General features: G+C 72.9%; 52 protein-coding genes and 1 pseudogene (1 of these 53 running past the window's edge). 26 read left to right on the top strand and 27 right to left on the bottom strand.

The annotated features are described in order from the left end of the window. Together J5X75_RS16735 and J5X75_RS16730 are read right to left on the bottom strand one after the other, a co-directional pair. Window positions 1–593, bottom strand: partial view of a CoA transferase gene (locus J5X75_RS16735; protein ID WP_208468336.1) — the 5' portion only. Its footprint begins 745 nt before the window's first position; the window shows 593 of its 1338 coding nt (coding positions 1–593); its start codon is at window positions 591–593; its stop codon lies off the left edge, out of view. 21 nt (window positions 594–614) lie between these two features. After that, a complete protein-coding gene (locus J5X75_RS16730) occupies window positions 615–1091 on the bottom strand; it encodes a hypothetical protein (protein WP_307798117.1) in 477 nt (158 codons plus the stop codon). 213 nt (window positions 1092–1304) lie between these two features. On the opposite strand from J5X75_RS16730, the gene J5X75_RS16725 reads away from it, so the two are divergent. Beyond that, window positions 1305–2273: a 2-dehydropantoate 2-reductase gene (locus J5X75_RS16725; protein WP_208468334.1), complete on the top strand. Its 969-nt coding sequence runs from the start codon at window positions 1305–1307 to the stop codon at window positions 2271–2273. A 1-nt stretch (window position 2274) separates the two neighbouring features. Here J5X75_RS16725 and J5X75_RS16720 read toward each other — a convergent pair whose 3' ends face one another. Further along, window positions 2275–3474 (bottom strand): hypothetical protein, encoded by a 1200-nt coding sequence (locus J5X75_RS16720; protein ID WP_208468333.1) that lies wholly within the window; start codon window positions 3472–3474, stop codon window positions 2275–2277. A 2-nt stretch (window positions 3475–3476) separates the two neighbouring features. Further along, window positions 3477–3977: a SigE family RNA polymerase sigma factor gene (locus J5X75_RS16715; RefSeq protein ID WP_208468332.1), complete on the bottom strand. Its 501-nt coding sequence runs from the start codon at window positions 3975–3977 to the stop codon at window positions 3477–3479. Window positions 3978–4071: 94 nt separating this feature from the next. Between J5X75_RS16715 and manD the strand changes: the two genes are divergently transcribed. Genes manD through J5X75_RS16680 form a run of 7 tightly spaced genes read left to right on the top strand, consistent with a single transcriptional unit; the run spans window position 4072 to window position 12940 of the window. After that, window positions 4072–5280, top strand: a complete 1209-nt coding sequence (manD, locus tag J5X75_RS16710) for a D-mannonate dehydratase ManD (RefSeq protein ID WP_208468331.1) — start codon at window positions 4072–4074, stop codon at window positions 5278–5280. A 47-nt stretch (window positions 5281–5327) separates the two neighbouring features. Further along, entirely contained in the window at window positions 5328–5720 is a 393-nt protein-coding gene (locus J5X75_RS16705; RefSeq protein ID WP_208468330.1) for a hypothetical protein, read from the top strand. Then, the gene (locus tag J5X75_RS16700; RefSeq protein WP_208468329.1) at window positions 5717–6649 is read left to right on the top strand and encodes a hypothetical protein; all 933 of its coding nucleotides are present in this window, start codon (window positions 5717–5719) and stop codon (window positions 6647–6649) included. The genes J5X75_RS16705 and J5X75_RS16700 overlap by 4 nt, the downstream gene beginning before the upstream one ends. Further along, a complete protein-coding gene (locus tag J5X75_RS16695) occupies window positions 6646–7608 on the top strand; it encodes an AAA family ATPase (RefSeq protein WP_208468328.1) in 963 nt (320 codons plus the stop codon). The genes J5X75_RS16700 and J5X75_RS16695 overlap by 4 nt, the downstream gene beginning before the upstream one ends. A gap of 1 nt (window position 7609) precedes the next feature. Beyond that, entirely contained in the window at window positions 7610–9400 is a 1791-nt protein-coding gene (locus J5X75_RS16690; RefSeq protein ID WP_208468327.1) for a hypothetical protein, read from the top strand. Next, the gene (locus J5X75_RS16685) at window positions 9397–10650 is read left to right on the top strand and encodes a CHAT domain-containing protein (RefSeq protein ID WP_208468326.1); all 1254 of its coding nucleotides are present in this window, start codon (window positions 9397–9399) and stop codon (window positions 10648–10650) included. The genes J5X75_RS16690 and J5X75_RS16685 overlap by 4 nt, the downstream gene beginning before the upstream one ends. Then, window positions 10643–12940, top strand: coding sequence for a caspase family protein (locus J5X75_RS16680; protein ID WP_208468325.1), 2298 nt, complete (start codon window positions 10643–10645; stop codon window positions 12938–12940). Before J5X75_RS16685 ends, J5X75_RS16680 begins: the two co-directional genes overlap by 8 nt. 185 nt (window positions 12941–13125) lie before the next feature. Here J5X75_RS16680 and J5X75_RS16675 read toward each other — a convergent pair whose 3' ends face one another. From J5X75_RS16675 to J5X75_RS16610, 14 genes are all read right to left on the bottom strand, one after another. Beyond that, window positions 13126–13500, bottom strand: a complete 375-nt coding sequence (locus tag J5X75_RS16675) for a PH domain-containing protein (RefSeq protein WP_208468324.1) — start codon at window positions 13498–13500, stop codon at window positions 13126–13128. A 42-nt stretch (window positions 13501–13542) separates the two neighbouring features. Further along, window positions 13543–14424: an RNA polymerase sigma-70 factor gene (locus tag J5X75_RS16670; protein ID WP_208468323.1), complete on the bottom strand. Its 882-nt coding sequence runs from the start codon at window positions 14422–14424 to the stop codon at window positions 13543–13545. Between the two features lie 8 nt (window positions 14425–14432). Next, complete coding sequence (locus J5X75_RS16665) at window positions 14433–15572, bottom strand: NAD(P)/FAD-dependent oxidoreductase (RefSeq protein ID WP_208468322.1); 1140 nt, start codon at window positions 15570–15572, stop codon at window positions 14433–14435. Window positions 15573–15692: 120 nt separating this feature from the next. Next, the gene (locus tag J5X75_RS16660; RefSeq protein ID WP_208468321.1) at window positions 15693–16358 is read right to left on the bottom strand and encodes a M23 family metallopeptidase; all 666 of its coding nucleotides are present in this window, start codon (window positions 16356–16358) and stop codon (window positions 15693–15695) included. A 9-nt stretch (window positions 16359–16367) separates the two neighbouring features. Further along, window positions 16368–19046: a fumarate reductase/succinate dehydrogenase flavoprotein subunit gene (locus J5X75_RS16655; RefSeq protein ID WP_208468320.1), complete on the bottom strand. Its 2679-nt coding sequence runs from the start codon at window positions 19044–19046 to the stop codon at window positions 16368–16370. Then, window positions 19043–19771 carry an ABC transporter ATP-binding protein gene (locus J5X75_RS16650; protein WP_208468319.1) on the bottom strand — a complete coding sequence of 243 codons (729 nt, stop codon included), beginning with the start codon at window positions 19769–19771 and terminating at the stop codon, window positions 19043–19045. Before J5X75_RS16650 ends, J5X75_RS16655 begins: the two co-directional genes overlap by 4 nt. After that, on the bottom strand, window positions 19768–20592 hold the full coding sequence (locus J5X75_RS16645) for an ABC transporter permease (protein ID WP_208468318.1): 825 nt from the start codon (window positions 20590–20592) through the stop codon (window positions 19768–19770). The genes J5X75_RS16650 and J5X75_RS16645 overlap by 4 nt, the downstream gene beginning before the upstream one ends. After that, entirely contained in the window at window positions 20589–21938 is a 1350-nt protein-coding gene (locus J5X75_RS16640) for an aliphatic sulfonate ABC transporter substrate-binding protein (RefSeq protein ID WP_208468317.1), read from the bottom strand. Before J5X75_RS16640 ends, J5X75_RS16645 begins: the two co-directional genes overlap by 4 nt. After that, a complete protein-coding gene (locus J5X75_RS16635; RefSeq protein WP_188125851.1) occupies window positions 21935–22162 on the bottom strand; it encodes a 4Fe-4S dicluster domain-containing protein in 228 nt (75 codons plus the stop codon). The genes J5X75_RS16640 and J5X75_RS16635 overlap by 4 nt, the downstream gene beginning before the upstream one ends. 16 nt (window positions 22163–22178) lie before the next feature. Next, window positions 22179–22922 (bottom strand): GntR family transcriptional regulator, encoded by a 744-nt coding sequence (locus J5X75_RS16630; protein ID WP_208468316.1) that lies wholly within the window; start codon window positions 22920–22922, stop codon window positions 22179–22181. 558 nt (window positions 22923–23480) lie between these two features. Continuing rightward, the gene (locus J5X75_RS16625) at window positions 23481–24212 is read right to left on the bottom strand and encodes a DUF7873 family protein (protein ID WP_208468315.1); all 732 of its coding nucleotides are present in this window, start codon (window positions 24210–24212) and stop codon (window positions 23481–23483) included. Between the two features lie 58 nt (window positions 24213–24270). Beyond that, window positions 24271–25038, bottom strand: coding sequence for an aminotransferase class IV (locus J5X75_RS16620; RefSeq protein ID WP_208468314.1), 768 nt, complete (start codon window positions 25036–25038; stop codon window positions 24271–24273). Beyond that, the gene (locus J5X75_RS16615) at window positions 25035–25913 is read right to left on the bottom strand and encodes a GNAT family N-acetyltransferase (protein ID WP_208468313.1); all 879 of its coding nucleotides are present in this window, start codon (window positions 25911–25913) and stop codon (window positions 25035–25037) included. Before J5X75_RS16615 ends, J5X75_RS16620 begins: the two co-directional genes overlap by 4 nt. A 135-nt stretch (window positions 25914–26048) precedes the next feature. Further along, window positions 26049–26897 (bottom strand): EamA family transporter, encoded by an 849-nt coding sequence (locus tag J5X75_RS16610; protein WP_208468312.1) that lies wholly within the window; start codon window positions 26895–26897, stop codon window positions 26049–26051. Window positions 26898–26981: 84 nt separating this feature from the next. Between J5X75_RS16610 and J5X75_RS44350 the strand changes: the two are divergent. Further along, window positions 26982–27791: pseudogene (locus tag J5X75_RS44350) on the top strand (LysR family transcriptional regulator); the annotation flags it as partial. Here J5X75_RS44350 and J5X75_RS16605 read toward each other — a convergent pair. Further along, on the bottom strand, window positions 27788–30532 hold the full coding sequence (locus J5X75_RS16605) for an AfsR/SARP family transcriptional regulator (RefSeq protein ID WP_208468311.1): 2745 nt from the start codon (window positions 30530–30532) through the stop codon (window positions 27788–27790). The pseudogene J5X75_RS44350 and the gene J5X75_RS16605 overlap by 4 nt on opposite strands. Before the next feature lie 96 nt (window positions 30533–30628). Between J5X75_RS16605 and J5X75_RS16600 the strand changes: the two genes are divergently transcribed. From J5X75_RS16600 to J5X75_RS16560, 10 genes are all read left to right on the top strand, one after another. Next, a complete protein-coding gene (locus tag J5X75_RS16600) occupies window positions 30629–31069 on the top strand; it encodes a carboxymuconolactone decarboxylase family protein (RefSeq protein ID WP_208468310.1) in 441 nt (146 codons plus the stop codon). Window positions 31070–31074: 5 nt separating this feature from the next. Beyond that, window positions 31075–31356, top strand: a complete 282-nt coding sequence (locus J5X75_RS16595) for a hypothetical protein (RefSeq protein WP_307798115.1) — start codon at window positions 31075–31077, stop codon at window positions 31354–31356. A 157-nt stretch (window positions 31357–31513) separates the two neighbouring features. After that, entirely contained in the window at window positions 31514–31966 is a 453-nt protein-coding gene (locus J5X75_RS16590) for a hypothetical protein (RefSeq protein ID WP_208468308.1), read from the top strand. Window positions 31967–32023: 57 nt separating this feature from the next. Beyond that, on the top strand, window positions 32024–32152 hold the full coding sequence (locus J5X75_RS45480) for a hypothetical protein (RefSeq protein WP_274383567.1): 129 nt from the start codon (window positions 32024–32026) through the stop codon (window positions 32150–32152). A gap of 369 nt (window positions 32153–32521) precedes the next feature. Beyond that, on the top strand, window positions 32522–33136 hold the full coding sequence (gene sigK, locus J5X75_RS16585; RefSeq protein WP_208468307.1) for an ECF RNA polymerase sigma factor SigK: 615 nt from the start codon (window positions 32522–32524) through the stop codon (window positions 33134–33136). After that, window positions 33133–33867, top strand: a complete 735-nt coding sequence (locus tag J5X75_RS16580; protein ID WP_208468306.1) for an anti-sigma factor — start codon at window positions 33133–33135, stop codon at window positions 33865–33867. The genes sigK and J5X75_RS16580 overlap by 4 nt, the downstream gene beginning before the upstream one ends. Before the next feature lie 63 nt (window positions 33868–33930). Continuing rightward, on the top strand, window positions 33931–35352 hold the full coding sequence (locus J5X75_RS16575; protein WP_208468305.1) for a protein kinase domain-containing protein: 1422 nt from the start codon (window positions 33931–33933) through the stop codon (window positions 35350–35352). Then, window positions 35349–36143 carry a hypothetical protein gene (locus J5X75_RS16570; protein WP_208468304.1) on the top strand — a complete coding sequence of 265 codons (795 nt, stop codon included), beginning with the start codon at window positions 35349–35351 and terminating at the stop codon, window positions 36141–36143. The genes J5X75_RS16575 and J5X75_RS16570 overlap by 4 nt, the downstream gene beginning before the upstream one ends. Further along, entirely contained in the window at window positions 36140–36784 is a 645-nt protein-coding gene (locus J5X75_RS16565; protein WP_208468303.1) for a class F sortase, read from the top strand. The genes J5X75_RS16570 and J5X75_RS16565 overlap by 4 nt, the downstream gene beginning before the upstream one ends. 239 nt (window positions 36785–37023) lie before the next feature. Then, window positions 37024–37632 (top strand): suppressor of fused domain protein, encoded by a 609-nt coding sequence (locus tag J5X75_RS16560; protein WP_208468302.1) that lies wholly within the window; start codon window positions 37024–37026, stop codon window positions 37630–37632. Window positions 37633–37665: 33 nt separating this feature from the next. Here J5X75_RS16560 and J5X75_RS16555 read toward each other — a convergent pair whose 3' ends face one another. The 5 genes from J5X75_RS16555 to J5X75_RS16535 all read right to left on the bottom strand — a co-directional run bounded on the left by J5X75_RS16555 (window position 37666) and on the right by J5X75_RS16535 (window position 42791). Then, on the bottom strand, window positions 37666–39414 hold the full coding sequence (locus J5X75_RS16555; protein ID WP_307798114.1) for a carbohydrate-binding module family 20 domain-containing protein: 1749 nt from the start codon (window positions 39412–39414) through the stop codon (window positions 37666–37668). Between the two features lie 175 nt (window positions 39415–39589). Further along, complete coding sequence (locus tag J5X75_RS16550; RefSeq protein ID WP_208468301.1) at window positions 39590–40495, bottom strand: ABC transporter substrate-binding protein; 906 nt, start codon at window positions 40493–40495, stop codon at window positions 39590–39592. Next, on the bottom strand, window positions 40496–41170 hold the full coding sequence (locus J5X75_RS16545; RefSeq protein ID WP_208468300.1) for an ABC transporter permease: 675 nt from the start codon (window positions 41168–41170) through the stop codon (window positions 40496–40498). Further along, a complete protein-coding gene (locus J5X75_RS16540; protein ID WP_208468299.1) occupies window positions 41152–41790 on the bottom strand; it encodes an ABC transporter permease in 639 nt (212 codons plus the stop codon). Before J5X75_RS16540 ends, J5X75_RS16545 begins: the two co-directional genes overlap by 19 nt. Beyond that, entirely contained in the window at window positions 41787–42791 is a 1005-nt protein-coding gene (locus J5X75_RS16535) for an ABC transporter ATP-binding protein (protein WP_208468298.1), read from the bottom strand. Before J5X75_RS16535 ends, J5X75_RS16540 begins: the two co-directional genes overlap by 4 nt. A 147-nt stretch (window positions 42792–42938) precedes the next feature. Between J5X75_RS16535 and J5X75_RS16530 the strand changes: the two genes are divergently transcribed. Further along, a complete protein-coding gene (locus tag J5X75_RS16530) occupies window positions 42939–43541 on the top strand; it encodes a M23 family metallopeptidase (RefSeq protein WP_307798113.1) in 603 nt (200 codons plus the stop codon). A 16-nt stretch (window positions 43542–43557) separates the two neighbouring features. On the opposite strand, the gene J5X75_RS16525 is transcribed toward J5X75_RS16530, so the two are convergent. Beyond that, window positions 43558–44517: an ABC transporter substrate-binding protein gene (locus J5X75_RS16525; protein WP_208468296.1), complete on the bottom strand. Its 960-nt coding sequence runs from the start codon at window positions 44515–44517 to the stop codon at window positions 43558–43560. A 49-nt stretch (window positions 44518–44566) separates the two neighbouring features. Between J5X75_RS16525 and J5X75_RS16520 the strand changes: the two genes are divergently transcribed. After that, entirely contained in the window at window positions 44567–45415 is an 849-nt protein-coding gene (locus tag J5X75_RS16520; protein WP_208468295.1) for an amidohydrolase family protein, read from the top strand. On the opposite strand, the gene J5X75_RS16515 is transcribed toward J5X75_RS16520, so the two are convergent. After that, complete coding sequence (locus J5X75_RS16515; RefSeq protein ID WP_208468294.1) at window positions 45408–46583, bottom strand: hypothetical protein; 1176 nt, start codon at window positions 46581–46583, stop codon at window positions 45408–45410. The two genes, J5X75_RS16520 and J5X75_RS16515, sit on opposite strands and share 8 nt — an antisense overlap. Window positions 46584–46643: 60 nt before the next feature. Between J5X75_RS16515 and J5X75_RS16510 the strand changes: the two genes are divergently transcribed. Both J5X75_RS16510 and J5X75_RS16505 read left to right on the top strand, forming a co-directional pair. Further along, window positions 46644–48410, top strand: coding sequence for a siderophore-interacting protein (locus J5X75_RS16510; protein ID WP_208468293.1), 1767 nt, complete (start codon window positions 46644–46646; stop codon window positions 48408–48410). A gap of 121 nt (window positions 48411–48531) precedes the next feature. Continuing rightward, on the top strand, window positions 48532–49656 hold the full coding sequence (locus J5X75_RS16505) for a hypothetical protein (protein ID WP_208468292.1): 1125 nt from the start codon (window positions 48532–48534) through the stop codon (window positions 49654–49656). A gap of 91 nt (window positions 49657–49747) precedes the next feature. Here the strand turns inward: J5X75_RS16505 and J5X75_RS16500 are convergent, their stop codons facing one another. Continuing rightward, a complete protein-coding gene (locus tag J5X75_RS16500; protein ID WP_208468291.1) occupies window positions 49748–50620 on the bottom strand; it encodes an amidohydrolase family protein in 873 nt (290 codons plus the stop codon). Between the two features lie 64 nt (window positions 50621–50684). On the opposite strand from J5X75_RS16500, the gene J5X75_RS16495 reads away from it, so the two are divergent. The 3 genes from J5X75_RS16495 to ppk2 all read left to right on the top strand — a co-directional run bounded on the left by J5X75_RS16495 (window position 50685) and on the right by ppk2 (window position 56982). Continuing rightward, window positions 50685–53303: a DUF7825 domain-containing protein gene (locus tag J5X75_RS16495; RefSeq protein ID WP_208468290.1), complete on the top strand. Its 2619-nt coding sequence runs from the start codon at window positions 50685–50687 to the stop codon at window positions 53301–53303. Window positions 53304–53312: 9 nt separating this feature from the next. Further along, window positions 53313–55997: a DUF6493 family protein gene (locus tag J5X75_RS16490; protein WP_208468289.1), complete on the top strand. Its 2685-nt coding sequence runs from the start codon at window positions 53313–53315 to the stop codon at window positions 55995–55997. A 136-nt stretch (window positions 55998–56133) separates the two neighbouring features. Beyond that, on the top strand, window positions 56134–56982 hold the full coding sequence (gene ppk2, locus J5X75_RS16485) for a polyphosphate kinase 2 (protein ID WP_208468288.1): 849 nt from the start codon (window positions 56134–56136) through the stop codon (window positions 56980–56982). Window positions 56983–57074: the final 92 nt, after the last annotated feature.

Below are 57074 nucleotides of genomic sequence, written 5' to 3'. Positions count from 1 at the left end.
AGGCCGGAGGCGGGCAGTGGGCCGGGAGCCGCGGCCCGGGCGGGTGCATCCGCGGTGGGGGTGAGGCTGACCAGTGGCGCGTCGTCCGGCGGGCATGCGGCACGCCACTGGTCCGGGGTCCGGGCGGCGACCGCGAGGCCGCCGGCGGCGTAGACGCGGCGTTCGACCTCGGCGGCGGGAAGCGCGGCGATCGCCGGGCCGGGATCGTCGGTGACGCCGAGCGCGGTCAGCAGCGCGGCGCGGTGCCACGGGTAGTTGGCGTGGGTGCGCACCCAGCCGTCCGCGGCCGGCCACAGGCGGGACAGGGGCGCGAAGCCGTCGATCCCGTTGCCGGCCGGGTCACGCAAGTGGATCTCGCTGCGCATGGCGGCCGCCACGTGGGCGGTGTCCAGGGCGATGCCGGGGCGGCTGCCGGTGCGGGCGTGCGCCAGTTCGGCGGCGGCGACGAGGCAGGCGGCCACCGAGGCGACCGCGCAGTCACCGACCGCGAGCGGCGACGCGAACGCCGGCCCGCCGGAGCGGCCGTCCGGCGGGCGGAAGCCCTCGGGAGTGGGGAGGTCGAGGGCGGCCAGCACGCCGGGCAGCAGGTCCACGGTCGGCGGGTCGGGGCCGGGTCAGCAGTAGCCGGAGGGGCACTCGCCGCTGGCGAGCAGCTCGTACTGCCGGCACTTGGGGCAGCGGGCCGGCTCGGGGCGGGGCGCCGGCTTCGCGGCGGCCTTCGGCTTGGCGGCGGCCCGGGTGCCGGTGGAGGTGGCCCGGGCGCGCGGGGCGGCGGCCGCCTTCGTGGCCTTCGCCGCTGCGCGCTGCTCGACGGCCTCGACGGCGGCGGCGAGCAGGGCGTCGTAGTTGGCGTCGATCAGGTAGGCCTCGACGGACACCTGGGTGACCGGCTCGTCGTCGCGCACGTACGCGCCCTCGATGGAGAGCGCCACCTCGTTGGCCCGGTCCTGGTCGAGGGCCAGGTCGATGCCGCCGGGGTGGATGTGCACCGCGATGACGTTCGAGTCCTTCGGGCGGACCTGGAGTGAGCGGCCCGACGGGCGGACGTCGACGCTCGTGCGGCCGCGAAGCTCCAGCAGCAACCGTGCCACCGACGGAGCCGCACCCATGTCAGCGGGCTCAATCCCGTACGTGTCCATCTGCCCTCCGCTCGACTTCGTCAGGCTACCGCGCGCCGGTTGCGCGGGTGGCCCGGGATGTTCGCCGGTGTGGGGTGGGACACCACGCGACGTAACAGAGCCGAAAAGACCCTCCCGCAAGATGGGAACTGAGAAAACATTCTCAGTTATTGGGGAGGCTGGTTCATGTCCACGAGGACTCGCGTCGCGGTGATCGGCGCCGGCGCGGTCGGCACGGTGGTCGCCGCCGCGGCGGTCGACGCCGGCCACGACGTCGTCGTCTGCGCCCGGCGCCGCCCGGAGCGGCTGGTCGTCGAGCGCGCCGACAGCGTGCGCGAGCTGGACGTCCCGGTGCTGGTCGACCCGAGCGAGGCGACCGAGGTGGACTGGGTGCTGCTGGCCACCAAGGCGCAGGACGCGACGGGCGCGGCCGCCTGGTTCGGGCCGCTGGTGGGTCCGCACACGACCGTGGTGGTGCTGCAGAACGGCGTCGACCACGCCGAGCGGATCGGACCGCTGGTGCCGCGCGGCACGCGGGTGCTGCCGGCGCTGGTCTACGTGGCGGCGGAGTCGCTCGGCCCAGGTCACGTGCTGCACCGGATGGGCGCCCGGATCACCGTGCCGGGCGCGCCCGGCACGGTCGCGAGCACGGCGCGGGCGACCTTCAGCGAGGGCCCGGCGACGACGGCCACGGACCTGTCGCGGACCGATCCGGCGGACCGGTTCACCGCGCTGCTGGACGGGTCGTGGCTGCACGTCGAACGGGTCGCCGACTTCCCCACGGCGGCGTGGCGCAAGCTGCTGACCAACGTCGGGGCGAACCCGGTGACCTCACTGACCATGAAACGGATGTCGGTCATCCAGCACGAGCCGGCGGTCCGGGAGCTGACCCGGGCGCTGCTCGACGAGGCGATCGCGGTGGGCCGGGCGGCCGGGGCCCGGCTCTCCGACGCCGACCTCGAGCACACGATGGAGATCTACGACGGGTTCGCCGAGGACGACGGCACGTCGATGCTGTACGACCGGCTGGCCGGCCGGGCCACCGAGCACGAGCTGATCACCGGCGCGGTGGTCCGGCTCGGCGAGCAGCACGGGGTGCCGGTGCCGCTGAACCGGGCGATCCTGGCGCTGATGCACGGGGTGAACCACAAGTAGGTCAGGGCAGGCGGACCGACAGGAGGGCCTCGATCGGCGCGACGGTGACCTGGGTGACCACCCCGGTACGCGTGTCCCAGGTGATCAGGCCCTCCCGGTCGGTCCGCGCCAGCAGCACGTGGTCGCCGACCCAGGCGAGCGCCGCGCAGCAGCCCTTGCCCCGCCCGAAGCCGAGGTCGAGGATCCGCTCCACCACGCCGGTGCGCGCGTTCACCACGGTCAGCATCTCGGAGCCCTCGAATCCGGGACGGCTGCCCCAGGCGGGGGCGGCCACCCGGCCGGCGTCGTCGGGCAGGGCCGGGCCGTACCACTCGCTGATCCGGTAGCCGCCGGGCAGGCCGCTCTCGTCGATCGGCGACTCCCACGCCGGCTTCGGGTCCCCGAGCACCCAGCCGCGGGCCATCCGCCGCCCGTCGATCACCACCAGTTCGGGGATCGCCCCGGCGCTCACCTGCCGGGCGCCGGCGCTGCTCCAGGCGGAGATCCCGGCCGGTTCCGGGGTGACCGCGCCGGTCCGCCAGTCGACCCGGACCACACCGGGGCCGCCCGCGCCGACCAGGACGGTCTCGTCGCCCCACCACATGACCTGCTCGTTGTAGCCCGGCACCGGGACGCGGTGGGCCTCGGCGGTGGTCAGGTCGATCACCACCAGGGCCTGCGGCTGCGGGACGGCGATCCGGCGGCCGTCCGGGGAGAGCGCGGTGGAGCGCAGCGCGTACGCCTGATTGCCGTTCTCGTCACGGGTAGGCCGCAGGTCGCCCACGTCGATCCGGGTCCAGTCGCCGTCGAGGTCGAGCACGTACAGCGGGGGGTCGACGCGGCCCTCCAGATCGACCTTCTGGACGACGGCGGCCGCCCGGTCCACCGGGTGCTCGGACAGCTCGGCGGCGTCCTCCGGGATGGTCAGCGCCTCCGGGAAGGGCGCCAGGGTACGCCGGGTGAGATCGGCCGGCATGGCGTCGACGCCGGGCGCGACCGCGATCGCGGACGGCGTGACGGCCGGCGGCGCCGGTGGAGTCCCGCCCCGGGTGCTGAGCGGCACGCTCACCGCGACCACGGTGGCGAAGGCGGCGACCCCGGCGATCAGCTGCCGGCGCCGGCGGACCCGGCGGGCGGTGGCCCAGGCGGTCGCGGCCATCGCCGGTGGCGGCACCTCGGCCGAGGCCTGCTCGAGAAGTTCGGTGAGCCGGTTCGTACCCATCGTCAGCCCCTCCCGGCCATCTCGCCGAGCTCCGGCGCGAGCTCCCGCAGTTTCCGCAGGCCCGCGCTGGCCTGGCTCTTCACCGTTCCGACCGTGACGCCGAGGATCTCCGCGGTCCGTGCCTCGGTGAGGTCGTCGAAGTACCGCAGCACCAGCACGGCCCGCTGGCGGGGCGGCAGCCGGCGCAGCGCCGCGGCGAAGACCAGCCGGTTCGGCACGTCCGCACCACTGTCGGGGCGCTCCGGCGGGGCGTCGCTGAGGTCCTCGCGCCGGCGGCGCCGCCACCAGGAGACGGCGTCGCGGTAGATGACCGTCCGCAGGAACGCCTCCGGGTCGCCGTCCCGGACGCGGCTCCACCGCAGGGCGAGTTTGACGAGGGCGCCCTGCACCAGGTCCTGGGCGAGGTGGTGGTCGCCGCAGACGAGGTACGCCGAGCGCAGCAGCCGGTGCTGGCGTGCCTCGACGAAGGCGGCGAATTCGCTGTCCACACCTGTCCAACGCATGGGCACCCCTGGATGGTTGGGCGGGCGGCGAAACCGGTACTGACAGACTTCATCGAGCCGGCCCATCGATATCGTCCGTCAAGGAGGATCCCGCGTGAAGATCGCCGAGGTCCGGGTCATCGTGACCTGCCCCGACCGCAACTTCGTCACCGTGAAGATCGTCACCGACGAGGGGGTGTACGGGGTCGGGGACGCGACGCTGAACGGGCGGGAACTGGCCGTCGCCGCCTATCTCACCGAGCACGTGGCGCCGCAGTTGACCGGGCGGGACCCGGCCCGGATCGAGGACATCTGGCAGTACCTGTACAAGGGCGCCTACTGGCGGCGCGGTCCGGTGACGATGACGGCGATCGCGGCCGTGGACACCGCCCTGTGGGACATCAAGGGCAAGGTGGCGGGGCTGCCCGTCTATCAGCTGCTGGGTGGGCGCTCCCGGGAAGGCGTGACCGTCTACGGCCACGCCAACGCCGACTCGATCGATGCGGTGCTGACCGAGATCTCGGGATACGTGGACCTGGGTTACCGGGCCGTGCGGGTGCAGACCGGCATCCCCGGACTGGAGAGCACCTACGGTGTCAGCAAGGACCGGATGTTCTACGAGCCCGCCGACGCCGCGATCCCCACCGAGAACGTCTGGTCCACCGCCCACTATCTGGACCACGTCCCGCGGGTGTTCGCCCGGGTCCGCGAGGAGTTCGGGCCCACGCTGAGACTGCTGCACGACGTACACCACCGGCTCACCCCGATCGAGGCGGCCCGGCTCGGCAAGAGCCTGGAGCCCTACCACCTCACCTGGATCGAGGACCCGGTCCCGGCCGAACTCCAGGAGGGCTTCCGCCTGATCCGGCAGCACACCACCACCCCGATCGCGGTGGGCGAGGTGTTCAGCTCCATCTGGGACTGTCAGCAACTGATCACCGAGCAGCTCATCGACTACATCCGTACGACGGTGGTGCACGCCGGCGGCATCACCCACCTGCGGCGCATCTTCGACCTGGCCAACCTCTACCACGTACGCAGCGGCTCGCACGGCGCGACCGACCTCTCCCCCGTCTGCATGGCCGCCGCCCTGCACCTCGACCTGGCCATCCCCAACTTCGGCCTCCAGGAGTACATGCGCCACACCGAGGCCACCGACGCCGTCTTCCCGCACGGCTACCGGTTCGAGGGCGGCTACCTGCACCCGTCCGAGGAGCCGGGCCTCGGCGTCGACATCGACGAGGAACTGGCCGCCCGGTACCCGTACCGGGCGGCCAGTCTGCCGGTCAACCGCCTCGAGGACGGCACCGTGCACAGCTGGTGAGTTCCCGTCCGTCAGAACCCGGTATGGGCGATGCGGCGTGGCCGAGGTTGCGACTGAAATTCAAGAGTCTCCTGGATCCCTCCACGGATCAGGCCGACCTGGTCCACGAGGAGCCGGACGACGTCTCCGTCCCCGAGGCCCGGCGCAATCTCCGCAAGAAGTACGACGAGCACCCGGAAGCCGGGCACATCGAGCTGACGGTGGGCGGTGTCGTCGTCGGTGTCACGAGCCGCGCCCGGGTGTTCGAAGACCTCGGTCAGGCCGGTGGTGAGCCGGGCGTCGGCGACGGGGACCGCGCCACCCAACCCGGTGAGTCCAGCCAGTACCGGGTGCTCGTCATCGCCTGCAAGTCCTGCGGCGGCACCGCCACCACCATGTTCTACGACGAGCGGACGACTCCCGCGTGCTGCGCGAACGGCCGGATGGAGCTGCGCCGATGAGCCTCGACGCCCTCGCCGAGATGCCGGCCGGCCTCCAGGGCAGCCGCTTCTTCCGGGTGTACTACTTCCCCACCTACGCGGTGCTGCTCTTCCTCCTGGTCCTGGTCTGGGCCGGGGCGCCCGGAAAAAGGATCAGCTTCAAGGCGGCGTGGGAGACCGCCGCCAACCTGGAGATCGCCGAAGCCCTGCTCATCATCGTCGTGGTGGTGCTGCTGGCGCTGGTGCTGCATCCGTTCCAGTCGGCTCTCGTCGGGCTGCTCGAAGGCGGGTGGCCGGCGGCGCTCGGCTCCGGCCTGTTCCGGCGTCTTCAGCTGGCGCGCCGGAGGAAGCTGACGACGACCGCGGCCGCCCCGCCGGCCACCGCTGACGACCAGGCCGTACAGGCCGCCGGGCGGGCCGCCGGACGGCTCCGCCGCCGCTACCCGACCCGGGAACATCTCGTGCGGCCAACCGCTCTGGGCAACGCGCTGGCCGCCATGCAGGACAACGCGGGACGCGGGTACGGCCTGGACGCCGTGGTGGCCTGGCCCCGCCTCTACGCGGTCCTCGGCGAGACCGTACGCGACGTCGTCGACGACCGCCGGGACACCATGGACAGCACCGCCCGGCTCGCCGTGTCCACCGGGATCGCGGCCTTCGCGACATTCGCCCTGCTGAGCCGGGCGACCCACTGGTGGTGGCTGCTCGGCTTCGTGCCTCTCGCCGTCTCGGTCCTCTCCTACCGGGCGGCCGTGCACGCCGCGGTCGCCTACGGCGAGTCCGTCGAGCTGGCGTTCGACCTGCACCGGTTCGACCTGCTGACCGCCCTGCACCTGGCGGCGCCCGCCGATCGGACCGCCGAATTGAAGATCAACCAGGAGCTGTGCGATCTGTGGCGCCAAGGGGTGCCGCCGACCGCCGGCTACGTCACCGGAAGCCGGAACGGATGACTGTCCCAGTGAAGAACATCGCGATCCTGCCGTACTCGCAGTTGGTGGGCCAGGACCGGTTGCGGCTGGCCCTGGAGCTGTCGTATGTCGACCCGAGCGTCGGCGTCCTCGCCTCCGGGGAGCGGGGCACCGCGAAGTCGACAACGATCCGCGCCTTCTCCGTGATGGCCTTCGGGGAACTGCCGGTAACCCTGCCGATCGGCGCCACCGAGGACCGGCTGCTCGGCGGCCTCAACGTGGAGGCACTGCTGCGGGGCGACAACGAGTGGCAGGCCGGGCTGATGGAACAGGCCAGCGAGTCGGCCGGGCGGATGCTCTACGTCGACGAGGTGAACCTGCTCGACGACCATCTGGTCAACATCCTGCTCGACGCGGCCTCCACCGGGGTGCTCGTGGTGCAGCGGGACAACATCGACCGGGTGCCCCTGCCGGTACGGTTCACGCTGGTCGGCACCATGAACCCGGAGGAGGGCGGGCTCCGGCCGCAGTTGCTCGACCGGTTCGGCCTGGCCGTGGCGGTGACCAGCGAGGATCACGACGAGAGCCGCCGCCGCATCGTGGAGACCGTGCTCCGGTTCGAGGACGAGCAGGACAACCCGGGTTCGAAGTGGCTGGAGAAGGCACGGGAGGACGACGCCGCCACCCGCGCCCGGCTCGCGGCGGCCCGCGAACGCCGCCCGTCCCTGCCGATCACCGGGTCCCTCGCGGACGCTTGCGCGCGACTCGCCGGCGCCTTCAACGTCGTCGGTCACCGCGGTGACCTGGTGTTGATCCGCTCGGCCCGGGCCCGGGCCGCCCTGCTCGGCGCGACGTCGATCACGCTGGACCATCTGCGTAAGGTCGCCCCGCTCGCGCTGGCCCACCGGCGGCCGCTGCTCGAATCCGGAACGCTGCGCCCCTGGACGCCGGACGACGACCGCCGGGTCGACGAGGCCCTGAGGGAAGTCACGGCGGACTGAGATGACCAATCCCACCCCGGTAGCGCTCGAGGTGCTGCGCTGCATGGCGATCGACTCCCGGATCGGGGGCGTGCTCTTCCTCGATCTGGATCCGATGCTGCTCCGGCCCCTCGGATCGTGGCTGCTCGGGGCGGCGGGCGGGAGTCCCGGGCGGCTGGTGTCGCTCGGCCCCTGGCACACCGACGACGACCTGTTGCTCGGCCTCCGCTTCACCGGCGGATCCGTCAAGCCCCGGCCCGGCCTGCTGGCCGAGAGCGACGACCCGGCCGCTCCGGTGATCGTGGTACCCGACCTGGCGCACACCTCACTGGCCGTACAGCGGGCCGCGGTGGCCTTGATCGGATCGGAGACGGCGACGGCCGAACGGCACGGCGCCTCGATCACCTGGTCACCACGGGCGCGCTGGCTCGCCGCCGGCGACCGAACCGACGCCGCATCGCTCTCCGCCCACCTGCTCGACAGATTCCCGGTCCGCTGCGACGGCACGCAGCTCAACACACTGCTCGCCGAGGCCGAGATCCGGCTCGCCACCGACGACTCCCGCGCCCTGGACGAGGTGACCGGCGACCTGTTCGGCCCGGTGGGCCCGATCCCGGCACGCCGGCCGGTGCCGTTGAGCGCTGCGGCGCTCGAGCAGGTGGTGGCCCTCGGCCGGACCGGTCCGGGGGAACGCCGCACGCTCGCCCTCGGCCGGATGAGCCGGGCGCTCGCCCTGATCGGTGACCGGTCCGAGGTCTCGGCGGGGGACGTCGAACGGGCCGCCGACCTGATGGGCATCATCGCGGTGACACCCGCGACCCCGGAGCCGGCGTCCGGAGCCGCACCCGAGCCGGGCCGTGGCCGCCAGACCGCGCAGGCGCCGGAGCGGCCCGCCGAGCGGACCGGCCCGGCCGCGCATCCGGCGGCCCTCACCGAGCGCCAGGTGGTTCCGGTGCCCGGCGACACCCTCGACCCGGCCGACCTATACGCCGACCCGAACGCGATCCTGTACCCGGAGGACGACCCGGAGGCTCTCCCGTCGCCGGAACCGCTGCGGCTGCCCCCGCCCTCCCGCGCCCGCCGCAACGGCCCCGCCGGAGCGGTCCTCGGCAGTGAGCCCACCCGCGGTCTGGACGATCTGGCTGTCGTCCCCACGCTGCTGACCGCACTGCGCTTCCGGCCGGTACGCGACGGCCGTCTCCAGTTTCGGCCCGGTGACCTGCGCCGCCACCGGCGCCGCCCGGAACCGGCGAGCGCTCTGATCCTGGTCCTGGACCACAGCTGCCTGCGGACCTGGAACGCGGACGCCGCCATGGCGCCGTTCCTGCGGTGGGCGTTCCGGCAGCGGGCGGCGGTGTCGGTGGTCGAATTCGGTCACGCCGACGCGGCCGATCCGCTCCAGGCCACCCGCTACCGGGTCCGCGACATCGCCGACCCGAGGGTGGCGGCCTCGCTGAACCGGGACCCCGGCAGGGCCAGCCCACTGGCGCACGCCATGGACCTGGCGGTGGCCGAGGCGCAACGACTCGCCCGGCGCAACCGGTCACCGGTCGACGACGCGCTCGTGCTCGTGGTGACCGACGGGCGGGGTAACGTGCCGCTGCACATGAGCCTCGGCGAACCGGCCGGCGGACCGGTGGGGCGGCGCGGCGTCGATGACACGATCGGCGTGGCGGACGGTCTGCGTACCATCCGGGGTGTTCGATCGGTGGTCCTGGCGCCGGACGTCCCCGCCTATCCGGAACTGCCGTGGGCGGTCGCGGACGCCATGGGTGGCACGGTCCTGATCCCGAAGCCGGGGAGCTCGCGATGACCCGCCCCGTCTCGATGCGCGCCCGGCTGAACGCCGACGACTCCCCGCTGGCCACCCCGGCCCGGCCGGCGATCGACCTGCAGGGAACCACTGCCCCGGACGGCGAGGTCGTCCAATTCCCTCCCGAGGCGGCGCACGTCCTGCAGACCATCCCCGAACGCACCGCCCTGCTCTGCGTCACGCCGTCCTACCGGGACGGCCACTCGTTCTTCAAGTTGACCTGGTTCTTCGACGGCGAACCCGACCAGACCCGAATGAGTGAACTCCCCCTGCATACTCGCCCGGACGAGACCGTCGCGGACATCATGCGCGGCCGGCGGTGGAAGCGGTCCTACCAGCGGTTGGCCATGTGGTGGCGTGACAAGCTCCGTGTCACCGACTGGCTGGAACGGTTGGCCGCCTCCGCAGCCAAGTCTGACGGAGCCCCGATCCGGCTGGTCGTTCTGGACCTGACCGACTTCCAGATCCCGTGGGAGTTGCACTACTCGGATCGCACCCGGCGTTGGCTCGGGGCCGAGATCGAGGTGATGCGCTGGACCACCATCTTCGACTTCGCCCGGTACGCGCGGTTCGCGGCGCAGTCCGGTACCTGCACCGGCGGGGTGCTGGCCCTCGAAACACCGGACATCGCCAGGGCCACCGGTTCCGTTCTCGCCGAATTGCTCCAGCCGTACCGGTCCGTGCCGGTGAGAGACGTGATCTCCCTGCTGACCCGGCTCAATGACGAGAACCTGCACGTCGGGCTGGTGATGTTGCGATGCCACGGCGCCTACCGTTCCGAGGACGGCGACTTTTGTCTGGGCGGCAAGACGATCGGAACCTACGAGATCGATTACCCGGCGATGCCGCTTCTCGACCGCTTCCCCGCTGTGGTGCTCTTGAACGCCTGCGACTCCGGGATACCAAGACCCGCGGGATCGAACTCATTCGTCGCCACGCAGAGTTTCGCCGAGCTATTTCTACGCCGTGGGGCGTACAGCGTCATCGCGACACTCGGCGAAATCAGCATCGACTACTCGCACGATTTCGCGTACGAGCTGCTCGACTCGTACGATCGCGAGCAGCGGATCACGGAGATCCTGCTGCGGCGGCGACGCAACGCGGCCAAGAAGGTCGCCCAGCGGATCCCGGACACCCGGGAGGACGCGGACTACAACGACTTCTTCCAAGGCTTCGGGTACGTCTACTTCGGCCACCCGGAGACCACCCTCCGCCTGACCTCTCCCGCAGCGGCGGCTCACCATGAGTGACTCCCCGATCCGCCTCCAACCCCTCGTGCGGTGGCCGCGCCAAGTCCGGCCGAACACCCGCTACCAGGTGATCGTGGACCTGACCGTCGAGGACGGCCAGGAGTGGCCGTATCCGGCGGAGGAACGGACGATCGGGTGCCTGCTCGACGGGGCGCCGTGGTGCCAGGCCGAGTCAGCCGGGTCGGACCTGCTGGTGCTGCACCGGTTCGGCGGAACGTACGGGCCGGTGCGGTTCGTCCTGCACATCGGGGAACTCACCGCGGACCCGCGACCACTGCGGCTCACCTTCCTCACCGCGGGCGGGGTTCCCTTCCGCACCGTCGAATTGCCGGTGTCCCGCGGGGCGACCGAGACGGCGGACACCTACGACGACGTTCCGGTCGGCGTCGCCGATCCGCCACGAACGGGCACGGTCTTCGCCCTGTTGGTGGGCATCAACGATTCCGGTCCCGGGCGGCACTCAATCGCGGGAGCCGTGAACGACGTCGAGGGGGCCGAGGCGATGCTGCGGACGACGGTGGTGGAATCACATCGACTGCGGATCGAGATGCTCCGTGACAGCGAGGCGACCCGGGACGCCATCATCACGCGGTTGCGGGCGCTGGCCGATCAGGCCGGGCCGGACGACACCGTCCTGTTCTGGTTCAGTGGCAACGGCTCGACGGCCGAGGCGCCTCCCGACGCCTGGCACCTCTATCCCACCGGCAAGATCGAGACTCTCATCTGCCACAGCGCCGGCCAGGACCGGGCGGAGATCACCGCCCCGGAACTGTCCGACCTCATCGGCCGGATCACCGATCATGGCACTCATGTGGCGGTCGTGGTGGACGCCTGCCACAGCGGCCTCAAGCCGAACGCCCGGGTGGAACCGCCGTCGCGCTCGCCCGTCGAGTCAGGGCAACCCGAACCCCACGAGGGATCCCACATCCTGCTGGCTGCCTGCCTTCCACATGAGACCGCGAGCGAGCTCATCGTGGATGGCACCTACCACGGCGTCTTCTCCTGGTCGCTGTTGCGGGCGTTGCGGCGCATGGGGCCGACGGCGACCTACCGGGAGCTGATCGCGGCCGCTCGCGGTGGGGTCGCGCTCCGCGCCGGACGTCAGACCCCCACTCTGTACCCGGCTTCGGACACGGTCATCGACCAGCCGTTCCTCGGCGGTGCGGTCCGGCAACCCGTCAGCCTGACGGTCATGCACTGGAGAAGTGACGGATGGTCGATCAACATCGGCGCGTGTCACGGCGTTCCGGCGGCGCCCGGCACGCGCGTCGTGGTGTCGCACACGTCGCCCGCGCTAGAGGCGGCGGTCATCGATGTACGCGCGGTGGAGAGTCTCGTCGAGCCGGTCGGCTGGGAGCCCGATCGCTACACCGAGTACCCGGTCGTCGTCAGTGCGATGCCCACACCGCCCACCACCGTCGCCGTCGACCCGGCGGCGGGCCGCGTCCGGGACGCACTCCGTTCCGCCGGGCCGTCACCGCACCTTCGCGAGGTGTCCTCCGGCGAGACTCCGGACCTGCGTGTCGCCGCCACCGGCGACACGGCCACCGTGCTCGTCGCGGAGGACGAGCCGCCCCTGCTCAGCAGCATCACGCTGGACAATGGAGGCACGCAGCGGATCGTCGAAACCTTGGCACACGTCGCCCGATGGCGGCGCACCTACCTGCTCGACAACCCGCCGAGCCGGCTGGCCGGCGCGGTCCGGATCGAGGTGATCTCGGCTGACGACGGCAGCGAGACGTCGGTCTCCGCCAACAGTGCGGCCCTGCGAACGGACAACCACGGAGTGATCCGGCTGCGTGCCCGCCGCATCGCCTCGGCGTGGCGCCGGCCCAGAATATTCGTTCGGCTACGAAACGAGCGCGACGAGCACCTCTACTGCGCCCTGCTCGACCTCACCTCGGCGTTCGGAGTAAACGTGCGGCTCTTCCCCGGAGCCTTCATCGGTCCTCGCCGATTGGCCGCCGCGGTGGACGGACGCGCGATATCGGTGGGGCCTCCCCGCAGCAAGCGGATACATCCCGGACAGACCGACCGCACCTGGCTCAAGCTGATGGTCTGCCAGGAGGAGTTCAGTGTCGAACCATTCGCCTTGCCCGACATCAGCGACAGTGCCGCCGCGTCCAGGACGTGGCCAGCCCGCTCGCCATATCCCGCCGCGACCCTAGAGGCGACCGGATCGTTGACGGCGACCGCGACCACCGGCACGCTGTCGCCTCACCCGGACCTGGCCGAGGCGGCCGCCGACTGGTGGACCACGATGATTCCGATCGAGGTGGTCTACGACTGACGGTTTCCGGCGCCTCGCGGAGACGCCGGGAACCGGTAGCCACAGGTCAAAGGTTCCTGCTGATCACCGGCAACGCGGCCACGCGCCATCGGACCAGGAGGGCCAGCAAGGTGATCTTCACGGCGACAGGGTAGCCGGACCGGGATTGGGCGATGGCGGCCTCACCCCGTACCGATGAATGGGATTTAAAGGACGAAGCCGGCGATCATCTGGCTGAGGGCGCGGATGTCGGAGTCGGCCTTGAATTCCAGGCGGACCTTGCCGAGGCCGCTGAACCACATCTCCAGCTCGGAATCGCGGTCGAAGTTGCCGGCCGTCTCGATCGAGAAGGCCTGGATCTTGCCGTAGGGCAGTGACGTGTAGTCGACCTTCTTGCCGGTCATGCCCTGCACGTTGGCGGCGATCAGCCGCTTGTTGGTGAAGACCACGAAGTCGCGGGTGGTCTTGAACGCCGCGATCAGCTGCTCACCGGGGATGAGCAGGGGCGCCACCTGCGGGTAGACCGAGGCCGGGTCGACCGGGTTGAGCTTGAACACCGATGGGCTGGAGAAGTCAATCACGACCTCACGGTAGCGGGCCCATGCTCCCTTCCTCCGGGTTGTTCAGCGCAAGGTCACCTCGGCGACGTCGGCGAGGCGGGTCAGCTTCTCCGGGTTGCGCACGTAGTAGAGGCCGGTGATCCGCCCCTGGTCGACCCGCGCGGCCATCACCCCGTCGAACTCGCCGTCGACGTGTACGGCCAGCGCCGGGCTGCCGTTGACCGTAGCGAACGCGGTGGTGTAGCTGATCCGGGCCTTCCGCAGGCCGCCGAGCATGAAGCGGGCCACCTTGTCGGCGCTGACGATCGGGCGGGCCGCCGCCTGCTTGAGGCCGCCGCCGTCGGCGATCAGGACGGTGTCCGGCGCGAGCACGTGGAGCAGCCCCTGGAGGTCGCCGGCGGCGAGGGCGCGCTGGAACGAGTCGAGGGCGGCGCGGACCTCACGCTCCGAGACGGTCTGCCGGGGCCGCCGGGCGTCGACGTGCTGCCGGGCCCGGTGGGCGATCTGGCGGACCGCGGCCGGCGTCTTGCCGACCGCGTCCGCGATCTCGTCGTAGCCCACGTCGAACACCTCGCGCAGCACGAAGACGGCCCGTTCGGTCGGCGCCAGGGTCTCCAGCACCAGCATCATGGCCATCGACATGCTCTCGGCCAGCTCCACGTCGCCGGACGCGTCGGGGGTGGTGAGCAGCGGCTCGGGCAGCCAGGAGCCGACGTACGACTCGCGGCGCCGCTGCATCGTACGGAGCCGGTTGAGGGCCTGCCGGGTGGTGATCCGGACCAGGTAGGCGCGGCGGTCCCGGACCTGGTCGAGGTCGACGTCGACCCACCGCAGCCAGGTCTCCTGGAGCACGTCCTCGGCGTCGGCCGCGGAGCCGAGCATCTCGTACGCCACGGTGAAGAGCAGGTTGCGGTAGGTGACGAAGTCGTCGGTGGCGTCGCGCATATCGATCATCATGCGACAGGAACGGTCGTGGTGACGGCCTGGGCGCGGTTGCGGTCGTGGGCCCACAGATCGCGTACGCCGGGGCGGCGCGCCTCCTCGGCCAGTTGCTTGACGGTGTGCGCCACCACGAACTCCTTGAGCTTCGCGCCGGGCCGTCCGCCCAGGTGGAGCGGGAGCGCCCGGTCGTCGCGCCGGGCGAACTGGAAGATCCCGGCCCGGCGGCCGAGGCTGATGCACTGGCCGGCGAATCCGACCCCGGCGTCCGCCGGTGTGGTGCCGGCGATGTGGCTGAGCACGGTCTCGGCCGCCTGCGGACCGAGCTGGACCGCGGACTGGCAGCCCATCCGGTACGGCCGTCCGGACGGCGCCGCGGCGTCCCCGGCCGCGACGATCCGCGGGTCGTCGACGCTGGTCAGGGTCTCGTCGGTGATCAGCCGGCCGAGGCCGTCGGTGGTGAGGCCGCTGCGGGCGGCGAGGTCGGGGACGCTGAACCCGGCCGCCCACACGGTCAGCGGGCTGGGCAGTTCCCGGCCGTCGGCGAGGCGGACCGTGGCCGGGGTGACGGCGGTGACGCGTGCGCCGGGCCCGTCGACCACGCGCACCCCGAGCCGGGCCAGCCGCCCGGCGACCGAGCGGCGGCCCCGGGTGTGCAGGTACGGGTTGAGGACGTCCCCGCACACCAGGGTGACCGGGTGGCCGGCCTCGGCGAGTTCGGCGGCGGTCTCGATGCCGGTCGGCCCGGCGCCGACGACGGTCACGGCGGAGGCGGCGTCCACGAGCGGCCGCAGCCGGCGCGCGTCCTCCAGGGTGGCGATCGGGTGGGCGTGCTCCGGCGCCCGCGGGCTGTCGCTGCCGACCGCGTAGATCAGGTGGTCGTAGCCGACGGTCGCGCCGTCGGCGAGGGTGAGGGTGCGGGTGGGGGCGTCGATCCGGTCGACGGTGGCGACGCGCAGCCGGACCCGGTCGGCGAGCACGTCCCGGAAGTCGACGACCGCCTCGTGGTTGCCGCGGACCAGCTGGTGCAGGCGGAGCCGTTCGACGAAGACCGGCCGCGCGTTGATCAGCGTGACGGTCACGTCGTCACGGCGGGTGAGACGGTTGGCGGCCATGACTCCGGCGTAGCCGCCGCCGATCACGACAACGTTCATCGGAACTCCCTGAGGCTCGTTCGGGCGCTTCGGGCACGAGACACCGGTCGGCCGGGGAGTGTGACACTTGTGACTCACCTCACCCCGGCTGGTGGCCGGGGTGAGGCGTCACGCCTGCGATCAGGCCTTGCAGTTGTGCTTCCTGTTCCAGGTGGCGACCGCCTTGACCGGGCTCTTGCTCCCGCCCTTGCGCCACGAGGTGAGGTACGACGCGGGCCAGACGACGCCGCGGCGGACCTTCCAGTCGCCGGCCTTCTTGCACGGCGGCGAGATGCCGTAGTGCACGTGGCAGACGCCGCTGGAGTTGCCCGTCTTGCCGACCTTGCCCAGCGACTGCCCGGCCTTGACCCGGACACCCTTCTTGATGCCGGTGGTCACCTTGCTCAGGTGCGAGCCGTAGTAGCGGACGCCATCGTCACCGAGGATGGCGACGAACTTGCCGCCGTTGTACGGCCCGTCCGGCACGCCCTTCTTGTACTTGTCGACCCGGCTCACCTCGAGGACGACACCACCGGTGGTGGCGACGAACGGCTTGCCACAGGCGGCGAAGATGTCCGTCGCCGGGTAGCCGGCGTGGGTCTTGTGGTAGGAGGCGTTCTTCGCCCGTACTGGGAAGACGTACTTGTAGGTGGCGGCGGCCGCGGCCAGCTCGACCTCGACGGGCGCCACGGCGGCCGCGGGTGCGGCCTCCGTGGCGGGCTCCGCCGGGTTCGAGCCGGGGACGCCGCAGCCGGAGAGGCCCACAGCGACCGCGGTCAATCCCGCCAGCCAGGTTAGATTGCGCATCGCGACACCCTAGCGCCCGTTTCCGGCGGTGACAGTCCCGCGCCGGGCCCAGGCGCGGACGTCGGCGTCCGGGTCGTCGGCGGCGGCGCGCAGGGCCTCGCCCACGTCGGGCCGCCCGGACCAGCCGCCCAGCGAGCGGACGGCGGCCTTGCGGACGTCGAGGTTGCGGTCGCGGGCGGCGCCGGACAGGGCCGGGGCGGCGACGTCCGGATCGGCGGCGGCCAGGCCCTTGGCGGCGCCCTCGCGCACCTGCCACGCCGGGTCGCCGAGCGCGGTGACCGCGGTGGCGGCGAGCGGCGGCGGGCAGCCGATGCCGGCGGCCGCGGCCAGCGCGGCGGCCCGGACCAGCACGTCGTCGTCGCCGGTGAGCCGGTGCAGGGTGCCGGCGGCGGCCGGGTCGCCGACCGTGCCGAGGCCGTGCGCGGCGGCCACCCGCACCTCGCGGGCCGGGTCGAGGGCGGCCGCGGCCAGACCGGCGACGTCGTCGCGGCGGACCAGACCGCGGACGGCCTGGAGACGAACCGCCACGTCGACGTCCTCGGCGGCGGCCCGGAAGTCGGCGGAGGCGCCCAGCCCGATGATCCGCAGCAGCTCGACGACGACCTCGCGGACCGCGGTGTCGGTGCTCGCGTAGCCGGCCCGCAGCCGCTGGGCCAGATCCTCGGTGGCGGGCAGGACGTCGGCGAGTTCCCGCAGGCCGGTCACCGCAGCGGCGCGTACCGGGGCGTCCGGGTCGGCGAGGGCGCCGACCAGGGCGTCGGCCACGCCGGGCGGGGCGACCTCGGTGAGCGTCGTGACGGCGGTTCGGCGTACGCCCGCGTCGGTGTCGGCGAGGTACGGGGCGAAAGCGGTCAGGGCGGGTTCCTGTTCGGCGAGCGCCAGGACCGCCACGATGCGCGCGGCCGCCGCGGTCGAGGTGCTCTCGCCCGTACGATCGATGGTTTTGTGACGTGCGGCGGCGCCGAATCTCCGGGGCTCGGGGACGGGGGTTTCGGGGGCGCCGGACGGGAGCTGGAATCCGTCGACCGGGAACAGGTATTCGGCGACCGGCCGTTTGACGAATTCCATCTCACCGGCGGCGTCGCGGCGCAGATTGAGGTGGTAGAGCCATTCGCCGTCGTCACGGTTCGGGTGGTCGGCGCGGTCGTGGTAGAGGCCCCATCGGCTCTCGGTGCGCACGAGGGAGGCGCGGGCGGCCATCTCGGCGCAGTCGCGGATGAAACTCACCTCCACGCAGCGCATGAGTTCGTGCGGGGTGCGGCCGCCCATCTCGGCGATCTCGCCGGTCATCCGGTGGAACGTCTCGACGGCGATCTCCAGTTTCGCGGCCGATTTCGGCGGCGCCACATAGTCGTTGACGAAACGGCGCAGCTTGTATTCGACCTGCTGCTGCGGGGGCCCGTCGGGGTGTTCCAGCGGGCGGTAGATCAGCTCCCGGGCGGCCGCGATCTGGTCCTGCGGCAATGCCGACGTGTCACTCTTCGCCAAGCCGGCAGCGTGCGTCCCGGCCAGATCACCGTAGACGAACGCGCCGATCATGTAGTTGTGCGGCACACACGCCAGATCCCCGGCGGCGTAGAGCCCCGGAACCGTGGTGGCCCCGTTCTCGTCGACCCACACCCCGGACGCGGAATGCCCACCGCACAGCCCGATCTCGGAGATGTGCATCTCGATGTCGTGGGTCCGGTAATCGTGCCCGCGCCCGGCGTGGAAGGTGCCCCGCGACGGCCGCTCGGTGGAGTGCAGAATGCCCTCCACGGTGGCGATCGTCTCGTCCGGCAGGTGGCTGAGTTTCAGATAGATCGGCCCGCGGTCGGAGTCGAGTTCCCGGGCCACCTCGGCCATCATCTGCCCGGACCAGTAATCGCAGTCGACGAACCGTTCGCCCCGGTTGTTGACCTGGTAGCCGCCGAACGGATTGGCAACATAGGCGCAGGCCGGCCCGTTGTAGTCCTTGATCAGCGGGTTGATCTGGAAGCATTCGATTCCGGACAATTCCGCCCCGGCGTGGTAGGCCATGGCGTACCCGTCGCCGGCGTTGGTCGGGTTCTCGTAGGTGCCGTAGAGGTAGCCGCTGGCCGGGAGCCCGAGCCGCCCGCAGGCGCCGGTGGCCAGGATGACGGCGTTCGCGGCCACCGTGACGAACTCGCCGCTGCGGGTGTCGAAACCGGCCGCGCCGACCGCCCGGCCCTCGTGGGTGAGGACGCGGACCGGCATCACCCGGTTCTCGATCTGGATCCGCTCCCGGTTGTGGCGGCTGCGCAGCACCCGGTAGAGGACCTTCTTGATGTCGCGGCCCTCCGGCATCGGCAGCACGTACCGGCCGGAGCGGTGCACCTGGCGGACCGCGTACTCGCCGTACTCGTCCTTCTCGAACTTGACGCCGTACCGCTCCAGCCGTTGCACCATGGCGTGGCCGCGGACCGCGGTCTGGTGGACGGTGCGCTGGTTGACGATGCCGTCGTTGGCGCGGGTGATCTCGCGGACGTAGTCCTCCGGGGTGGCCTTGCCCGGGATGACCGCGTTGTTGACGCCGTCCATGCCCATGGCCAGCGCCCCGGAGTGCCGGACGTGTGCCTTCTCCAGGAGCAGGACGTTCGCGCCGGCTTCCGCGGCGGACAGCGCGGCCATGGTGCCGGCCGTGCCGCCGCCGATGACCAGCACGTCGGTGGTGAGGTGGCGGGTCACGTGAGGCTCCTCAGGATCTCCTCGCGGGCGGCGCGGACCACGGGGGTGCCGCGGGTGGCCGGATCGCGGGGTTCGGGGACGTCGATCAGGGTGCGTACGCCGTCCGGGCCGAGGACCGCGACCCGGTCGCCGAGGTAGAGCGCCTCGTCGACGTCGTGGGTGATGAAGACGACGGTGGCCGGGGTGGTCCGCAGCACGTCGACGAGCAGCCGCTGCATGGCGGCGCGGGTCTGCGCGTCCAGCGCACCGAACGGCTCGTCCATCAGGATCGCCTTCGGCTCACCGGCCAGCGTGCGGGCCAGCTGCACCCGCTGGCGCATGCCGCCGGACAGTTTGCCGGGCCGCCGGTCGCCGTGGTCGGCGAGCCCGACCTGGCCGAGCCAGTGGTCGGCGAGCCGGCGGCGTTCACCGCGCGGCACCCGGCGGATGGCCAGCGGCAGCTCCACGTTGTGGCGGGCGCTGCGCCACGGGAGCAGGGCGTCGTCCTGGAAGACGAGCGCCCGGTCCGGGGACGGGCCGGTGATCGGGGCGCCGTCGGCGAGCAGGGCGCCGCCGCGGACCGGGAGCAGACCGGCCAGGCTGCGCAGCAGGGTGGACTTGCCGCAGCCGGAGGCGCCGACCACGACCAGCACCTCGCCGGGACGGATGTCGAGGTCGAGGCCGCGTACCACGGTCTCGTCGCCGTGCCCGAGGCTCACGTCGGTGATGTGGAAGGCCAGGCTCACCGGTCCCCCACCACCTTGCGGCCGAGCAGTTCGACGGCGCCCGCGGTGGCGAAGCCGAGCACCCCGATGGTGATCATGCCGACCAGCACGGCCGGATAGTCGACGATCGTGTAGGCGTGCCAGGTGCGGTACCCGACGCCGTAGTCACCGGAGATCATCTCGGCGGAGATGACGCAGATCCAGGCCACGCCCATGCCGACCGACAGGCCGCCGAACACGCCCGGCAGGGCGCCCGGCAGCACCACGCTGAGCAGCACCCGCCCGCGCCCGCCGCCCATCGTGCGGACGGCGTCCTCCCACACCGTCGGCAGCGCGCGGACCGCGTGCCGGGTGCTCACCAGGATCGGGAAGAACGCCGCGGTGAAGGTGATGAACACGATGCCCTGCTCGTTCTCCGGGAACAGCAGGATCGCGACCGGCACCAGGGCGATCGCCGGGATCGGCCGGACCACCTCGAACAGCGGTTGCAGCAGGTCGGACAGCAGCCGGGAACGGGCCACCGCGATGCCGGCGGCGATCCCGGCGACCGCGGCCAGGACGAACCCGGTGAGGATCCGGACCAGGCTCTGCGCGATGTCCAGGTAGTACAGCGGGTCCCGCAGCAGCAGGCCGAGCTGCCCGGCCACCTCGACCGGCGTGGGCAGCCGGTCGAAGCGGATCCACACGGTGGCGTCGGTGGCGGTCAGCCACTGCCACACCAGCAGGGCGGTCAGCAGCGAGGCGGCGCGGATCAGCCAGCGGTTCACCCGGCGGCCTCGCTGCCGCTTCGGCCCGGCCCCGGCGCGGGCTTCCCGGGACGGCGCGGCGAGGGTGGTGGTCATGCCTCGTTCACGGCCTTCTCGTACGCGAGGACGCGCGACCCCGGGTGGGCGGTGTTGTAGGCCAGGGCCGCGGCCCCGGTGACGAACGGCAGGAAGCGGTCGCCGTCGCGGACCCAGGTGCTCTTGTCGGCGAACCAGCGGGTGCCGGTGCCGGCGTCCGGCACGTATGCGGCCCGGATCTTCCTGCCGGCCGTCGTGGCGGCCTTGACCGCCTTCAGCAGGCACGTGGGGTCGGTCGAGGCGTGCGTGCCCGTCTCCCCGTCGAGCCACAGCTCACCGGCGAGCGCCCGGTCCGCGACCTCGGTGCCGCAGATCTCGTCCTTGCCACTCAGCACGGCACCGGGGGTGCCGCCGGGCGGGACCAGGGTGTCGTCGACGAACGCGTCCAGGTCGATGTCCTGGAGCACCCCGATCGACTTGAGGAACGGCACGTCCTGTTCGAGGGCGGCCCGCAGCTCGGATGTGATCGGCAGGTCGAAGGTGGCGATGCCGTTCGCGCCGTTGTAGAGGTAGACCACCTCGGCGGGCAGCCCGGTCTCCTCGGCGACGATCTCGGCGGCTTCCCGGGGGTGCTGCCAGAGGAACTCGGTGGCGTCCCGCTGGGCGGCCAGGAAGGCTTTCACGACGTCCGGGTTCTCGTCGGCCCAGCTTTCGCGGACGACGGTCCCGTGCAGGGTGGGCACCCCGAGCGTGCCGCCGTCGTACAGGACGGTCGCCTCGCCCCGGTGCACGAGCAGGCCGGGCCAGGCGACGAACTGCGACAGCGCGTCGACGTTGCCCGATTGCAGGGCGGAGGCGCCGACCGGCGGCTGCTGGTTCTCCACCTTGACGTCGGTGTCCTTCAGCCCTTCCTTACGCAGCGCCTGGACGAGCAGGCCGTGGGCGGCCGAGCCGACGCTGGTGGAGACGACCTTGCCCTTCAGCGTCTTCAACGAGTCGATCGCGGAGTCGTTGGCGACGACCACGGTGTTGAGGGCGCCGCGCTGGTTGTAGCCGGTGACCGCGATCATCTTCGTCCGGGTCTGCTCCGACTGCTGGCCGCGAGCGCCGTTGATGAGCAGAGGATAGTCACCCATCGAGCCGATGTCGATCTTCCCGGCCATCATCTGGGCGGTGATCGGGGCGCCGGTGTCGTAGTCCTGCCAGACGACCTGGTACCCGTCGCCGAGCCGCTTCTCCAGGAAGCCCCGGGCGCGCAGCAGGGTGCCGGCGGTGACCGTGTTGATGGTCTTGGACTGGTAGCCGACGACGACCTGTTCGGCGCCGGCGTCGGCGGCCTGCCCGGCGACCGTGCAGCCGGTGAGCGCCAGCAGCGCGGTGAGCGGGACGGCGAGCCGGGCCCTCATCGGATCAGCACCGGCATGTTCACGGTCACCGCGCCGGTCGGGCAGCGGGCCGCGCACGGGCCGCAGTACCAGCACTCGTCCACGTGCATGTACGCCTTGCTGGTCTCCGGGTCGATGGCCAGCGAGTCCAGCGGGCACATGTCGACGCAGAGGGTGCACTCGTCAATACATAGACTTTTATCGATGACTACGGGCACATCGACCCGTTGGTTGACCAGCGCCATGGGATTCTCCTGCGGTTCAGAAACTGCTGATACGGCTCAGCCGGGTCACCAGGGTCAACCGGTCGCCACGGAACCGGATCCACTCCAGATCCACCGGGCGGCCGTCGGCCAGGTGGGTGACCCGTTCGATCATGAGCAGCGCGGCCCGGTCGGCGACACCGATCAGGTCGGCGCTGTGCGGGTCGGCGTTGACCGCCTCGATGCTGATGTCGGCGGTGCCCAGACTCTGCCCGGTCAGCTCCTCGATGAGCACGAACACGTCCCGCCCGGCCAGATCCTCGGCGAGCAGCGGGACACCGATGTCCTGCGGCAGGTAGGTGAGGTCCAGCGACACCGGGACGCCGTCCAGACTGCGGACCCGCTCCAGGTAGAGGACCTGCTCGCCGTCCGGGATCCGGAGCCGGTGCGCGACCACGGCGGGCGGGCGGACCAGCGCGACCGTACGCACCTCGTTGGTGATCTCGCCGTGCTCGTGCAGGGTCTCGGCGAGCCCGGCCAGGCGGTGCAGGCCGTGGGCGTACTTGGCGGTGACGACCAGGGTGCCGACGCCCGGCTGGCGCGCGACCAGGCCCTCGGCGGCCAGCAGCCCGAGCGCCTCCCGGACGGTGTTGCGGGAGGCCTCGAAGTCGTGACACAGCTGCGCCTCACGGGGCAGGGCCGCGAACGCGCCGGCGAGCACCTGATGGCGCAGCACGTCAGCGATCTGCCGGGCCCGGTCGGCGCGCCGCCACCGCGCCTCGGCCACTGCCGGTTGTCCCATCCCGCTCACCTCCCGCACTTAACCTATAAAGCTCATAGGAGAACTGGAAGCGGTAGGCGGCTGCGCCACCTGCGCGGGCCGCGCGGGCCACGCTGAGCTGCGGAATCGTCGCCGGGAAGGATCGTTGCGCCGGAAAACACGCCCGGATCCTGGGACGCGCACATGGTGAGGCCCGGGGGCATGGCCAGCCCCCGGGCCTCCGCTTACCACTGAGTTGCACACGCCAGCACGTTTAAGAGCGAGGATCACTCTGATGACATCCGGGTTTTGCCTTTAAACTACCGCCCCCCGAAAGCGGAGCGGGCCGGAATTGAACCGGCATCCGGTGTCTCTGTCCTGCTCGTTCGATCTGGCGATCAGTGGTGAATGCTGACATTGGAGCGAGAATCTGAGTCTCATCCCGGCTGCCTCTGCCGATTGGGCTACCCCCGCGAGGAATGCAGGGGGCGGGGCTCGAACCCGCACTGTCACCGGGTGGTTCAGCTTCAGCCTCAGCTGTCAGCTTCGCGCCCGACGTTGGGGCGCACCCCGCGCTCCCACGGGGGTCTGTGACGGGTCCTACCCGAACAGGAAGTCGAAGACGGCCGCGCCGACCCGCTGGTCGACAGCCTCGGTGTTGTTGGCCTCCTCGCGCGCGAACTTCACCGCGGTCTGCAACGCCAGCACCCGGTCGAGGATCTCGTTGACCCGCTTGGCCGGAAGGGCGCCGGAGAACTTCACGGTGGTCCAGTAGCCGACGGTGACGTCCTCGTAGTACACCTCGACCTGGGCCGGGTGCTTCTCGGTGGCCTCCGCCTTCACGTGGTTGCGCGGCACCTTCTTGGTGCGGTTGGTGCGCACCGGGTCGGTCCGCCAACTGTCGGTGGAGTCGTCGCGCACCCAGGACTCGGCGGCGTCCAGGACCGGCAGCTTCTTCACGAACGTGTGCAGGTCGACCAGCTGCTTCTCGAGGAAGAGCAGGTAGGTCACCGGCACCTGCGCGGCGATGACGCGGCCGTCGACGACCACGTCGGCGCGGGCCACACAGTTCGTCCAGTCCTTGGTGGCGGTGACGTCGAACAGCCGGGTCAGGGTGCGGGACACGTCCCGGAGGATCTCCTCCGACTTGATCTGCACGCGCGTCGACTCGGCGGGCAGCTGCTCACCCTCCTCGTCCTTCGGCTGGTAGGTCCGCGCGATGCCGGCGAGCGGCGCCGTCTTCTGCACGGCGTGGTGCGCCTCGCTCAGGTCGGCGAACGCCTTGCTCTTGACGCCCTTCTCGACGGCGATGATCTGGTTCAGCTTCGGCACCCATGTCCCCTTTCAGCGGCCCGAACGCTAGCACCGCTCCGCCACCGGCTCGAACGATTTAGACGCCCTGCCAGGCGACCCGCCGCCAGGCGTCCCCGAGCACCTCGGCGAGGGCCGCGGTGTCCGGGAAGACGACGTCGTCGACGGCCGCGATCGGCTGGGCCGGGAAACGGGAGTTGACGGCCGCCGCGCCGGTCATCTCCGGCAGGTCGGCGGCGGTCAGCGCGCGGGACGTCTGCGCGACACCGGCCGCGTCCAGCTCCCGGCGCAGCAGCCGCATCGTCACACCGGCGAGCATCGGCGCCTCCGGCCAGACCACCCGGGCGCCGTCCCACAGCACCAGGTTCCAGACCGAGCCCTCCCGCAGGAGGCCGTCGCGGCCGGTGAAGACGACATCGTCGAAGCCGGCCCGCCGCGCCTCGGCCGCGTGGTGGAACAGGCCGAGGGTGGCGCGGTGCTTGAGGTGGGGAAGCTCGCGTTCGTACACGATGGTGCGCGCCCGGATCGCGGGCGGCGGCGTGTCGGCGCCCGGCTCCAGGACCGAGACCATCGCGTCGGCGGCCGACAGCATGGTGACCCGGACCGTGGCGTCCGGCTCGCCCCGCAGCGCGTGGACGATCAGCGCCCGGATCGTGTCGTCGGCGGCCGGATCGGTGCCGGGGAACAGCTCGGCCGAGCCCTGCCGCAGGCGCTCCAGGTGCAGGTCGAGCCCGGCCACCGCGCCACCGCGCACCTGCATGGTGGTGAAGTGGCCGAGGATCATGGTGGCGGCACGGTGCAGCGCCTCGACCTCCGGCGCCGCACCGTTGATCTCCACATACGTCACCAGGTCATGTCTACCTGGTGTTCGTGCACGGCGTAACCGGCGCGGGCGAAGGCGGCCGCCATCGGCACGTTGCCAAGGTCGGTGGACGCCCGGATCCGGGGCACGTCCTGCCCGGCCAGCAGGCGGGTGCCCTCGGCCAGCAGCGCGTCGATGTGGCCGCGGCCGCGGTGGTCCGGGACCACGCCGATGTAGGCGATGATCGGGTTGTAGCCGTTGTGGGCCGGGATCACGAAGCCGACCGGGTCGCCGTCCGGAAGTGTCGCGACCCGCCACCACTCCCGCGGGCTCGGGTAGCGCAGCAGTTCCTCGTGGTACTGCGACTCGGCGCACTCGCGCGGGCTCATCCGGGTCAGCTCGTCCCGGCTGTGCGCGTCGAGGGCGCCGTCGAGGACCCGCTCCATCAGGCCGATCAGCTCGCCGGCGCCGTGTGGCTCACGGAAGACGAGCCGATCCGTGTGCGGCGGGACCGGCGTTCCCGGATGCCACTGCAGGCGCAGCCGCTCGACGAACAGCTTGGCGCCGGACCGCTCCAGGACGTGCAGCCAGTCGTGCGGGTGGTCACGCCAGTCGGGGACGACGAACCGGGTGAACGCCGGTGCGGAGACGGTGGCCGCCTCGATCAGCCGGGCGCCGTCGTCGACGTGACCGGGCGCCACATCCATGATGTCCATGAACATCGGTTTCTCGTCGCCGGGACGGGACCACCAGGCCGCGCGGGCGGTCACCCGGCCGTCGCGCACGGCCACCCACAGCCACCCGGGGTGGCGGCGGCCGGCCGTCAGGTCGCCGGCGATCTCCTTGTTGAGGACGTAGTCGAAAGAGTTGAAGAGGTCCAGCTCACCGGGGCCGGTGAGCGGGCGGATTTCCAGAGTCAAGGCATCTCCATCGGAAGCTGTGCTGGGAATACATCGCTCAGCCCTCCTTTCGTCTCCCTCAAGCGGCGGCTATTTGTAGCGGCCACCGCGACCCGGGCGCAACGCATTTATCGCTCCCGATGCGGGCGGCCGCCTTCACCGGGCGCCCGAGCGTTCCGCGCCGATCCCGGCGGCGACCACCAGGCCGATGCCGGCGACCGCCGCCCACCCCGGAACCTGGTGCAGCAGGACCAGGCCGGCCAGCACGGCGATAGCCGGTTCCAGGCTCATCAGGGTGCCGAACGCCGCGGTGGTGAGCCGGCGCAGCGCCAGGAACTCCAGCACGAACGGCACCACCGGCAGCAGCACGGCCAGGAACAACCCGGCCACCAGGACGTCGACGGTGACCCGGCCGACCACCTGCGGGCCGGCGACCACGGTGGCGACCAGACCGGCCACCGGCATCGAAACGGCCAGGCCGCTCAGCCCCGCGCCCTCGTCGCCGACATGCTGGGTGAGCAGGATGTACGCGGCCCAGCACACCGCCGCGGCCAGCGCGAACGCCACACCCACCGGGTCGGCGCCGCCGTGCCACGGCTCGGTCAGCAGCAGCACCCCGCCCCCGGCGAGCAGCGGCCACAGCAGGCGCCGTCCACGGATCACGGCCACCCCGAGCGGGCCGAGGAACTCCAGGGCGCTCGCGGTGCCCAGCGGCAGCCGGGCGACCGCCGCCATGAACAGCATCGTCATCGTCCCGGTGACCACGCCGAGGGCGACCGCCGACCACAGGGCCCGCCGGCTCAGATCGGACAGGCGTGGCCGGGCCAGCAGGAACAGCAGCACGCCCGCCCAGGCCAGCCGGATCCACGCGGCGCCGGTCACGCCGAGGTCGTCGATGAGGCCCACCGAGACGGCCAGGCCCAGTTGCACGCACGTCATGGCGGTGACGGCGAGGGCCGCTCCGGTGCGGGTGGCGGTGCGCGGGCGTACGGCGGTGAGCGTCATGCCGCCCAGTAGATGCGATCCGGACCGTTCGCGTCCACGTGACGATGCTGGACATACCGTTCGTCACAGCTGAACAATCGTGGCGTGGACGTGCGCCGCCTGGAGACCCTTCTGATGCTGTCCCGACTCGGGTCGATGCGTGCCGTCGCCGAGGAGACGCACACCACCACGTCGACCGTGTCGCAGCAGATCGCGGCACTGGCCCGGGAGGCCGGCACCCCGCTGATCGAGCCGGACGGGCGGCGGGTCCGGCTCACCCCGGCCGGGCGGCGGCTCGCCGAGCACGCGGTCACCGTTCTGGCCGCGCTGGAGGCCGCCCGACTCGACCTGGACCCGGCCGCGGAACCCGCCGGGACGCTACGCGTCGCCGGTTTCGGCACGGCCATCCGGCGATCGCTGCTGCCCGTCGTGGCCCGGCTCGCCGACGACCACCCACGGGTACGCGTCCGCATCCACGAACACGAAAGCGACGAGGCCCTCGCCATGATCGCCGCCGACGACCTGGACCTGGCCCTCACCTACGACTTCAACCTGGCCCCCGCCGTCCTCGACCGGACGGTGGTGTCGCGCCCACTGTGGTCGGCGGAGTGGGCCCTCGGCGTCCCGGCCGGCGACCCGCACACGGACGCCGACGCCCCCACCGTGTTCGCCCGCTACCGCGACCACGACTGGATCGTCAACTCCCGCGGCGTCGCCGACGAGCAGGTGGTCCGCACGATCGCGTCGATGGCCGGCTTCGACCCGCTGATCACCCACCGCTCGGACAGTCTGGAACTGCTCCAGGACCTGGTGGTGGCGGGCCTCGGCGTGGGCCTGCTCCCGGTCGCCGGCCCGACCCGCCCCGGGGTCCGCCTGCTGCCGCTGCGCGACCCGGCCCCGATCCTGCGCTGTTACGCGGTGGTCCGCACCGGCCGCACCGGCTGGCCCCCACTGGCCCTGCTGCTCCGCCTGCTCGGATCGGACATCAGCGATCGGGCCTCCTCCGCCTCCGGCACACCCAAGTCCCGATAGAGACGCTCCGCCGCGTCGGCGTGCGGCGCCGCGTCGCCGGCTCGTCCGAGCGCCAGCAACGCCCGGGCCAGGCCGTGGTGGGCGCGGGCCCGCTCCGGACGGTCGCCGTGTGCCGCGGCCGCGGTGTGTTCCTCGATCGCGCGGGCCGGATCGCCGCCGGCCAGTGCCGCCTCGCCCAGGCCGTTGCGGGCGGCGGCCTCGTCGGTGTGGTTGCCCATGGCCCGGTAGATCCGGCCCGCCTCCCGGTGCCGGTCCGCCGCCTCGGCGGGGTGGCCCTGATGGCGCAGCAGGGTGCCGATCTGGTTGAGGACCCGTGCCTCGCCGAGCGGGTTGCCGTCGCGCCGGTGCATCGCGAGCGCCAGATCCAGGTGACGGCGGGCCTCGTCGTGGCGGCCCGGCTGGTCCAGGACCATGCCGAGGTCGCCGAGGACGAACCCCTCGCGGGCCCGGTCCCCGGCGATCCGGGCCAGGTCGAGGGCCTGTTTCAGATGCCGTTCGGCGGTCGCGGCGTCGCGGCGGCGCCAGGCCACGTCGCCGAGCGTGTGCAGGGCCATCGATCGGGGGAACGGGTCGTCCTCGGCGACGGCGAGCGCCTGCTCCGCGTAGTCGAGGGCCCGCTCGTAGTCGCCACGCCGCCAGTGGGTCCAGGCGAGGTCGGCGAGCGCGCGGCCGGACACGTCCGGGTCGCCGTTGGCGCGGCTGCGCTCCAGGGCGATGCCGTGCAGGGTGACGGCGTCGTCGTGGTGGGCCTGCCGGTCCAGGTACGGCCGGAGCGCGTGCGCCAGGTGCCCGACGCAGATGCGGGGCACGTGGGCGGCGGTGGCGATGATGTTGCCGCGTTCGGCGTCCAGCCATCGGAGGGCCTCGGCGGGGTCGCGGATCGGCTCGACCGGGGTCAGCTCGGGTGGCAGCCCCGGCCGGTCGCCGACGTTCGCCGGGAACAGCCGGCGGACCGCCGACCGGGACCGGTGCAGGTAGTGCACGAGCAGCCGCATCACCGCCCCGTCCTCCGCCGGGAACGAGCGGGCGTGCTCGCGCAGCAGGTCGTGCATGGTGTAGCGGCCGGGCTCGCGCTGGATCAGCAGGTTCGCGTCGAGCAGGCTCTCCAGCAGGTCCTCCGCCTCGGGCACCGGCAGGTCGGCGAGGGCGGCCGCGGCGTGCGGTTCGACGTCGCGCACCGGGGCCGGCCCGAGCAGCCGGAACATCCGCCGTTCCGCCTCGTCGAGTTGCTCGTAGGACACCGCGAAGGCGGCCGCCACGCTGCGCTCCGGGGTGGCCAGGTCGGCCAGGCGCAGGCGGCCCGCCAGATAGGACACGCTCCACCGGGGACGATGCTGGAGCCGGGCGGCGGCCAGCCGGATGGCCAACGGCAGATGGCCGCACAGATCGAGCACCTCGGTCACCGCCGTGGGCTCGGCGGCGGCCCGTTCCCCCACGATGCCGGCGAACAGGGCGAGCGCGTCGCCGGGCGGCAGCACCTCCATGGACAGGGCGCGGGCGCCGTCGACGTCGACCAGCCGGCGCCGGCTGGTGATCAGCAGCAGGCTCTCCGAGCTGCCGGGCAGCAGCGGCCGGACGTGACCGCCGTCGGCCGCGTTGTCGAGCACCACCAGGACCCGGCGGGACGCCAGCTCGGCCCGCCACAGGGCGGCGCGCCCGGCCTCGGTCGGCGGGATCTCGGTGAGGCCCAGCTGGCGCAGCAGGATCTCCAGCGCGGCCGGCGCGGTGTGCCCGCTCAGGTCGGCGAACAGCTGCCCGCCCGGGAACCGCCCGGCCAGCCGGTGGGCGGCCCGGATCGCCAGGGTGGTCTTGCCGACCCCGGCCATCCCGTCGATGGTGACGATGCCGCCGCGCGGATCGCTGACGATCCGGTCGAGCTCCGCGTCGCGGCCGGTGAAGTCGGGCACGTCGTACGGCAGGAAGCTGGACCGGGACGCCGCCAGGGCGCTCTGCTCGACGGCCAGGAAGCCGGCGCCCGGGTCGAGGCCCTGCTCCTCGGCCAGCCCCTCCCGGTACGCCCGGGCCGCGGCCAGCGCGTCGGCCTGCCGCCCGGACCGGTGCAGCGCCGTGACCAGCTGCCCGGCCAGCCGCTCCCGCAGTGGGTGCGCCGCCACGTGGGCGGCCAGCTCGTCCAGCACGGCGGCATGCCGCCCGGCGGTCAGCTCCGCCTCCATCAGCTGCTCGATCGCGGCGAGCCGCCGGTCGGCCAGCAGCGCGCGGGCGGCGGGCGCGTAGTGCGCGTGCACGTCGGCGAGCGCCTCGCCCCGCCACAGGGCGAGCGCCTCCCGCAGCCGCCCCTCGGCCACCAGGTCGCTGAACTCCCGCACGTCCAGGCTGCCCGGCGCGGGATCGGCCAGATAGCCGCCCGGCCGGGTCCGCAGGACCTCGGCGCCGCCCATCGCCCGGCGCAGCGCGGTGATCGCCGCGTGGATCTGCGACCGTGCCGTCTCCGGCTGGTCGAGGCCCCACACCGCCTCGATGAGCCGCTCCATCGGGATCACCTTGCCCGCGTGGAGCAGCAGGTGGGCGAGGACGGCGCGGTGCCGTGGGGCGAGGCCGGGAAGCGGCTCCCCGTCGACCGTGACCTGCACGGGCCCCAGAAGTGCGAAGCGAAGGCCCCCCACGATGTGCCTCCCATCGTCGATGCATCGCGAATCTATCAACGGGGTCCGACAACCTCTGTCTCACCAGAGCGAAGCAGAACGAACGAGGAGAGACCCATGCAGCGCATGAAGAACCCGGCCGTGCTCGTCCCCGCCGCGATGCGGCCGATCCAGAGCCTGATGGCGGCCACCCGCACCCAGGATGTGCCGGAGGAGCTGCTGGAGCTGGTGCACCTGCGGGTCAGCCAGATCAACGGATGCGGCTTCTGCGTCGACGCCGGCGTGAAGAACCTGACCAAGGCCGGCGAGTCCGGCGAACGGATCGGCGTGGTCGCGGCGTGGCGGGAGACCCCGTACTACTCGGAGCCGGAACGCGCCGCGCTGGCGCTGGCCGAGGCGGTCACCGAACGGCCGGCCGCCGTGCCGGACGACGTGTGGGACGCGGCCGCCGACCACTTCACCGAGCCGCAGCTGGCCGCGATCCTGCTGACGATCGCGACGACGAACCTGTTCAACCGGCTCAACGCCCCGATCCGTCAGCAGGCCGGTTCGTGGTGACCGCGGTGCGCGCACACCGGTACTCGGTGGACCCGGCCGACCTGGAGGAGTTCCTGGCCCGGCGGGCGTCGCTGATCGGCACGGTGCGCGAGACCCATCCCGGGCTGACCGCGACGCTGCTGGTCCGGCTCGACGACGGCACCTACACCGACACGTGGCACTGGTCCGGCGAACGTGAACTGAACGCCGCGCTGGCCGCCATCGCCACCTTTCCCGAGGCGCCGCTCGCCATGGCCCTGACCAGCGACGCGACCGCCAACAACGGTCTGGTGGTGGATCAGCGATAGTCGCTCACGGCCCCGGGCGCTCGCCCTTTCCCGCTTTCTTGTACGGGGATGGCGTACCGCCCGGGGCAGGCGGCGACCGTCTGCCGGGTCCGGCCCGCGAGGCCCGCGCCGGGCGTAGATCGGTGGTCACCCTCTTCGTCGTGACATGATCGCCGCCATGTCCGTCCCCGGTTTGCGATGGGAATTGGCCGGCGCCGACCGGATGCTGCTGCGCCAGGAGGGACGGGCGGTCCTGTTCGCCCGGGTGCACCCGAACCGGTACGGCGTTCGCCTGTTCCGGACCGGGGGATTCCGTTCCCCGGTGGACCCGATCCGGGCCGGCGAGACGCGCCGCCTCACCACGGCCGCATCCTGGTCCTACCGGTTCGCCGGGACCTGGCCACGCCGCCCGGGGCCGCGCCGTCTGCCGCCCTACGGACTGACCAGCGACCTGGTCCTGGACTGGCCCGACGCCGAACTCGACTGGCTGGGCGACGGCTGGAACGGCGTGGTGCCACTGCGCCCACTGCCCACACCGGACGACGGTCGGGTGAAGGCCTACCGCAAACCGGCCCGCGACGGCCGGCTGCCCCCGCTGCTGCTGTGGTGGGCGAGCAACCTGGACGGCTGACTCCTGATCGACGGCCACTGTCGCCTGGCCGCCGCCCGGGCCGAGGGCCGGCCGCCGGTGACACTGGCCCTCCACCCCGACGAGGACGCCCGCACCGAGGCCTGGCCGCTACCCGGCGGCACGACCGCATGGAACCGCCTGGCCACCGAGTCCGCACCCGCCTGGCGATCCGACGACTGGGCCTGACCGTCATCGACCCGAACATCCACCACACGCCACCGAACGGCCCCGTGCGAACGGTGACACCCGGCGCGTTCTGCTCCACCCGCGGTGCGACAGGGGTGTCGAAGGCGGGGAAGCGGTACCGGTGCACCACCAAGACCGGCGACGACAGGCTCCGCTGGCGACCCATCTGACCGCCGGCAAGTCCACCGCGCTTGCCGGCCATGCCCGGGCGTCACCGACAGGCGACCACGGCGCGGGAGTCGCGTCGCGGCCCGGTGTGGGGCGACGGTCGCGGCGGTGAGCGTACGAAATCGGGGAAGATCTGACCCATCCGCGAGGGTGACCGCTGCGAATGGCCTTTGGAGGAGTCGGCCGAAGAAGCGGAGTGACATGGCGGAGCGTGACATCGGCGGACGGCCGGACTATCTGACCCCGGTGCCCGGACCGGGGACGGCGCCCGGCGCCGAGGTGTTGCTGGCGGCGGTGGCGCGGGGTGACGAGAAGGCGTTCGGCCGGCTGTACGACCTGGTGGCGCCACGTGTCTACGGGCTGGTCCGGCGGGTGTTGCGGGATCCGGCGCAGGCCGAGGAGGTCGCGCAGGAGGTGCTCGTCGAGGTGTGGCGGACGGCGTCCCGGTTCGATCCGGCGCGCGGGTCGGCGACCTCGTGGGTGTTCACGATCGCGCACCGGCGGGCCGTCGACCGGGTGCGTGCCGAGCAGGCCGCCGCCGAACGGGTGGTCAGGGCCGGCGTGGCGGCGATCGGCACACCCTATGACGAGGTGGCCGACGAGGTCACCGGACGGCTGGAACGTCAGCAGGTGCGGCACTGCCTGGAGGTGCTGACCGAGGTGCAGCGGGAGGCCGTCACCCTCGCGTTCTACCAGGGACATTCGTATCCGCAGGTGTCCGAGTTGCTGCGGGTGCCGTTGCCGACGGTGAAGAGCCGGATGCGCGACGGCCTGATCCGCCTGCGCGACTGCCTCTCCGCGGGGGTGGCGGCGTGACGCCGGACGTGCACGCCCTGCTCGGGGCGTACGTGCTGGACGCGGTCGACGACATCGAGCGGGCCGCCTTCGACCGGCACCTGCGGGAGTGCGAGGTCTGCCGGATGGAGACCGACGAGCTGCGGGAGGTCGCCGCCCGGCTGGCCGACGGGGCCTGGTCGGCGCCGCCGCCCCGGCTGCGGGAGAACGTGCTGGCCGAGATCGCCGGCACCCGTCAGCTTGCGCCGTCGGCGCCGGCTCCGGCGCGGCGCCGGTCGCCGGGCCGGTTGCGGCTGCTGGCCGCGGCCGCCGTCGTGGTCGCGGCGGTCGGGGCGGGCGCGGCTGTCTGGACCATTCAGGATCAGCGGGTACGCGACGCGCGCCAGCTCGCGGCTCTCGCCGGGCAGCGGGAGGCCCGGGTCCGGTCGATCCTGTCCGCCCCGGACGTCCAGGTGCGCGCCGAACGGCTGACCAGCGGCGGCCGGGTCACGGTGGCCAGCTCGCGGCTGCGGGACGCCGGAGTGATCATGTTGGCCGCCGACGGCGCGCCCGGCCCGGGGCGGGTCTACCAGCTGTGGACGATCCGGGCCGGCACCCCGGCGTCGGCGGGCGCTCTCGGCGAGGGCCAGTCCACGGCGGTGCAGGTGGTCGACGGCATGCCCGGGGCGTCCGATGTGGGCGTGACCGTGGAGCCGGCGCCCGGCTCGGCGACACCGACCACACCGCTGGACGCGGTCGTGAACCTGACCTGATCGCCGCCCATCCGGCGGCTCCGGCGGTCCGAACCCCTTCCAGCGAGGAATCGGGGTGGGGAGATGGACGGGGACCTGGACGGCCGGTACCGGCTGCTGGAGCTGGTCGGCACCGGCGGCATGGGCCGGGTGTGGCGGGCCGAGGACACGCTGCTGCGGCGTACGGTCGCGGTCAAGGAGATGGTGACGCCGTCCAGCCCGCGGCTCGCCGCGCAAGCGGTGCGGGAGGCGCGGGCCGCGGCGCGGCTCGACCATCCGGGCGTCGTCAAGGTGTACGACGTGGGCCGCTCCTGGATCGTCATGGAGTACGTGCCGTCGCGCTCGCTGCACCAGGTGGTCCGGGACGACGGCCCGCTGGCGCCCCGCGAGGCGGCCCGGGTCGGTCTCGGCATGCTGGCCGCGCTACGGGCCGCGCACGCCGCCGGGGTGCTGCACCGGGACGTCAAGCCGGACAACGTGCTGCTCGCCGCGGACGGCCGGGTGGTGCTGACCGATTTCGGTCTGGCGTCGCTGGACTGCGGCGGCGAGGACGGCCCGGATCCGCGGCTCGGGTCGCCCAGCTACATCGCGCCGGAGCGGCTGCTGGAGCAGGAGGCCGGCGTACCCGGGGATCTGTGGTCGCTCGGGGCCACCCTGTACTCGGCGGTCGAGGGGCGGGCGCCGTTCGCCCGGGACGACGGCGGGACGGCGCTGCGGGCGCTGCTCAGCGATCCGCCGCACCGGCCGGTACGGTCCGGTCCCCTGGCCGGGCTGCTGCTGGCCCTGCTGGCGAAGGATCCGGCGGCGCGCCCCACGGCCGACCAGGTGGAGGCACGGCTGCGGGTCGTCCTGCGCGGCAGGTCGCGGCGCCGGCTCGCGGCGGCCGTCCTGCTGCTGGCGGCCGGGGCCGCCGGGGTGCTGCCGGCCGCGCATCGGCCGGCGCCGGCGCCGGCTCCGGCTCCGGCGCCCTCGTCCTTCACCGCTCTGATGTCCTATCAGGAGGACGTCTGCGGCGGCACCGCCCCGCAACCGGTCACCGCCGCCGGCGACCGGGTTCCGGCCGGGCTGCCGGACGGATGGGTGTGGACGCGGGAGCCGCCCGGGTTCGCGCTGGCCGTGCCGTCCGGGTGGCGGCGGTCGATGGACGGCAACGAGGTGTGTTTCAGCGATCCGGGCGGGCGGCGGGCGTTCCGGGTGAACGTGTCACCGGTCGTCACCCGGCAGCCGCTCGCCTACTGGCAGGGCCGGGAGAAGGCGTCGCTGGCCCGGGGCGATCTGCCCGGCTATCAGCGGATCAGCATGGGTGTCCTGCTACTGAAGGGCGGCGGGGCGGATTGGGAGTACACGTGGCGGCCGGATTCGCGGACGGTCCGCCACGAGCGGCGGGTGCTGGTCGCGGTCGGCTCCCGGTCGTACCTGCTGCGGTGGACGGTCGCCGACCCCGACTGGGCGGCGACGACAGGGGTGCAGAGGCGGATGGTCGAGCTCTTCGAGGGGATGTCATGAGACTGCTGTGGGTCGTACCGTTCGTGGCCGTCGCTCTCGCGGTCACCCCGGCGCCGGCGCGGGCCGACGAGAGCGTGCACGTCGCACTCACCGAACTGAACCGGTCCGGAGCGCGCGGGACGGCCGTGCTGACCGCGCTGCCCGGCGGGGACCTGCGGGTGCGGATCCGGTCCACCGGGCTGGTGCCGTCCGCTCCGCACGCCCAGCACCTGCACGGATCCACCGAGGGCATGGACTTCCACTGTCCCCCGCAGTCCGCCGACACCGACGGCGACGGATATGTCAGCACCGAGGAGGGCATGCCCTCGTACGGCGACATCTTCGTCTCTCTGACCACCCGGGGCGACGTGTCCCGGGCCAGCGGCCTGGCCGTGGACCGGATGCCCGCGGCGTCCGCCGCCGGTGTGGTCGTCTACGACCGCGTGATCCCGGCCGCCGACCTGCCGCCCGGCACCGTCGAGCACCTCAAGGACCTGCACGTGGTCCAGCACGGCATCGACGTCGACGGCAACGGGACGTACGACGTGAGCGCGCTCGGCGAGTCGACGATGGCCCGTTCGGCGGGTCTGAGCGGCATCCCGCAGGAGGCGACCAACCCGGCCACCTGCGGCATGGTGACCGGCGCGGCGGCCGGCTCGGTCCCGGTCGGCGGCGTCGAGACCGGCGACGGCAGCACCCGCCCCGGCCCGGACCGGTGGCCGCTGCTCGGCGGCCTCACCCTGGTCGCGGCGGTCGTGCTGCCGCTGCTCCCCCGGCGGCGTTCCCTCGTCCTCCCCCGTTCCCGGCGATGAGACGCCGGTGGTCGACGGTCGCGGTCGCCGCGGTCCTGGCCGGGTGCGCGGGCGGCACGCCGGCTCCGGACCCGGCCGGCGCGGCGACGCCGTCCGTGTCCGGCCCGGCCGGCGCGGGGGTGCCGTCCGGCAGCATGGCCGGCCCGGCCGGGGCCGAGACGCTGACCAGCGGGGAACTGGTGCCGGCGTCTGCGCCGGAGCGGGTGGCGATTCCGGCGCTGGACGTGTCGGCGCCGGTCGTGGCGCTCGGCCTGCGGGCGGACGGCACCATGGAGGTGCCCGGCGACGCGACCACGGTCGGCTGGTTCACCGGGGCGCCGGCGCCCGGATCGCTCGGTCCCGCCGTCCTGGCCGGGCACGTCGACTACCGCGGCGTCTCCGGAACCTTCGCCGGACTCTCCGCCCTGCGCCCCGGCGACGAGGTCCGGATCACGCGCCGGGACGGGCGCACGGCGGTCTTCGCGGTGACCCGCGTCGCCACCTATCCCAAGAGCCGTTTCCCGTCCGGCGAGGTGTACGGCCCGATCGACCACGCCGGGCTGCGGCTGATCACCTGCGGCGGCGACTTCGACCGGCGCACCGGCCACTACGTCGACAACGTGGTCGCCTACGCCCGCCTGCGGCAGGTCATGGAGAGGTGAGCACGTCCGGTCTCCCGGGGATGGCCGGTGCCCGCGTAGGTGATCCATGCGGTACGCCGCTGATCATCGATGAGACACCAGAGACGTCCGCCGCCGGTGACCTCGTACTGCCATCGTTCCCGGTGCCGGCCCTTCCCCGCACCGGTGGCGAGCGAACCCTTCAGCCGGTGATGCCGCTCCGGCGCCGACGCTCAGCGCTGGAGCGCCCGGTGCCCGGGGAGTGCTGGCACACTGGCTGGGTGGATCATGATCTTTCGCCGGCGGCACGGTCGGTCCGGGAGCACTACGCGGGGCTCTTCACGGGGAGCCCGATCGCGGTGCTGGGGCCCGCGCCGGGGCCGGTGCGCGAGCGGGTGCCGGGGCTGCGCATCCTGAGCTGGACGCCGTCGCGGGGTGGGCGGATCTACGCCACGGTGGGATTGTGGGACGCCACCCAGCGGGACGGGCACGCTCTGGAGTTCCTGCTGCACGCGCCGGAAGCCGATGACGAGACGCATGTCGAGCTGCTGACCATGGTCGCCTACTACCACGCCAGTGGCGGGCGGTACGCGCTCGACCACGGGCACACCGTCGGGATCGGGCGGGGCTGGCTGCCCGGGTCGGCGTGTGACCACCTGCTGGTCAGCCTGCCCTACCCGTGGGGGCCGGAGCTGGAGGACTGCACCGTTCCGGGTGGGCGCGCGCGGGTGCTGTGGCTGCTTCCGATCACCAGGGCCGAGAAGGAGTTCGCGCTCCGGGACGGGCTGGAGGCGCTGGAGGACCGTTTCGAGGCGGCGGGGGTCGTGCCCACCGATCCGCTGCGCGCCTGCACGTCCGTACCGAAGAAGCCCGGTCACCCTGGGTGCTGAGCAGGGTGACCGGGTCGCTGGGGGTGAGCGGCGTCAGCGCCAGGTGTCGCTCAGGGTGACCTGACCGCTGGCCGGGACGGTCGCGGTGCGGTTGGCGCCGGACTCCCAGGTGACGCTGCCGTCGGCGTTCTTGCGGAGGTACTTGTACTCGAAGCTGGTGCCGGCCGGCAGCGAGACCGTGCCACGCCAGATCGGGTAGGTGGCGGCCGACAGGGCGACCGCGCCGGCGGGCGCCCAGTTGCCGAGGGCGGGCTGGTTGCCGGTCACGAAGATGTTCTGGCCGACGGTGGTGGTCGCGGTGACACCGAAACCGGCGCCGGAGGTGGCGGTGCTGGTCGGGGTGACCCCGCTGGCGCCGACGTAGAGGGCGACCGCGTCACCGGCCGCGATCGTGGCGGTGAACTGGCCGGAGGAGCTGACCGTGTAGGTGGTGCCGGTGCAGCCGCCGTTGCTCGTCGGGTCGCCGTGCTGGACGTCGCAGTAGGTGCCGGCCGGCAGCGAGGTCTGGAAGGTCCGGGTCAGGCTGCTGCCCTCGTGGTTGATCGCCACGTAGCCCTTGTTGCCGCGACCGAAGGCGATCTGGTCGGCGCCGTTGGACCACCAGTTGGTGACCGCCGTGCCGCGGACCGCGTTGCGGAAGCCGACCATGTTGCCGATCTGGCGCCAGGCGTGCTGGCACTTCCAGCCGTCGCTGTAGCAGGCGGTCACGGCGCCGTTGTTGGGCGGCCCGGCGTCGTGGTTGCTGAACTCGTAGCCGGAGTTGATGTCGGGGGCGCCGTACGGCCAGGCCAGCGTGAAGACCTGGGCGAGCGTGTACGCCGACCCGTTCTTGTAGCTGAGGGTGTCGCCGACGCGCTCGGTGTCGTGGTTGTCGACGAACACCGACGCCTGGTTGCTGGGCAGGTAGCCCCACGCCGTACCGAAGTTGGACAGGTAGGCGAGGTTCTCGTTGAGGAACACCCGCTTGAGGTCGCGGGCGAACCGGAACTCCTGCACGTCGCCGTTGCCGGTGTACTCGGCCGGCTGGACCGCCTCGCCGGAGCCGAAGATGACCTCCTGCTTCCAGTAGGCGCCGGTGTTGGCGAGCTTCGACTTGATGGCGGCCAGATCAGCCGCGGACATGTGCTTGGCGGCGTCGATCCGGAAGCCGTCGACGCCGAGCGAGGCCAGGTCGTTCATGTAGCCGGCGATCCTGCCGCGGACGTAGTCGCTGCCGGTGTTCAGGTCGGAGAGGTTGACCAGTTCACAATCCTGGACGTTGCCGCGGTTGGTGTAGTCGCTGATCGCGGTGCGGCACGAGTGGAAGTCGGCGTCCGAGTAGATCCCGGGGTAGTTGTACTTGGTGTACGAACTGCCGCCGGTGCCGGTGCCGGAGCCCGCGCTCATGTGGTTGATGACGGTGTCGGCGATGACCTTCACGCCCGCCGCGTGGCAGGTGTTCACCATGTTCGCGAAGGCGGCACGGTCACCGAGCCGTCCGGCGATCCGGTACGACACCGGCTGGTAGGACGTCCACCACTGGCCGCCCTGGATGTGCTCCATCGGCGGGGAGACCTGCACGTAGCCGTAGCCGAGCGGGCCCAGTCTGCTGGTGCACTCGCGGGCGACTGAGGCGAAGGACCACTCGAACATGACCGCGGTGACGTCCTTCTCGCCGGGCGGGGCGGCGAAGGCGTCACCGCCGGTGGCGATCTGGGCCACGCCGAAGCCGCCGGCCCCGAGGACGAGGGTGGCGGCGGCGAGGACGCGGGTCAGGCGTCGCCGTTTGCGGGGAGTGTCCACATCGAGCTCCTGGGGATGGGTCGGGGACGGGTCTGCAAGCACTTACTGCAACAGGTTTGAAACTTTCTGCAAATCTTTGCGGCAAACATAGATACCGGCGAGTTCTTCCGTCAAGACATCCGCCGGAAACAAAAGAACGCCGCCCGTCACCGGGCGGCGTTCCTCACGGAGCGTGTCAGGCGAGACCGTTCTCGGTCAGGAACGCCTTGGCCACCGTCTTGATGTCCTTCTTGTCCACCTGCACCTGGGCCAGGTACGAGGTGAGGTTCTCGGTGGTGAGCTTCGCCGACACCGCGTTCAGCGCGCCGCTGACGGTCGCGTTGTTCGCCTCGGTGCGGATCAGCGGGAGGACGTTCTGCGCCGCGAAGAGGTTCTTCGGGTCCTCGAGCACGACGAACTTGTTGGTGACCAGCGACGAGTCGGTGGTGAAGATGTTCGCCACGTCGATGTCGCCGTCCTTGAGCGCGGTGACGGTCAGCGGGCCGCCGGAGTCCAGCGGCTTGAACTCCTTGAACTTCAGGCCGTACACCGATTCGAGGCCCTTGATGCCCTGGTGGCGCTCGGCGAACTCGGGACCGGCGCCGAGCACGAACTGGCCGGCGACGGCCTTCAGGTCCTCGATCGTCTTGAGGTTGTTCTTGGTGGCGGTCTCCGCGGTGACCGTCAGGGTGTCCTTGTCCTCGGCGGCCGACTGCTCCAGCACCTCGGTGCCGGCCGGCAGCACCTTCTTGAGGGCCGCCAGCACGTCCTCCGACGTGGTGACGCCCTCCGGGACGCCACTCGGGGTGAGGCCGGCGAGCAGAGCGCCGCTGTACTCCGGCAGCAGCGAGATCGAGCCGTCCTGGAGCGCCTTGAGGTACGCCTTACGGGCGCCGATGTTGAACTTGCGGGTGACCGTGACGCCCTTGGCCTCCAGGGCCTGCGCGTAGATCTCACCGAGCAGTTCGGACTCGGCGAAGTTGGCCGATCCGACGGTGATCGCCGAGGAGCCGGCCTTGGTCTCCTCGGCGAGCGGATCACTGTTGGCGCCGCAGGCGGTGAGGCCGAGGGTGAGGGCGAGGGCGACGGCTATGCGTTTCATCTAGTCGGTGCCTTTCAATCCGGGAGAGACGATCCAGCGCTGAACCAGCGCCAGGGAGAGATCCACGAGTACGGCGAGGACGGCGACGACGATGGCGCCGGCCAGCACCCGGGAGTAGTCGTTGACGGCCAGGCCGTCGATCAGCAGCCGGCCCAGGCCGCTCAGGCCCACCGCGGCGGCCACCGTGGCGGTGGCGACGACCTGGAGCGCGGCGCTGCGGAAGCCGCCCATCAGCACCGGCAGCGCCATCGGCAGCTCGACCCGGGTGAGCACCTGCCAGGACCGCATGCCCATGCCGCGGGCCGCGTCGACGACCCGGCGGTCGAGGCTGCGCATCCCGGCGTACGTGGAGGTCAGGATCGGTGGGACGACCAGCACGGTGAGCGCGATCAGCACCGGCAGCAGGCCGAGCCCGAGCAGGGTGACCAGCAGCATCAGCAGGCCCAGGGTGGGCAGCGAGCGGCCCGCGTTGCCAGCGTTGATGGCCAGGAACGAGCCGCGCCCGGTGTGGCCGATGTAGAGGCCGACCGGCAGCGCCACCACCGTGCCGATCAGCAGGGCGAGCACCGTGTAGCCGAGATGGGCCAGGATCAGCGTCGGGATGCTGTAGGCGGCGCCGATCTCCCAGTGCGCGGGGTCGAGCAGGTAGGAGAGGTTCACACGGCACGCGTCCATGGGGTGACGGCCCGCTGCACGAGCACGATGAGCAGGTCGGCCAGCCCGGCGAGCAGCACCGACAGGACGATGCCGACCAGGATCGGCTCGATGTAGAACAGCTGGAAGCCGCGGGTGAACAGCTGGCCGAGCCCGCCGATGCCGATCAGGGCGCCGACGCTGACCAGGCTGATGTTCGAGACCGTGGCGACCCGCAGCCCGGCCAGGATGACCGGCAGCGCCATCGGCAGCTCGACCCCGGCGAGGCGCCGCACCCGGCGGTAGCCCATCGCGGTGGCCGCCTGGACGACGACCGGGTCGACCGAGCGCAGGCCGTCCGCCACGGTACGGGCGAGCAGCGCGACCGTGTAGATGGTGAGCGCCACGACGACGTTGACCGGGGACAGCACCTTGGTGCCGAGGACCACCGGCAGGAAGACGAACAGCGCCAGCGACGGGATCGAGTAGAGCACCCCGCAGGTGTTGACCAGCGGGTGGTAGAGGGCCGGGAAGCGCACGCCGAGGTAGCCGATCGGCAGGGCGATGACGAACCCGAGCAGCACCGGCAGCAGCGCCAGCCAGACGTGCTCCTGGAGGGCCAGCCAGACGGTGTCGGCGTTGTTCCGCAGGTACTCCGTCATGAGCGCCGGCCGGCCAGGTAGTCGGCGAGGTCGTGGTGGCTGACCAGGCCGTCGGCGGCGCCGTCCGGGCCGACCCGGACCGCGATGCCGACCGGGGAGCGGATCGCCAGGTCGGCGACGACGCGCAGCGAGTCGTCCTTGGTGAAGGTGCCGCCGGTGTCGCGCGGGCCGTCGTCGCCGGGCCAGCCGAGCGGGCGGCCGGCGTCGTCCAGGAGCAGGCCGTCGACCGGCCGGACCGGCAGCCCGGCGGCGCTGTCGAAGGAGAGGCCGCGCAGCCCGCGGTCACGGCCGACGAACTCGGCCACGAAGTCGTCGGACGGCGCCGCCAGCAGCTCCCGGGGTGTGCCGACCTGGGCGAGACGGCCGCCCTGCCGGAAGACGGCGACCCGGTCGCCGAGCTTGATCGCCTCGTCGATGTCGTGGGTGACCAGGGCGATGGTCTTGCCGAGGTCCTCCTGGAGGCGCAGGAACTCGCGGTGCAGCTGCTCGCGGACCACCGGGTCGACGGCGCTGAACGGCTCGTCCATCAGCATGATCGGCGGGTCGGCGGCGAGCGCGCGGGCCACGCCGACGCGCTGCTGCTGGCCGCCGGAGAGCTGCGCCGGGTAGCGCTTGGCGAAGTCGGCGCTGAGCCCGACCCGTTCGAGCAGCTCCTGGGCGGCGGCACGGGCCTCCCGGCGGGTCTTGCCGAGCAGCACCGGGACGGTGGCGACGTTGTCCAGCACGGTCCGGTGCGGGAAGAGCCCGGCGTGCTGGATCACGTAGCCGATGCCGCGCCGCAGCGCCGCCTCGTCACGCCCCGCGACGTCCTCGCCGTCGATCAGGATCCGGCCGGAGGTGGGCGTGACCATGCGGTTGATCATCCGGAGGGACGTGGTCTTGCCGCACCCCGACGGGCCGACCAGCGCGGTCAGCTTGCCGGTGGGCAGCTCGAGGCTGAGGTGGTCCACGGCGGTGCTCCCGCCGGGGTAGACCTTCACGACGTCCTCGAATGTGATCATGGCGCTCCTGGTTGATCTTCCAACGGCCTATTCATACTCCGTTTGTAGTGAATAGGGTGTCAACGTTCGGCTACGACCTTGCCAGACCTTCGGCACGCCCGCTGCGCGGCGGAGATCACAGTGGAAGTGGTCTGCGAAGATCGGGCGGTGACCGGCCGACCGAACCGTACCGCCTGGATCCTCGGCATCGGCCTGGCGGCGGTGATCGTGGTGACCGGCGCCATCGTGCTGCCGAGGCTGCGGCCGCCCGGGCCCCGGCCCGCGTTCCAGCTGCCGGTGACCTGCGGGGAGACGTGGGTGCTCGGCACCTACCCGGGGCACGACGACTTCGACATCGACTTCTTCCCCACCAGCGGGCAGGCGTGGGGGCGGCCGGTGCTGGCGTCCTCCGGCGGCACGGTCGTCGAGGCGGGGCTCAACGGCACCCTCGGCTCGCGTACGCCGGACAACCCGAAGGGACCGCACGGCACCGGCGCCGGCTACTGGGTGAAGATCGATCACGGCGGCCGCTGGGAGACGGTGTACCTGCACCTGCTCGAACCGCCCGCGGTCGCGCCCGGCGACCGGGTGACGACCGGCCAGCGGATCGGGCTGGTCGGCAGCACCGGCAAGTCCGGCGCGCCGCACCTGCACTACGAGCAGGTGCGGGCCGGGGCGAAGGTGGAGAGCCACTTCGACGGCGCCCCGGCCGGCATCACCACCGACGACCGGGAGTACTCGGTGGAGCGGACCAGCCGCAACTGCGGGTGATCCGTTCCGGACGGCGTCACGGGAGCAGGGCGGTCAGGTCCGGCTTCTTCGGCAGGGTGCCGTCGCCGACGGCCCGGTCGGCGAGGGCCTCCACCGAGGCGCGGTTCACCTCGGCGGGCCACTTCGGCAGGACCAGCTTCGCCCGGACCTCGGGCGCGATCTTCGTATAGCTGCCGAGGACGTCCCGGACCTCGTCGGGGTGGGCGTCGGCGTACTCCAGCGACTGCTTCATCGCGGCGGTGAACCGGGACACCAGGTCCGGGTCGTTCGCGATCAGCTGCCGCGAGGTGAAGTACATGGCGACGGTGAGGTCGGGGGCGGCGTCCACGTAGCTGGAGGCGATCTTCCGGGCGCCGGCCGCGACGGCCGACTGCTGGAACGGCTCGACCACGAAGATCGCGTCGACCCGGCCCGCCTGCAACGCCGGCACCTGGTCGGGGAAGGCCAGCTCGGTGAACTTCACCTGGGAGGCGTCACCGCCATCCTCGGCGACCGACGATCGTACGGTCGTGTCGACGATGTTCTTCAAGGTGTTGGCGGCGACCGTGCGGCCGGCGAGGTCCTTGGGCGACCTGATCGGGCTGTCCGCCTTCACGAACAGCCCGGCGAAGTCCTGACCGTCCACACCGGTCGAGTTGACCCCGTTGACCACCGCCTTGACCGCCAGCCCCCGGTCCGCGCCGAGCAGCAGCGAGATGGTGTTGCTGAACCCGAACTGGTATTCGCCGCTGAGCACCGCCGGCACGATCGCGGCGCCGCCCTGTGCGGTGGTCAGGCTGAGATCGATGCCCTTGTCCTTGAAGAAGCCCTTGTCCTTGCCGAGGTAGATGGGGGCGACGTCGAGGATCGCGATCACTCCGACGTCGACCTTGTCCGGCCCCGCCCCGGCCGGGCCCTTCTCGTTCTCCGGGTCACCGCAGGCCGCGGTGAGCAGGACCGTGGCGGTGAACAGCGCGAGAAGACGAGGTCGTCGCATTCCCGCAACGTAGGGTATTCATTTGCTGACGTCAATTCATTGGAGTCCGATGATCATCGACGCGCATCACCACCTGTGGCAGCCCGAACGCGGCTACCGATGGCTGGACGAACCCGGACTGGACCGGCTGCGCCGCCCCTACCTGCCGGCCGACCTGACCGCCGAGACGACCGCGGCCGGGGTCGGCGCCACCGTCCTGGTCGAGGGCGGCCGCTGCCACCCCGACGAGGTGGCCGAGTTCCTCGGCTACGCGGCCACCACGCCGGTGATCGCCGCTGTGGTGGCCTGGATCGACATCGGCGCCCCGGACGTCGCGGCGACCCTGGCCGCCTACCGCCGGCTGCCCGGCGGGGAACTGCTCGCCGGGGTGCGCGCCCAGGTGCAGGGCGAGGCCGACCCGGACTACCTGGACAGGCCGGAGGTGCGCCACGGCCTGGCCGCTGTCGCGGCCGCGGGGCTGAGCTTCGACCTCGTCGTCCGCTGCGAGCAGCTTCCGGCCGCGGCGAGAGCGGCGTACGCCGTACCCGAACTGAAGGTGGTCCTGGATCATCTCGGCAAGCCCCGGATCGACCAGGGCGACACCGGTCTGCGGGCCTGGCTGGGCCCGATCACCGAACTGGCCGGCTGCCCGAACGTGACCGCCAAGTTGTCCGGCCTGGTCACCGAGGCCGGCCCGGGGTGGACGGCGGCGGCGCTGAGCCGCTTCGTGGCGGCGGCCGTCGACCTGTTCGGGCCGGAACGCCTGATGTTCGGCTCGGACTGGCCGGTGTGCCTGCTGCGCGCCGGCTACCGCGAGGTGCTGGACGCGCTGCGCGAGGCGCTGCCGCCGATGAGCGAACCGCGGCGGGCCGAGATCTTCGGCGGCACCGCGGCCCGCGTCTACCGGCTGGTCAGCTGAGCTTCGACCCGGTCAGCGACGGCTGCCCCGACCCCAGGTAGAAGATGCCGGGCAGCCCGTCGCTCTCGAACCCGGAGCTGACGTTGCGCCGCAACGTGGAGTTGCGGACGGACAGCGTGCCGGAACGGTCGTTGCTCACGTAGAAGATCGCGCCGCCGCCCTCCTCGGCCTTGTTCTTCTCGATCACGGTGCCGTCGATCCTGAGCTGGTAGGTGTCGCCGTCGTTGTAGATCGCGCCGCCGCTGCCGCCGCCCGGGGTGCCGTCGCGGGCCGGGTTCGCGCCGTTGCCGATCGCCGCGTTGCCGGAGAAGTGGCTGTTCAGGATCGTCCAGGAGACCCCGATGCTGCTCAGTGCGCCGCCGTTGGAGCAGACGCCGCCGGTGAAGGTGCTGCCCACCACGTACGCCGTCTGCCCGGACAGGCGCACCCGGATCGCCGCGCCACCGAGGTCGGGACCGGTGCCGTGGCAGCGGTTGCCGGTGAACCGCGAATTGATCACCTTCAGCTGGCCGCCGTTGGCGAAGATCGCGCCTCCGCCGCCGGTCTCGTCGGTCGGGTCGGTGCTGTCGCCGTTCTTGAGGACGATGTTCTGCACGGTCAGCTTCGGGGTGGCCTTGAGATGGCAGTGGCCGCTCGCCGGGCTCTGCCCGAGGCTCGTGTCGCAGACGTTCATGTAGAGGATGCGGCGCTTGCCGCCGCCGCTCAGGGTGACCCGGCCGCCACCGTCGAGCACCACCCGGGCCTTGGCGTTACGCACCTTCGCGGTGTCGGTCATGGTGATCGTGACCGGCTGCGGACCGCAGTCGAAGGTGATCAGGCCGCCGGCCGCGACGGCCTTCACCACGGCGGCCGAGGTGCAGCTCGCCGGGGTGCCGTCGCCGATCGTCCGGTCCGGGCGGCTGGTGTCGACGGCCCGCGCGGTGGCCGGGACCGTGGCCCGGCCGCCCGGATTGCCGGGCTTCGGCAGCGTCTTCGGGCTGACGCTCGGCTTCGGGGGCGCCGGAGCCGAGGCGGAGGGGGCGGTCGGCGCCGGTGCCGGCGCCGACGCGGGCGCCGCCGAAGCCGCCGGAGCCGACGGTGCGGCCGCCGCCGGTGGCGGGGCCGGGCGGTGGCAGGCGGCCAGCGAGCCGGCGGCGCACACGGCGAGGATGATCCGTCCCAATCGCATCGGCAGATGCTACGGCCTCCGGGCCGCCACGTAGTCTCTCCTACCGTGTCCAGCCGAAGTATGCGTACCAGAGTCACGTTTCCGATCGTCCTGCGCGAGCTGACCGTCCTGCGGGTGGCCGACGTGAACGCCGGAACCCGCCGGATCACCGTCGGCGGACCGCAACTGGGCGCGTTCCACGCCAACGGGCTGGACCTCCCCGCGTGGACGTCGGAGGGCTTCGACGACCACGTCAAGTTCTTCTTCGCGGCGCCCGGCGCCGACCGGCCGGTGCTGCCCCGGCAGGAGATCGCCAGCCTGGACTGGCCGGCCGGCGAACGGCCCATCGCCAAGGACTACACCCCGCACCGGATCACCGCCGACGGGGTCGACTTCGATTTCGTACGGCACGGCAGCGGCCCGGCCGCGACCTGGGCCGAGCACGCGAAGCCCGGCGACACGGTGTGGATGGCCGGCCCGAAGATGTCCCTGAGCCACCCGGCCGGCGCCGACGTCATCGTGGCCGCCGGCGACGAGACCGCCCTTCCCGCGCTGCGCCGCTGGCTGCACGAGATGCCGGCCGGCACCCGCGCGCACGTCTTCATCGAGATCGCCGACGACAGCCGCCGCCAGGAGCTGCCGACCGCCGCCGACGCCGAGATCACCTGGCTGACCGGCGGCTCACCCACCCTGGACGAGGCGGTCCGGGCCCTGCCGTGGCCGGACGGCGTCGTCTTCGCCTGGGTGGCCGGTGAGGCCGGCGCCATCCGGCCGCTGCGCCGCTACCTGCGGGTGGAGCGGGAGCTGCCGGCGTCCCAGGTGGAGATCACCGGGTACTGGAAACGCTCGTCCTCCGAGGCACCGCTCGACGAGACGACCGAGGAGCAGCCGGAGGACGACGCCCACGAGCGGCTGCACGAACTCGCCGAGATCGTGCCCGGCCTCGCCATCCGGGTCGCCGTCACGCTCGGGGTGATCGACGCCGTCGACGCCGGGGACGGCACGGCGGCCGCGGTCGCCGCGCGGACCGGCGCCGACCCGGGCACCGTCGAGTCGCTGCTGCGCTACCTGGCCGCGCTCGACGTGGTCGCGGTGGACGCCGGCGGCCGCCACGTGCTCACCGCGCTGGGTGAGGAGCTCGCCGAGGACGCCGACGACTACCACCTGGAGAACGCCGAGGCGATCCTCGACCTGGGCGTGCTCAAGCTGGCCGCCGCCGGGACGCCGGAGTCGCTGCGCGCCGTCTTCGAGACCGACGAGCGGCTGGGCGGGCAGGCCCGCGGCGTGGTCGAGGACCTGGCACTGTGGATCGCGCCGCTGATCATGTCGGCGTACGACTGGGCCGGGGCGAGCGCGGTCGCCGCCACCGGGCACGGGGCCGGGGCCGCCGTCAACGCGATCGCCCGCGCCCACCCCGGCACCGAGCTGAGCCTGTCCGCGCTGCCGTCGGCGCTCACCATGGTCCGCGACCGGATCCTCGACTCCGAGCACGCCGGCCACGTCGAACTCGTGCCCACGTCCGGGGCGATCGCGGTCCGCGACGGCGCCACCCACCTGCTGGTGCACTTCCTGGACTGGCTGACCGACGCGGACGCGGCCCACCTGCTCGCCGAGTTCGCCCGCGCGCTGCCGGCCGGGACCGACGTCGTGGTGGTCGAGGACGTCCGCCCGGACGGCGACACCGACGTCGAGGAGATCGAGAACGACCTGCGGCTACGGGCGGCGTTCGGCACCGGGCGGCGGACCGCGGAGCAGATCGCCGCACTCCTCGCGACGGCCGGTCTGCGGACCGTCACGTCCACCGACATCGGCTGGTCACACCGGATGTGGCATCTCACACCCGCGTGAATTGAACCGGGCACGTTCGGTAGCCGTAACCTCCACAGAGAATCATCCGGGGTCTGTCCGTCGATCACGCCGTTGCCCCGCGTGACCGGCCGGGCAGACCCCGACAGGCGTGGGGAGACGCGTGGTGGAGCGGAGAGGCTCTGGTGACGGGACCATCGGCGGGCGCGGCCGTCCGCCGGCGTTGCGGATCGCCGGATACGTGGCCGGTCACGCGGAACCCGTCGCCGACGAGCCGGCCGAACCGGACCTGAGCGGCGTCCGCCTGCCGGACATCTCCGACTACTGGCCGGACGCGATGCGCCGCGCCGACCCGCGGGCCGGCCGGGCCGGGCATCCACGGCCGGCCGGCACACCGCCGCCGCCACGCCTGCCCAGCGGGCCGCCCGCCCCCGGCGATCGCGGACGGCGGTGGGCCGGGCGCCGGCCGGTGATCCTGATGGGGCTGCTGGCGCTGATGTCCGCCGGCGGCACCGTGCTGGTGGCCCGGACGCTGACCGGCGAGGACCAGCGGCGGACCGTCCCGGCCGCGGCGGCTCCCACCGATCCGGTCAGTGTCGCCCCGCCGGAACCGGCCACCCCGAGCGCCGCCACCAGCGCCCCGGCGGCGCCGTCACCGGCGCCGACGAAACCCGCCACCACGGCGCCGGCCGCGCCGGAGCCGCCCGACCGGGTGCGGGAGGCGCGGTTCGAGCTGTCCAGCGGGGTCACCGAACTGTCCGTGCGGACCGTGTCGCTCGACGGCCGGGACTTCCGGGTGACGACGCCGGCCGGCTCCGGGCTCGACCTCGACACGTCGTTCGAGGACGGGGTGCTGCGGGTGGAGGCCACATCGGACGGGTCCGGCGGGTCGGGGCGGGTGGACGTCCGGCTCAGCGACCGGATCGTGTGGGATCTGCGGATGGGCGCGGGGGTTCACACGGCGTCGTTCGACATGGACACCGGCACGGTCGGGCGGATCGACCTGCGGGGCGGTGCGCAGACCATCGACATCGAGGTGGGGCGGCTGTCCGGGACGCTGCCGGTGCGGATGGCCGGCGGGGTGCACACCTGGCGGATCCAGACGGCGCAGCGGGTGCCGGTGCGGGTGGCGGTCGGCGCGGGCGCCGGGGACATCACCCTGTACGGGCGCGGTTCCGGCGGGGTCGGCGCCGGGGACACGGTCCGCTCCGGGGACCTGGACGACCGGCCCGGCCTCGACGTCGACGCCGAGGCCGGGATCGGGTTCATGGAGGTCTTCGAGGATTGACCCACCACTCACGCCCGGCGGGCGCGGCACGGCCCGGACCGGGCAGCGCCGCGCGGGTCTGCCACGGCGGGTTCGCGTAGCCCGTACCGGATCAGGGTTGTCCGGTGAGGAACCGCCGGGCGTTCGTGGTGAACAGAGCGCTGGGGAAGACGGCCGGGTCGAGGGGTTGCGCGTAGGGCCGGTCGGAGCCGTGCACGATGGCGCTCTCGCCGACCACCCGGCTCAGGGCGGTGATCGCGCCGGCCCGGTAGGAGGACGTCTCGTAGAAGACGAACGGGTCGACGGTGAAGGCGCCACCGCGGGCGGTGAGACGCTCGTGATGCAGCGGGGCGAGCCCGGCCAGCGCGACGAAACCGATCCGCAGGCGGGGATGACGCTCCCGGCCGCCGAGATGCCAGGCCATCCAGGAGCGGTGCATCTGGGCGACGTAGGGCACCAGGGCGGGCCACCAGCCGGGCATGCCGGACTCGCCGGCCGGCGCCGGACCGGGGTGGACGAGCAGCGGCTTGCCGGCCCGTTCCAGCTCGCTGAGCAGCGGCGACACGTGCGCGATGGCGTCCGGGTCGCCCAGGGCGGTGGCCGGCAGTTGCAGCCCGGCGACCCGGTCCACACGCAGCAGACGGGCCAGCCCGGACGGGTCCGGTTCGGTGACCCCGGCGGCGGCCCACACGTGGAACGGATCGGGCAGTTCCAGGGCGCTCTCGTGCCAGACGTCGATCAGGTCGTGGCCGGGCCCGTGTTCGATGCCGAGCGGGCTGGACAGGGAGACCAATACCCGGCCGGTGCCCTCGGCGATCTCCCGGTCCCGGCGGCGGCCCACGTCGTGGGCGGCCGGATCCACCTCGTACGGGTCCTCGCCCGCCAGGTACAGCGTCCACTCGCGCAGGTAGGGGAAGGTGTCGCGCCGGCGCAGCGCGTCGACGAACGCCGGGGGCCACAGGTGCTGGTGGCAGTCGCTCCGCATCACCGGCTCCACCCTATGGATCGCGGGACGGTTTTTGTCGGAGGGTGCCGCTAGGTTCTGCGGCATGGTGAGTTTCGGGCAGGTGGAGTCGTTGATCCGGGCCGGTGAGTTCGACCGGGTCGCGACCGTGCTGCTGAGTGTGGACGAGCCGGCCCGGCGGGCTCTGGCCGCCCCGGTCAAGGGCATCGAGCTGCCCTGGGTGGAGGAGGTCGGCAGCGGGTTCGAGCGATGGCGGGACCGGGCGGCGCTGGTCGAGCGGAGCTTCGCCCGGCGGGCCGCCCGGGAGGCGGCGCTGCGGGTCGCCGGCGCCGGCTGCCTGCCCCGGGCCGCCGACATCGTGTCGTTCCTGCGGTCCGGCCGGTTCGGTCCGGCGCCCACCCCGGCCGCGCTCGACGCGCTGGTGCGGGTGTTGCGCGCGCCCGGCCGCCCGTCGCTGGCCGCGATCGCCCGGCCGCTGGCCGAGAAGTTGCGGCCGCTTCAGGTCGGCCTCCAGTGGGGCATGATCAGCCGGCTGCTCGCCGAGGCCGAGCTGTCTCCGCCGGGCACCGAGGCGGTGGTCCGCGGCTGGATGGGCCAGGTCGGCGCCGAGCGGTATGCCAAGGATCTGGCCGACCTGCTGCGCGCCGACCCGCACACCACCGAGATGCTGCCGCACATCTTCCGCATCGCCCGGCTCGGCCAGGAGCTCGACGAGGAGTGGACCAGGGCGCTGGCCCGGCTCGCCGCCGACGGCGTCATCGACCGGCAGTCCCTGCTGGACGGTTGCGTGCAACGGCTGGTCGCCGGTGACCGGCCGGGCTCGATCCGCCGGGTGGTGGTGCTGTTCCGGCTGCTCGACCCGACCGCCGGGGAGTTCGCGGCCCGCCGGGCGGAGTGCCTGGCCATGCTGTCCAGCCCGGAGTCCACGGTCGCCGATCTGGCGCTGCGCGGCCTGCGCCGGGCCGACGACGCCGGGCTCGCCGAGTTCGACACGGTGGCCGAGGCGGCGTTCACGGTCCTGCTGCGCAAGGAGAAGAAGCTGGTCCGCGCCCAGCTCGACTGGCTCGCCGCGGCGCTGGCCCGCAAAGCCGATCCGCTGCTGTTCGAGGCGCTGCTCACCGGGCTCGGCAACCCGGCCGTCGACCTGGCCGAGCAGGTGCTGCGCGCGGCCGCCGAGCACCTGCCGGTCTTCGGGGCCGCCGAGCGGGCGTCCCTGGCCGCCGCGGTCGCCGGTTTCCAGGGCGACCTGCGCCGGCAGGCCGGGGAGCTGCTCGGCGCCGGCGACCCCGCCGAGTTCGTTCCGGTCGCGCTGCCACCGGTGACCGCGGCCGCGCCGGTGCCGCCGCCGATCCCGTCGATTCCGGAGCTGGCCGCCGAGGTGCGGCACATGCTGCGCGAGGCGGATCACGACCCGGTCCGGCTGGAGCTGGTCCTGGACGCTCTGGTGCGATTCACCGCGAGCGACCGGCCGGCCCTCGCCGCCGCGCTGGCGCCACTGCTGCCGAGCTACGGCGACCGCCCGCTGATCAACCTGCTGCGGGCCGTCGCCACCAGCCGGTGGTTCACGTGGACCCCGTCGGAGTGGGACCGGCGGGCCGCGGCGCCGGTCTGGATGCTGATCGAGCGGCTCACCGAGCTGACCCGGCAGATGTGTGGCGGCGCGCCGCCACCCGCGCTGCTCGCCACCCCGGCCACGGTGGACGGTCACGTCGACCCGGCCCGGGTGGTGCGGCTGCTCGCCGAGGGCTGGGAGCCGGGGGCGGCGGACCTGTCCCAGGCGCTGCTGCGGTTGCCGCGCGAGATCGACCCGGAGGTGCGGGCGGCGGCGGACCGGCTCACCTCGACGGCCGGGCGCGCCCTCGCCGGATTCCTGGCCGGCGGTGGGCTGCCCGACCCGGAGGTGGTCACGGTCGCCGTCGGCAAGCGCAGGTGCCCGCACACCGGCGGCTACTACTGCGACTGTGCCCGCCATCCGGCCCGGCGGACCGTGGCGTTCGCGCCGGTCGAGCACACGCTGACCGTCCCGGAGGGCCTGCTCGGTCAGCCACGCGAGCAGGCGGGCGGCCGGGCGTACGCCTACCACGACGGCCGCCCGCTGGACGGGTGGCCGCTCGTCTTCCCGAGCCATCGGGAGCTGGCCGCGGCCCATGTGCAGCCACGGCTCGTCGAGTCGGCGGAGAGCCGGGGCGTCACCGGCCACACCGGCGTCCTGCCCGCCCTGGCGGCGTGCGACGGGCCGTTCGGGCCGGCCATGGCGCTCTGCCTGGCGTACGGTCTGACCGCCGCCCGCCCCGAGGGCCGGGTGGCCGCCGTGGACGCGTTCCTCGACCTGGCCGCCCGGGGCGTCCTCGACGGACAGCTGGTCGGGCGCGAGCTCGCCGCCCTGCACCGGTCCGAGCTCGTCGTCCTGAAGCGGGTCGCCGACGCTCTCGCCGAGGCCGCGCGGGCCGGTGCCGCGCCCGGCGTCTGGGCCGTCCTGCGCGAGCTGGTGCCGGCCGTGCTCGCCGCGGCCACCCCGGGGGCGGGCGCCCCCGATCTGCTGCTGACGGCCGAGTCCGTCGCGGCGACCGTCCACGCGGGCGGGGAGATCCCCGAGGTGACGGCGGTGGCGGCGCGCGGCGGCCGGACCCGGCTGGTCACCGAGGCGACCCGGCTCGCACGGACGCTCGCCTCCGCCACGAGAACTGTCGTACCCGGGATCTAAGGTCTGCTCATGCCTCAGGACATCACCCCCACCGACCGCCTCACCTGGGAGGCTCTCGACACGCTGGCGAGGCGGGCGGATCACGCGACGATCACCCGCCGCGTCATCGCGCTGAGCGAGCCGGAGCGGGCCGCGTTCGCCGCCGAGGTCGAGGCGGGCATCCGGAAGACCCGCGGCGAGGCGTGGTGGGGGCAGCAGGGCAACGATCCGGCCGCGGGTTACGCGCTGGCCGTGATCGGCAGCATGCCGTCCGCCGCGCGGGCCGCCGCCCTGCTCGCCCGGCGCGACATGCGCGACGGCTGGGGCAGCATCCCGGCCGACCGGTTCCGGAGCATCGTGGAGGCCCGCGACATCCCGTGGATGGCCGACCTCGGGGTGCGGCTCGCCGAGAGGCTGCCGGCCAAGGAGGTCTGGAGCCGCGACTGGCATTTCGTCGCCCCCATGCTCGCCGCGACGCCGGAGCTGGCCCCGCGCACCGAGGGGTTCGTCCGCGGCTGGCTCGACGACGTGCACGACCGGACCGGCCGGTGCCGGCCGCTGGCCGACGCGTTCCGCGAGAGCCCCTTCCTGGACCACCTGCTGCCGGCCGTGTTCGAGATCGACGGCCTGGGCAACGCGCTGACCGGCGGCCACTGGGACGGCGGGCAGTGGAGCACCACGCCCCGCTCCCCCGCCGCCCTCGCCACGCTGGTGGCCGACGGGCGCCTGGACCGGGCGACCGTCCTCGCCGCCACCGTCGACCGGCTGGCCCGCGGCGACCGCCCGGCCCTGCTGCGGCCGTTCGCGATGCTGCACGACGCTCTCGCGCCGACCGTCGACGAGCTGGCCGGGTTCACCCACGACTACGCCCGGCTCCTGGCCGGGGCGCCGTCCGCGATCGCCGGTCTCGCCCAGCGGGCCCTGCGCGCGCTCGACGACGCCGGCCGCCTGGAGCTGGAGACCCTGATCGAGGCGAGCGCCGCAACCCTGCTCCGGACGGAGAAGGGCCTGGTCAAGGCGCAGCTCTCCTGGTTGGAGAGGGTGGTCCGCCGGGCCCCCGGGCGAGCCGGTGAGCTGATGGAGACCGTCGCCGTGGCGTTCGGTCATCCCACGCTCGACGTGCAGGAGCGGGCGCTCAACCTGGTCGCCCGTCAGGTGGCCCGGCTCGACGCCGGCACCGTGGCCCGGATCGCCGATGCCGCCGGCGCCCTCGGCGGCGACCTGCCGGTGCGGGCCGCCGGGCTGTTCGGGGTGGCCGCTCCGGAGACCGCCGCGCCCGGCGTGGTGGAGCTCGCCCCGCCGGCGCCGGCCGCCGCGATGCCGCCGCCCATCACGAGCGGCGCCGAGCTGGCCACCGAGATCGTCGCCCTGCTGCACGGGGGGACCGCCGTCGGGTGGGAGCGGGTGCTGGCCGCGCTGGTGGCGCTGCCCGCGTCCGGGGTGCCGGTCGCCGAGTCCCTGCGGCCCATCTACGACCGGCACTGGGCGGAGCTGACCGACCACGGCTGGAGCGGCGAGTTCCTGCGCAACGCGCTCCTCGGCGACGTGATCCGGGTGCTGCTCGGCCAGCCCAGGAGCTCGGCGTCGTCGGACAACGTGCGCAATGCCTGGGTGTTCGGTTCCGGCCCCCGGCAGTCGCTGCGGGGCGGGCCCGGCAGCCTCCTCGAGCTGCGCGTCCGGGAGCTGGCCGAGCGGGTGTCCGCCGAGCCGGCCGGGGAGCTGATGGCCACGCCCACCCGGGTGACCGGGGTCCTCGACGCGGCGGTCCTGTTGGAGCGGCTGGTCCGGGCGGAGGCGGCCGGGCGGGAGCCGTGGCCGATCGACTTCGAGCAGGCGCTGCTGCGGGTGCCGCGGGAGGCCGGCCCCGAGGTGATGACCGCGGCCACGGAGCTGACGTCGGCGGCGGGCCGCCGGTTCGCGGTCTGGCTCAAGGAGGGTGGGCTGCCCGATCCGGTCAGCACCCGGTGGCCGCAGACCGGGAAGGACGGGCGGTATGCGTACGGTGGGACGCCCCCGCTCACGCGGCGGGTGGTCGCCCGGCTCGACGAGTCGCGGCCGGTCGAGCATCTGCTGGGCGGCCTGCTCGTCAACCTGACCCGCAGCGACGTGCCGTCGTACTATCCCCGCGACTTCTCGGCGCCCCCGGACATCATGGCGGCGGCGCTGCCGCAGCATCGGGAGGTGCTCGCCGCCTGGGTGCTGCCGGTGATCGCGGCGCACGCCGACATGGACGCCAAGGGTGACGGGCCGGTGCTGCCGCAGCTGGCCGAGTGCTCCGGGCCGGTGGGGCCGGCCCTGACCCTGGCCGTGGCCTACGGTCTGGGCGCCCGCCACGAGCCGGACCGGCTGGCCGCCGTCGACGCGTTCCTGATCCTGGCGGCCGGTGACGAACCGATCGGCGCGGGCGTCGGCGCCGAGGTCGCCGACCTGTGCGCCGACGGTGCGGTGAAGCTGACCCGGGTGGTCGCGGCCCTGACCGAAGTCCATCGCGGCGGCGCGTCCCGGGCGCTGTGGGAGCTGCTGACCGCGGCCCTGCCCGGGCTGCTGACGGCCGGGCCGCGCGGCCTGCCGGACCTTCTGGAGCTGGCCACGCAGGTCGCGGGCGAGGTGGGCGCCCACGACGACATCCCGGGGCTGGCCGAGGTGGCCGGCCGGGCGGGCGGGAGCCGGCTGCTCAAGGAGGCGCGCCGGTTGCGCACGGTGCTGGCGGGCTGACCCACGCTACCGGGGTCGGCGGTCGCCGGAGGGGCCGATTCTCATCGGCTCATCCCGCGCGGATGACGCGCCGGGGCCGCGATCGCGCCAGGCTGCCGATTACACCACGCGAGGCCGGCATCCGGGAGACGTAACCATGAGCAAGAAGGAAAAGAAGAACAAACATCACCCCAAGGACACGGTTCAGGTCGCTCCGGTGGAACGGATGAAGCGGATCGAGTACGAACGGGAGATGCGGCGGTTGCACGGTGAGCTGGTCGCCATGCAGGAGTGGGTCAAGGCGACCGGCACCAAGGTCTGTGTGGTGTTCGAGGGCCGCGACACGGCCGGCAAGGGCGGCACCATCAAACGCATCACCGAGCGGGTCAGCCCCCGGGTGTTCCGGGTGGTCGCCCTGCCCACTCCCACCGAGCGGGAGAAGAGCCAGATGTACGCGCAACGCTACATCGCCCGGCTCCCGGCCGGCGGCGAGGTCGTGATCTTCGATCGGTCGTGGTACAACCGGGCCGGCGTCGAGCGGGTGATGGGCTTCTGCACGGCGGAGGAGTCCGAGCGGTTCCTGGAGATCGTGCCGACCTGGGAGAAGGCCATGACCGACTCCGGGATCCTGCTGCTCAAGTACTGGCTGGAGGTCAGCCCGGACGAGCAGACCCGCCGGCTGGAGAGCCGCATCCACGACCCGCGGAAGATCTGGAAGCTCTCCGACATGGATTTGAAGTCGTACAGCCGCTGGAACGAGTACTCGCGGGCCCGTGACGCCATGCTGGCCGCCACCGACACCTCCTGGGCGCCCTGGTTCATCGCGTACACCGACGACAAGAAGCGGGCCCGGCTCAACATCATCACGCATCTGCTGAGCCAGGTGCCGTACGAGCCGCTCAAGCCGCGCGACATCAAACTGCCGAAACGGCGGGCCGAGAACGGCTATCTCGCTCCCGACCTGCCGCTGCGGTTCATCCCCACGCCGTACGGCGACGTGCGCTGACCGGGGTGGGGGGGGCCCGGGGGCCCCCCCCCCCCCCCCGGGGGGCCCGGGCCCGCGGGGACCGGGCGCGGGGGCCCGTGGGGGGCGGGCGG

It is taken from the genome of Actinoplanes flavus (assembly GCF_017592555.1).
Lineage (GTDB): Bacteria > Actinomycetota > Actinomycetes > Mycobacteriales > Micromonosporaceae > Actinoplanes > Actinoplanes flavus.
The sequence above is the reverse complement of the archived record's forward strand: the minus strand, read 5'-3'. Positions and strand labels throughout refer to the sequence as shown.

Excerpts from the sequence above, each read along its gene's own strand:
- J5X75_RS16725 (WP_208468334.1), top strand. The coding sequence starts at position 1,305 with ATGTCCACGAGGACTCGCGTCGCGGTGATCGGCGCCGGCGCGGTCGGC.
- J5X75_RS16720 (WP_208468333.1), bottom strand. The coding sequence starts at position 3,474 with ATGGGTACGAACCGGCTCACCGAACTTCTCGAGCAGGCCTCGGCCGAG.
- J5X75_RS16715 (WP_208468332.1), bottom strand. The coding sequence starts at position 3,977 with ATGCGTTGGACAGGTGTGGACAGCGAATTCGCCGCCTTCGTCGAGGCA.
- J5X75_RS16700 (WP_208468329.1), top strand. The coding sequence starts at position 5,717 with ATGAGCCTCGACGCCCTCGCCGAGATGCCGGCCGGCCTCCAGGGCAGC.
- J5X75_RS16695 (WP_208468328.1), top strand. The coding sequence starts at position 6,646 with ATGACTGTCCCAGTGAAGAACATCGCGATCCTGCCGTACTCGCAGTTG.
- J5X75_RS16690 (WP_208468327.1), top strand. The coding sequence starts at position 7,610 with ATGACCAATCCCACCCCGGTAGCGCTCGAGGTGCTGCGCTGCATGGCG.
- J5X75_RS16685 (WP_208468326.1), top strand. The coding sequence starts at position 9,397 with ATGACCCGCCCCGTCTCGATGCGCGCCCGGCTGAACGCCGACGACTCC.
- J5X75_RS16680 (WP_208468325.1), top strand. The coding sequence starts at position 10,643 with ATGAGTGACTCCCCGATCCGCCTCCAACCCCTCGTGCGGTGGCCGCGC.
- J5X75_RS16670 (WP_208468323.1), bottom strand. The coding sequence starts at position 14,424 with ATGCGCGACGCCACCGACGACTTCGTCACCTACCGCAACCTGCTCTTC.
- J5X75_RS16665 (WP_208468322.1), bottom strand. The coding sequence starts at position 15,572 with ATGAACGTTGTCGTGATCGGCGGCGGCTACGCCGGAGTCATGGCCGCC.
- J5X75_RS16660 (WP_208468321.1), bottom strand. The coding sequence starts at position 16,358 with ATGCGCAATCTAACCTGGCTGGCGGGATTGACCGCGGTCGCTGTGGGC.
- J5X75_RS16645 (WP_208468318.1), bottom strand. The coding sequence starts at position 20,592 with ATGACCACCACCCTCGCCGCGCCGTCCCGGGAAGCCCGCGCCGGGGCC.
- J5X75_RS16640 (WP_208468317.1), bottom strand. The coding sequence starts at position 21,938 with ATGAGGGCCCGGCTCGCCGTCCCGCTCACCGCGCTGCTGGCGCTCACC.
- J5X75_RS16635 (WP_188125851.1), bottom strand. The coding sequence starts at position 22,162 with ATGGCGCTGGTCAACCAACGGGTCGATGTGCCCGTAGTCATCGATAAA.
- J5X75_RS16630 (WP_208468316.1), bottom strand. The coding sequence starts at position 22,922 with ATGGGACAACCGGCAGTGGCCGAGGCGCGGTGGCGGCGCGCCGACCGG.
- J5X75_RS16610 (WP_208468312.1), bottom strand. The coding sequence starts at position 26,897 with ATGACGCTCACCGCCGTACGCCCGCGCACCGCCACCCGCACCGGAGCG.
- J5X75_RS16600 (WP_208468310.1), top strand. The coding sequence starts at position 30,629 with ATGCAGCGCATGAAGAACCCGGCCGTGCTCGTCCCCGCCGCGATGCGG.
- J5X75_RS16590 (WP_208468308.1), top strand. The coding sequence starts at position 31,514 with ATGTCCGTCCCCGGTTTGCGATGGGAATTGGCCGGCGCCGACCGGATG.
- sigK (WP_208468307.1), top strand. The coding sequence starts at position 32,522 with ATGGCGGAGCGTGACATCGGCGGACGGCCGGACTATCTGACCCCGGTG.
- J5X75_RS16575 (WP_208468305.1), top strand. The coding sequence starts at position 33,931 with ATGGACGGGGACCTGGACGGCCGGTACCGGCTGCTGGAGCTGGTCGGC.
- J5X75_RS16570 (WP_208468304.1), top strand. The coding sequence starts at position 35,349 with ATGAGACTGCTGTGGGTCGTACCGTTCGTGGCCGTCGCTCTCGCGGTC.
- J5X75_RS16565 (WP_208468303.1), top strand. The coding sequence starts at position 36,140 with ATGAGACGCCGGTGGTCGACGGTCGCGGTCGCCGCGGTCCTGGCCGGG.
- J5X75_RS16550 (WP_208468301.1), bottom strand. The coding sequence starts at position 40,495 with ATGAAACGCATAGCCGTCGCCCTCGCCCTCACCCTCGGCCTCACCGCC.
- J5X75_RS16545 (WP_208468300.1), bottom strand. The coding sequence starts at position 41,170 with ATGGACGCGTGCCGTGTGAACCTCTCCTACCTGCTCGACCCCGCGCAC.
- J5X75_RS16540 (WP_208468299.1), bottom strand. The coding sequence starts at position 41,790 with ATGACGGAGTACCTGCGGAACAACGCCGACACCGTCTGGCTGGCCCTC.
- J5X75_RS16535 (WP_208468298.1), bottom strand. The coding sequence starts at position 42,791 with ATGATCACATTCGAGGACGTCGTGAAGGTCTACCCCGGCGGGAGCACC.
- J5X75_RS16525 (WP_208468296.1), bottom strand. The coding sequence starts at position 44,517 with ATGCGACGACCTCGTCTTCTCGCGCTGTTCACCGCCACGGTCCTGCTC.
- J5X75_RS16520 (WP_208468295.1), top strand. The coding sequence starts at position 44,567 with ATGATCATCGACGCGCATCACCACCTGTGGCAGCCCGAACGCGGCTAC.
- J5X75_RS16515 (WP_208468294.1), bottom strand. The coding sequence starts at position 46,583 with ATGCGATTGGGACGGATCATCCTCGCCGTGTGCGCCGCCGGCTCGCTG.
- J5X75_RS16510 (WP_208468293.1), top strand. The coding sequence starts at position 46,644 with ATGCGTACCAGAGTCACGTTTCCGATCGTCCTGCGCGAGCTGACCGTC.
- J5X75_RS16500 (WP_208468291.1), bottom strand. The coding sequence starts at position 50,620 with ATGCGGAGCGACTGCCACCAGCACCTGTGGCCCCCGGCGTTCGTCGAC.
- J5X75_RS16495 (WP_208468290.1), top strand. The coding sequence starts at position 50,685 with ATGGTGAGTTTCGGGCAGGTGGAGTCGTTGATCCGGGCCGGTGAGTTC.
- J5X75_RS16490 (WP_208468289.1), top strand. The coding sequence starts at position 53,313 with ATGCCTCAGGACATCACCCCCACCGACCGCCTCACCTGGGAGGCTCTC.
- ppk2 (WP_208468288.1), top strand. The coding sequence starts at position 56,134 with ATGAGCAAGAAGGAAAAGAAGAACAAACATCACCCCAAGGACACGGTT.